Source organism: Massilia sp. CFBP 13721, from assembly GCF_014842025.1.
Classification (GTDB): domain Bacteria; phylum Pseudomonadota; class Gammaproteobacteria; order Burkholderiales; family Burkholderiaceae_D; genus Telluria.
In genome coordinates this window covers 1-57,433 of record NZ_JACYUY010000021.1, presented here as the reverse complement: position 1 = coordinate 57,433, position 57,433 = coordinate 1, and the positions used below count along the sequence as shown (strand labels likewise).

At 64.0% G+C, this 57,433-nt stretch carries 51 protein-coding genes (1 of these 51 cut by a window edge); 19 read left to right on the top strand and 32 right to left on the bottom strand.

What is annotated here, in order from left to right:
- The 7 genes from IFT60_RS18840 to IFT60_RS18810 all read left to right on the top strand — a co-directional run.
- On the top strand, positions 1–783 hold the 3' portion of the coding sequence (locus tag IFT60_RS18840) for an alpha/beta hydrolase (RefSeq protein WP_192088033.1). Its footprint begins 33 nt before the window's first position; only the last 783 of its 816 coding nucleotides appear in the window; its start codon lies off the left edge, out of view; the stop codon is at positions 781–783.
- Positions 784–1,105: 322 nt separating this feature from the next.
- Positions 1,106–1,981: a glucosamine kinase nucleotide-binding domain-containing protein gene (locus tag IFT60_RS18835; protein ID WP_192054398.1), complete on the top strand. Its 876-nt coding sequence runs from the start codon at positions 1,106–1,108 to the stop codon at positions 1,979–1,981.
- A complete protein-coding gene (nagA, locus tag IFT60_RS18830) occupies positions 1,978–3,063 on the top strand; it encodes an N-acetylglucosamine-6-phosphate deacetylase (protein WP_192054396.1) in 1,086 nt (361 codons plus the stop codon). Before IFT60_RS18835 ends, nagA begins: the two co-directional genes overlap by 4 nt.
- A 20-nt stretch (positions 3,064–3,083) precedes the next feature.
- On the top strand, positions 3,084–4,094 hold the full coding sequence (locus IFT60_RS18825) for an SIS domain-containing protein (protein ID WP_192054512.1): 1,011 nt from the start codon (positions 3,084–3,086) through the stop codon (positions 4,092–4,094).
- A 4-nt stretch (positions 4,095–4,098) separates the two neighbouring features.
- Complete coding sequence (gene nagZ / locus IFT60_RS18820; protein WP_192054394.1) at positions 4,099–5,703, top strand: beta-N-acetylhexosaminidase; 1,605 nt, start codon at positions 4,099–4,101, stop codon at positions 5,701–5,703.
- Positions 5,704–5,926: 223 nt separating this feature from the next.
- Complete coding sequence (locus IFT60_RS18815; RefSeq protein ID WP_192054392.1) at positions 5,927–7,267, top strand: tetratricopeptide repeat protein; 1,341 nt, start codon at positions 5,927–5,929, stop codon at positions 7,265–7,267.
- A 134-nt stretch (positions 7,268–7,401) separates the two neighbouring features.
- The gene (locus IFT60_RS18810) at positions 7,402–8,472 is read left to right on the top strand and encodes a flavodoxin family protein (RefSeq protein WP_192054390.1); all 1,071 of its coding nucleotides are present in this window, start codon (positions 7,402–7,404) and stop codon (positions 8,470–8,472) included.
- A gap of 316 nt (positions 8,473–8,788) precedes the next feature.
- Here IFT60_RS18810 and IFT60_RS18805 read toward each other — a convergent pair whose 3' ends face one another.
- The 10 genes from IFT60_RS18805 to rpsP form a co-directional block, all read right to left on the bottom strand.
- On the bottom strand, positions 8,789–9,586 hold the full coding sequence (locus IFT60_RS18805) for a glucose 1-dehydrogenase (RefSeq protein WP_192054388.1): 798 nt from the start codon (positions 9,584–9,586) through the stop codon (positions 8,789–8,791).
- 94 nt (positions 9,587–9,680) lie between these two features.
- Positions 9,681–12,431, bottom strand: coding sequence for a M16 family metallopeptidase (locus IFT60_RS18800; protein ID WP_192054386.1), 2,751 nt, complete (start codon positions 12,429–12,431; stop codon positions 9,681–9,683).
- Between the two features lie 232 nt (positions 12,432–12,663).
- Positions 12,664–13,113 carry a CBS domain-containing protein gene (locus tag IFT60_RS18795; protein WP_192054383.1) on the bottom strand — a complete coding sequence of 150 codons (450 nt, stop codon included), beginning with the start codon at positions 13,111–13,113 and terminating at the stop codon, positions 12,664–12,666.
- A 215-nt stretch (positions 13,114–13,328) separates the two neighbouring features.
- Entirely contained in the window at positions 13,329–13,676 is a 348-nt protein-coding gene (locus tag IFT60_RS18790; protein WP_192054381.1) for a DUF3579 domain-containing protein, read from the bottom strand.
- A gap of 116 nt (positions 13,677–13,792) precedes the next feature.
- Positions 13,793–14,752 carry a CobD/CbiB family protein gene (locus IFT60_RS18785; protein WP_192054379.1) on the bottom strand — a complete coding sequence of 320 codons (960 nt, stop codon included), beginning with the start codon at positions 14,750–14,752 and terminating at the stop codon, positions 13,793–13,795.
- Between the two features lie 90 nt (positions 14,753–14,842).
- Positions 14,843–15,514, bottom strand: coding sequence for a CoA pyrophosphatase (locus tag IFT60_RS18780; RefSeq protein WP_192054376.1), 672 nt, complete (start codon positions 15,512–15,514; stop codon positions 14,843–14,845).
- Positions 15,515–15,603: 89 nt separating this feature from the next.
- A complete protein-coding gene (gene rplS / locus IFT60_RS18775) occupies positions 15,604–15,993 on the bottom strand; it encodes a 50S ribosomal protein L19 (RefSeq protein WP_192054374.1) in 390 nt (129 codons plus the stop codon).
- A 126-nt stretch (positions 15,994–16,119) separates the two neighbouring features.
- Positions 16,120–16,878 (bottom strand): tRNA (guanosine(37)-N1)-methyltransferase TrmD, encoded by a 759-nt coding sequence (gene trmD / locus IFT60_RS18770; protein WP_192054510.1) that lies wholly within the window; start codon positions 16,876–16,878, stop codon positions 16,120–16,122.
- Between the two features lie 26 nt (positions 16,879–16,904).
- Positions 16,905–17,480, bottom strand: coding sequence for a ribosome maturation factor RimM (gene rimM, locus IFT60_RS18765; protein WP_192054372.1), 576 nt, complete (start codon positions 17,478–17,480; stop codon positions 16,905–16,907).
- 15 nt (positions 17,481–17,495) lie between these two features.
- Positions 17,496–17,750: a 30S ribosomal protein S16 gene (rpsP, locus tag IFT60_RS18760; RefSeq protein ID WP_192054370.1), complete on the bottom strand. Its 255-nt coding sequence runs from the start codon at positions 17,748–17,750 to the stop codon at positions 17,496–17,498.
- A gap of 276 nt (positions 17,751–18,026) precedes the next feature.
- On the opposite strand from rpsP, the gene IFT60_RS18755 reads away from it, so the two are divergent.
- On the top strand, positions 18,027–18,437 hold the full coding sequence (locus tag IFT60_RS18755) for a TM2 domain-containing protein (protein ID WP_192054368.1): 411 nt from the start codon (positions 18,027–18,029) through the stop codon (positions 18,435–18,437).
- Between the two features lie 16 nt (positions 18,438–18,453).
- Here IFT60_RS18755 and IFT60_RS18750 read toward each other — a convergent pair whose 3' ends face one another.
- The 8 genes from IFT60_RS18750 to IFT60_RS18715 form a co-directional block, all read right to left on the bottom strand.
- Complete coding sequence (locus IFT60_RS18750) at positions 18,454–19,119, bottom strand: hypothetical protein (RefSeq protein WP_192054367.1); 666 nt, start codon at positions 19,117–19,119, stop codon at positions 18,454–18,456.
- A 239-nt stretch (positions 19,120–19,358) separates the two neighbouring features.
- Positions 19,359–21,149 (bottom strand): acyl-CoA dehydrogenase, encoded by a 1,791-nt coding sequence (locus tag IFT60_RS18745; RefSeq protein WP_192054365.1) that lies wholly within the window; start codon positions 21,147–21,149, stop codon positions 19,359–19,361.
- A gap of 184 nt (positions 21,150–21,333) precedes the next feature.
- Positions 21,334–22,266, bottom strand: a complete 933-nt coding sequence (locus tag IFT60_RS18740; protein WP_192054363.1) for an electron transfer flavoprotein subunit alpha/FixB family protein — start codon at positions 22,264–22,266, stop codon at positions 21,334–21,336.
- Between the two features lie 12 nt (positions 22,267–22,278).
- The gene (locus IFT60_RS18735) at positions 22,279–23,028 is read right to left on the bottom strand and encodes an electron transfer flavoprotein subunit beta/FixA family protein (protein ID WP_192054361.1); all 750 of its coding nucleotides are present in this window, start codon (positions 23,026–23,028) and stop codon (positions 22,279–22,281) included.
- Positions 23,029–23,222: 194 nt separating this feature from the next.
- Positions 23,223–23,480, bottom strand: coding sequence for a sulfurtransferase TusA family protein (locus IFT60_RS18730; protein ID WP_192054359.1), 258 nt, complete (start codon positions 23,478–23,480; stop codon positions 23,223–23,225).
- Between the two features lie 320 nt (positions 23,481–23,800).
- Entirely contained in the window at positions 23,801–26,410 is a 2,610-nt protein-coding gene (gene alaS, locus IFT60_RS18725; RefSeq protein WP_192054357.1) for an alanine--tRNA ligase, read from the bottom strand.
- Positions 26,411–26,619: 209 nt separating this feature from the next.
- On the bottom strand, positions 26,620–27,390 hold the full coding sequence (gene ugpQ, locus IFT60_RS18720) for a glycerophosphodiester phosphodiesterase (RefSeq protein WP_192054355.1): 771 nt from the start codon (positions 27,388–27,390) through the stop codon (positions 26,620–26,622).
- 1 nt (position 27,391) lies between these two features.
- The gene (locus IFT60_RS18715) at positions 27,392–27,730 is read right to left on the bottom strand and encodes a DUF1294 domain-containing protein (protein WP_192054353.1); all 339 of its coding nucleotides are present in this window, start codon (positions 27,728–27,730) and stop codon (positions 27,392–27,394) included.
- Positions 27,731–27,874: 144 nt separating this feature from the next.
- On the opposite strand from IFT60_RS18715, the gene IFT60_RS18710 reads away from it, so the two are divergent.
- Together IFT60_RS18710 and IFT60_RS18705 are read left to right on the top strand one after the other, a co-directional pair.
- Positions 27,875–28,405: a hypothetical protein gene (locus IFT60_RS18710; protein ID WP_229510979.1), complete on the top strand. Its 531-nt coding sequence runs from the start codon at positions 27,875–27,877 to the stop codon at positions 28,403–28,405.
- 33 nt (positions 28,406–28,438) lie between these two features.
- The gene (locus tag IFT60_RS18705; RefSeq protein ID WP_192054351.1) at positions 28,439–28,885 is read left to right on the top strand and encodes a DUF3597 domain-containing protein; all 447 of its coding nucleotides are present in this window, start codon (positions 28,439–28,441) and stop codon (positions 28,883–28,885) included.
- Between the two features lie 143 nt (positions 28,886–29,028).
- Here the strand turns inward: IFT60_RS18705 and IFT60_RS18700 are convergent, their stop codons facing one another.
- Both IFT60_RS18700 and trpS read right to left on the bottom strand, forming a co-directional pair.
- Positions 29,029–30,078, bottom strand: a complete 1,050-nt coding sequence (locus IFT60_RS18700; protein WP_192054349.1) for a zinc ribbon domain-containing protein — start codon at positions 30,076–30,078, stop codon at positions 29,029–29,031.
- Positions 30,079–30,528: 450 nt separating this feature from the next.
- Positions 30,529–31,551, bottom strand: coding sequence for a tryptophan--tRNA ligase (trpS, locus tag IFT60_RS18695; RefSeq protein WP_192054347.1), 1,023 nt, complete (start codon positions 31,549–31,551; stop codon positions 30,529–30,531).
- 374 nt (positions 31,552–31,925) lie between these two features.
- On the opposite strand from trpS, the gene IFT60_RS18690 reads away from it, so the two are divergent.
- From IFT60_RS18690 to IFT60_RS18675, 4 genes are all read left to right on the top strand, one after another.
- Positions 31,926–34,247 carry an SDR family oxidoreductase gene (locus tag IFT60_RS18690; RefSeq protein ID WP_192054345.1) on the top strand — a complete coding sequence of 774 codons (2,322 nt, stop codon included), beginning with the start codon at positions 31,926–31,928 and terminating at the stop codon, positions 34,245–34,247.
- Positions 34,248–34,357: 110 nt separating this feature from the next.
- The gene (locus IFT60_RS18685; protein WP_192054343.1) at positions 34,358–35,266 is read left to right on the top strand and encodes an MORN repeat-containing protein; all 909 of its coding nucleotides are present in this window, start codon (positions 34,358–34,360) and stop codon (positions 35,264–35,266) included.
- A 267-nt stretch (positions 35,267–35,533) separates the two neighbouring features.
- Entirely contained in the window at positions 35,534–37,303 is a 1,770-nt protein-coding gene (locus IFT60_RS18680) for a cation:proton antiporter domain-containing protein (protein ID WP_192054341.1), read from the top strand.
- Between the two features lie 58 nt (positions 37,304–37,361).
- On the top strand, positions 37,362–38,612 hold the full coding sequence (locus IFT60_RS18675; protein WP_192054339.1) for a CaiB/BaiF CoA transferase family protein: 1,251 nt from the start codon (positions 37,362–37,364) through the stop codon (positions 38,610–38,612).
- 119 nt (positions 38,613–38,731) lie between these two features.
- On the opposite strand, the gene IFT60_RS18670 is transcribed toward IFT60_RS18675, so the two are convergent.
- The 10 genes from IFT60_RS18670 to IFT60_RS18625 all read right to left on the bottom strand — a co-directional run bounded on the left by IFT60_RS18670 (position 38,732) and on the right by IFT60_RS18625 (position 49,457).
- Positions 38,732–39,058 carry a hypothetical protein gene (locus IFT60_RS18670; RefSeq protein WP_192054337.1) on the bottom strand — a complete coding sequence of 109 codons (327 nt, stop codon included), beginning with the start codon at positions 39,056–39,058 and terminating at the stop codon, positions 38,732–38,734.
- 80 nt (positions 39,059–39,138) lie between these two features.
- Positions 39,139–39,645 carry a hypothetical protein gene (locus IFT60_RS18665; RefSeq protein WP_192054335.1) on the bottom strand — a complete coding sequence of 169 codons (507 nt, stop codon included), beginning with the start codon at positions 39,643–39,645 and terminating at the stop codon, positions 39,139–39,141.
- Positions 39,646–40,271: 626 nt separating this feature from the next.
- Complete coding sequence (locus IFT60_RS18660; protein WP_192054333.1) at positions 40,272–41,039, bottom strand: hypothetical protein; 768 nt, start codon at positions 41,037–41,039, stop codon at positions 40,272–40,274.
- A 74-nt stretch (positions 41,040–41,113) separates the two neighbouring features.
- Entirely contained in the window at positions 41,114–42,547 is a 1,434-nt protein-coding gene (locus IFT60_RS18655; protein ID WP_192054331.1) for a DUF2515 family protein, read from the bottom strand.
- Positions 42,548–42,567: 20 nt separating this feature from the next.
- Positions 42,568–45,360, bottom strand: coding sequence for a type VI secretion system Vgr family protein (tssI, locus tag IFT60_RS18650; RefSeq protein WP_192054329.1), 2,793 nt, complete (start codon positions 45,358–45,360; stop codon positions 42,568–42,570).
- 152 nt (positions 45,361–45,512) lie between these two features.
- Complete coding sequence (locus IFT60_RS18645; RefSeq protein WP_192054327.1) at positions 45,513–46,730, bottom strand: MFS transporter; 1,218 nt, start codon at positions 46,728–46,730, stop codon at positions 45,513–45,515.
- A gap of 233 nt (positions 46,731–46,963) precedes the next feature.
- Positions 46,964–47,833 carry a hypothetical protein gene (locus IFT60_RS18640; RefSeq protein ID WP_192054505.1) on the bottom strand — a complete coding sequence of 290 codons (870 nt, stop codon included), beginning with the start codon at positions 47,831–47,833 and terminating at the stop codon, positions 46,964–46,966.
- 14 nt (positions 47,834–47,847) lie between these two features.
- Positions 47,848–48,636 carry a hypothetical protein gene (locus tag IFT60_RS18635; RefSeq protein ID WP_192054325.1) on the bottom strand — a complete coding sequence of 263 codons (789 nt, stop codon included), beginning with the start codon at positions 48,634–48,636 and terminating at the stop codon, positions 47,848–47,850.
- The gene (locus tag IFT60_RS18630; RefSeq protein WP_192054323.1) at positions 48,626–49,141 is read right to left on the bottom strand and encodes a hypothetical protein; all 516 of its coding nucleotides are present in this window, start codon (positions 49,139–49,141) and stop codon (positions 48,626–48,628) included. The genes IFT60_RS18635 and IFT60_RS18630 overlap by 11 nt, the downstream gene beginning before the upstream one ends.
- Before the next feature lie 25 nt (positions 49,142–49,166).
- The gene (locus IFT60_RS18625) at positions 49,167–49,457 is read right to left on the bottom strand and encodes a DnaJ domain-containing protein (RefSeq protein ID WP_192054321.1); all 291 of its coding nucleotides are present in this window, start codon (positions 49,455–49,457) and stop codon (positions 49,167–49,169) included.
- Positions 49,458–49,700: 243 nt separating this feature from the next.
- Here IFT60_RS18625 and IFT60_RS18620 point away from each other — a divergent pair, with 243 nt between their 5' ends.
- The 4 genes from IFT60_RS18620 (at position 49,701) to IFT60_RS18605 (ending at position 54,860) form a co-directional block, all read left to right on the top strand.
- Entirely contained in the window at positions 49,701–51,455 is a 1,755-nt protein-coding gene (locus IFT60_RS18620) for a glutamine--tRNA ligase/YqeY domain fusion protein (protein ID WP_192054319.1), read from the top strand.
- A 153-nt stretch (positions 51,456–51,608) separates the two neighbouring features.
- The gene (locus tag IFT60_RS18615; protein WP_192054317.1) at positions 51,609–53,438 is read left to right on the top strand and encodes a CHASE domain-containing protein; all 1,830 of its coding nucleotides are present in this window, start codon (positions 51,609–51,611) and stop codon (positions 53,436–53,438) included.
- A gap of 262 nt (positions 53,439–53,700) precedes the next feature.
- On the top strand, positions 53,701–54,597 hold the full coding sequence (locus tag IFT60_RS18610; RefSeq protein WP_192054315.1) for a glycine-rich domain-containing protein: 897 nt from the start codon (positions 53,701–53,703) through the stop codon (positions 54,595–54,597).
- Entirely contained in the window at positions 54,594–54,860 is a 267-nt protein-coding gene (locus IFT60_RS18605) for a hypothetical protein (RefSeq protein WP_192054313.1), read from the top strand. Before IFT60_RS18610 ends, IFT60_RS18605 begins: the two co-directional genes overlap by 4 nt.
- A 45-nt stretch (positions 54,861–54,905) precedes the next feature.
- Here IFT60_RS18605 and IFT60_RS18600 read toward each other — a convergent pair whose 3' ends face one another.
- A complete protein-coding gene (locus tag IFT60_RS18600; RefSeq protein WP_229510978.1) occupies positions 54,906–55,166 on the bottom strand; it encodes a hypothetical protein in 261 nt (86 codons plus the stop codon).
- A 42-nt stretch (positions 55,167–55,208) separates the two neighbouring features.
- Entirely contained in the window at positions 55,209–56,102 is an 894-nt protein-coding gene (locus IFT60_RS18595; protein WP_192054311.1) for a sugar nucleotide-binding protein, read from the bottom strand.
- A gap of 41 nt (positions 56,103–56,143) precedes the next feature.
- Here IFT60_RS18595 and IFT60_RS18590 point away from each other — a divergent pair, with 41 nt between their 5' ends.
- The gene (locus IFT60_RS18590) at positions 56,144–57,172 is read left to right on the top strand and encodes a CDP-6-deoxy-delta-3,4-glucoseen reductase (protein WP_192054309.1); all 1,029 of its coding nucleotides are present in this window, start codon (positions 56,144–56,146) and stop codon (positions 57,170–57,172) included.
- The last annotated feature ends 261 nt before the right edge of the window (positions 57,173–57,433 follow it).

The following is a 57,433-nucleotide window of genomic DNA, read 5'->3' as shown; positions in this document are numbered from 1 at the left end:
GGGTGTCTGGTGGCGGGATGCGCCCAGGTGCGCGTGACCGAGCGCCATTTCATCCGGCCCGATGCGGCTGGCAGCGTCATCGAACAGCGCCTGGCCAGCGCCGCCACCGACCTGGCGGTCGCGGGGCAGGACGGCGCGATGCTCAACGGCGTGCTGTTCGAACAGCCGGGTGCCCGCAGCACCATCCTCTACTTTGGCGGCAACATGTTCCACCTCGACCAGCACGGCGACGCATTGCTGCCCGTGTTGGGCGCCTGCGGCACCAATGTCGCGGTGTTCGACTACCGCGGCTACGGACGCAGCAGCGGCACGCCCACGGTCGCCAACATGCAGGCCGATGCGCTGGCCATCTTCGACGCGGTGAACGCGCGCTACCCGGGCCGCGTGATCGTGCACGGCCAGTCGCTCGGCGGCTTCATGGCCGCCCACGTCGCCGCGGCGCGGCCGGTGCTGGCGACGGTGCTGGAAACCACTGCCACCAGCGCCGAAGACCTGGTGTCGTCGAACATCCCGTGGTATGCCTGGCCCTTCGTGCGCATCGAGATGGACGCGTCGCTGCGCCAGGTCGACAACCGCAGCGCGGCCGCACGCTTCCAGTCACCGGCGCTGGTGATCACCGCCGGCCAGGACACCATGACGCCGCCCAAGCTGGGCAAGAAGGTGTTCGACGCCATCCCGCGCCAGGACAAGCAGTGGCTGCTGCTGGAAAAAGCCGGGCACAACAGCGCCCTGCGCAGCGAAGGCGCAGGCGCCGCCTACTGCCGCTTCGTACGCGGCGCCTGACCCGGTGCCCGCCATGCCGGCAGGGCTAGCCTCCGCCGGCATCGCCTGCTGGCATGGGTTTGCCTTGGCGGCCACCGTCTGTTGGTTAGTTACAAAATTGTTGGATGCAGGGCCGGCGCCAATATTTGCGACATCGTGTTTCGCAGCTCAGCAATACCACTTTGCATACCAGCGCCAGCCTTGCCGTTTCATAGGACGGCAGGACCGCCGACGCCCAGTCCCAATGGCCAGCGCACATGAAATACAATACCAATTAAATACCTGTTGACAAGCTCAACCCGCCTCCCTATAGTGCCCTGACCTCCCCGGCACTCATTTCCCCATGATCGAATATCTCATCGGCGTCGATGGCGGCGGCACCGGCACCCGCGTGCGCCTGACCGACCCCAACGGCGTCGAACTGGCGCAAGCATCCGGCGGTCCCTCCGGCCTTTCCCACGGTATCGCCAATGCCTGGACCACCATCCTCGGCGCCATCGGCGAAGCCTGCGCGGTGGCCGACGTCGGCTCCCCGCCCCTGTCCTCGATGGCGATCGGCCTCGGCCTGGCCGGCGTGCACAACAAGGACTGGGCGGCGCAATTCGTCGCCGCCGATCCCGGCTTTGCAGCGCTGGTGCTCGATACCGACGGCTTCAGCACCCTGATGGGCGCGCACGGCGGCAAGCCGGGCGCGATCGTGGCGATCGGCACCGGCAGCGTCGGCGAAGCGATGCTGGCGGACGGCAGCAAGGTCGAAGTCGGCGGCTGGGGCTTCCCGGCCGGCGACGAGGCCAGCGGCGCCTGGATGGGCTTGCGCGCGCTGAACCATATCGAGCAGGTGCTCGACGGCCGCGTGGCCGGCGGCGCGCTGGCGCGCGACGTGATCGCCGCCTGCGGCGGCAGCCGCGACGCGGTGCAGATCTGGCTGGGACGCGCCAACCAGACGGCCTATGCCGGCCTGGCGCGCTTCGTCGTCATGCACGCCGACGCCGACCCGGTCGCGCGCGCGATCCTGGAACACGCCGGCCAGGAAGTGGCGCAGATCGCCGAAGCCCTCGACCGCAGCCGCCGCCTGCCGCTGGCCCTGTGCGGCGGCCTGGGCGAGGTGCTGCTGGCTTACCTGCCGCCGGAAACGCGGGCGCGCTGCCTGCCGGCCCAGGGCGACTCCGCGCGCGGCGCCCTCTTCATGATCGAACGCCACCTGGAGCAGCACGGATGAACGGCAATATCCTCACCCCCGGCGGCTGGGTCCACGGCACGCTGCGCTTCGGCGCCACGGTCGACACCATCGAGGGCGACAAGGTCGATCCCGCCACCAACGCCGACGACTACATCCTGCCCGGCTTCATCGACCTGCACGTGCACGGCGGCGCCGGGCGCGACATGATGGAAGGCGGCGATGCGCCGCACGCGATCGCCGCCCTGCACGCGCGCCACGGCACCACCAGCCTGCTGGCCACCACCATGACCGCGCCGCCCGAGGACATCGAGCGCGCGCTGGGCGCCATCGGCGCCGCCTGCAGGGAGCGCGGCAAGCACGAAGCGCGCATCCTCGGCGTGCACCTGGAGGGGCCGTACATCAACGCCGCCAAACTGGGCGCGCAGCCGCCCTTTGCCAAGGAAGCCACGCTGGCCGAAGTCGAGGCCTACGAGCGCTTGGCGCCGCTGCGCGTGATCACGGTCGCGCCCGAGATCCACGGCCACCTGGAACTGGTGCGCACGCTCGCCGAAGAAGGCATCCGCGTGCAGATCGGCCATACCAGTGGCTCGTACGAGGATGGCGTGGCCGCGCTCGAACACGGCGCCGCCGGCTTTACCCACCTGTTCAATGCGATGCCCGGCCTGCACCACCGCGAACCGGGCATGGTCGGCGCCGCGCTGGCGCATGCGCAGTACGCCGAGATCATTCCCGACCTGCTGCACGTGCATCCGGGCGCGATCAAGGTGGCGCTGCGTTCGATCCCGCATCTGTTCTGCGTGACCGATTCGACGGCGGCCGCCGGCATGCCGGACGGCGAATACATGCTCGGGCGCCAGGTCGTCCATAAATGCATGGGCGGCGTGCGCCTGCTTGATGGCACCCTGGCCGGCTCCACGCTGACGATGGATGGCGCGCTGCGCAACCTGGTCAAGATCGGGCTGTCGATCGAAGAGGCCTCGCACCGCGTATCGACCAATGCCGCCGACTACCTCGGCGAAACCCGGCGCGGGCGCCTGGCGCCCGGCTGCCATGCCGACTTCGTCGTGCTCGACCGCGACCTGAACATCAAAGCCGTCTATATTGAAGGAGAAGCGCTGTGACCGAATCGACGACTTCGCTCATGCTGCAGGAAGCCATGTCCGCGGGCGATTGCGTCGCCCTGCAACTGTCGCAGGACGGCGAGCGCTATGCGGAACTGGGACGCACACTGCGCGCGGCCAGTTTCACCAGTGCCGTCACCGTCGCGCGCGGCAGCTCGGACCACGCGTCCGGCTATGTCGCCTACCTGATCATGTCGCGCATGGGGCGGCTGGTGACCTCGCTGCCGATGTCGCTGATCACGCTGTACAAATCGCCGCTGGTCACGCAGGGCACGCTGGCGATCGCGATTTCGCAGTCAGGCCAGAGCCCGGATGTGGTCGAACCGATCCAGTACTTCCGCGACGGCGGCGCCACCACGGTGGCGCTGGTGAACGACGCCGAATCGCCGCTGGCACAGAGCGCTGCCTGGACCATGCCCCTGCATGCGGGTAACGAGCACAGCGTGGCCGCCACCAAGAGTTTTATCACGAGCCTGGTCGCCGGTGCGCGCCTGGTGGCCGAATGGCAGGACGATGCCGAACTGAAGGCCGGCCTGGCCGCCCTGCCCGCCGACCTGCGCGCCGCCTCCCGGGTCGACTGGTCGGCCGCGATCGAGGTGCTGGCACCGGCGCGCAACATCATGGTGGTCGGACGCGGCATCAGCTTCCCGATTGCACTGGAAGCGGCGCTGAAATTCAAGGAAACCTCGGCCCTGCAGGCGGAAGCGTTTTCCGGCGCCGAGATCAAGCACGGCCCGATGGCGCTGATCGAAGACGGTTATCCCTTGCTGATCTTCGCCACGCGCGGACCGGCGCAGGCAGGCCTGGTGGCATTGGCGCTCGAAATGCGCGGGCGCGGTGCGCGCGTGCTGCTGGCCGCGCCCGAAGACGTCGCCGAACGCGACCTGACGCTGCCGGTGGCGGCCACGCCCGACCTCGACCCGATCGTCGCGATCCAGGCCTTTTATGTGATGGCAGCAAAACTGTCGAAAGCGCGCGGACTCGATCCGGACCGGCCGCGCCACCTGAGCAAAGTGACGAAGACGAATTAACGCCATGGACGACCTGAGACAACTCGCCGGACAGCTGATCATGGTGCGCCTGTTCGGCACCGAACTGGACGAAGACACCGCCGCTTTCCTGAAAAATAACCGCGTACGCGGCGCCTGCCTGTTCCGCCAGAACATGACGGATGCGGCGCAGCTGACACGTCTTACCGCCGGCCTGCGCGACGTCATGGGGCCGCAAGCCCTGATCGCGCTCGACCAGGAAGGCGGCGCCGTGGTGCGTTCGACCTGGGTGCCCGCGCCGCCGTCGGCGATGGCGCTGGGCGCGGCCAACGATCCCGAGCTGGCGCGCGAGGTTGGCGCCGCCGTGGCGCGCGCGGTGCGCTCGCTCGGTTTCAACTGGAACTTCGCGCCGGTGCTGGACCTGAACAACAACCCGCACAATCCCGTGATCGCCGAGCGCTCTTTCGGCGCCGATCCCGACACGGCCACGCGCATTGCCCTGGCCTGGATGGCAGGCAGCGAGCTTGAGGGCGTGGCCTGCTGCGTGAAGCACTTCCCCGGCCATGGCGACACCCACGTCGACTCGCACCGGGCGCTGCCGACCGTCGACAAGCCGCTGGCGGAACTGGAACGCTTCGAGTTCGCGCCCTTCCGCATGGCGGCCCAGGGAACCCGGGGTGGACACCCTGCACCGGCGATGATGACCGCCCACATCGTCTACCCCGCGCTCGACGCCGACTATCCGGCGACGATGTCGCGCACCATCCTGAGCGGCATCCTGCGCGAACAGTGGAATTACCAGGGCGTGGTCATTACCGACGGCATGGACATGCACGCGATCGCGCACCGCTACGGCGTCGGCCAGGCCGCCGTGCGTGCGCTGGTTGCGGGCGCCGACATGGTGATGGCGATCGGTTCGCGCGAAAACCAGGAGGAGACGGTTGCCGCGATCGCCGCCGCGATCGAGTCGGGCGAATTGCCGCTGGCCGAAGTGGAGGCACGCCTGGCGCGGCTGGACAAGCTGGCGGCGGCGTATCCAGCCGGCGGCACAGCGCGTCCGGCGGCGGGCATCGCGGCGGCGGGCGTTACCGCTGCGGCCAGTTGCGAGGTCATGACCGATGCCGCGCCTGGTGCCGCGCCTGGTCCGGATGAAGCGCCGATCTACTCCACCGACGACGCCGACCGCGCCCTGATGGCGCGCGCCTGGCAGCGCGGCCTGAGCAGCCGCGGCGCCGTGCGCCGTCCCGCGCCCGGCGCCCGCATCCGGCTGGTGGCGCGCCAGGACGTGGTCAGCGACGGCGTCTCGGAAGCCGGTGTGCCGGCGGCTGCCATCGCCGCCTCGCTGGCGCAACTGTTCGAGGTCGAGCTGGTCACCTTTGCCGACCCCGCCGGCTTCGACTGGCGCGCGCTGCCGCAGGATGGCCGCTTCACGATCCTGGCCTCGACCTCGCGCCGCCGCTACGACCCGGCCCTGCGCGCAAGCTGGCATCCCGACCTGCACCTGGCGCTGTGGAACCCCTACCAGGCGCTCGACTTCGACGCGCCGGCCCTGATGACCTATGGCTTCGCCGCCCCCGCCCTGGCCGCCGTCAATGCCTGGCTGGCGGGCGAGATCGAAGCGAGCGGCCAGTGCCCGGTGCCGGGTTTCTGAAGGAGCGCCGGCGTGGCTTGCCTTATCGTGTTTGAAACACGGTAACGCAATGTAACGCCGGCCCCGGCAGCGCCCTTCCTGCGGCACAATTGCGGCGCAGGGTGCCGCCGTCCGGGCACCAATTATGGGACAATGCCCGTTTGCTCAAGCTTGGCAAAAACGCCATCTTGCCGCGGATCGCATTTCTTGTTTTTCTCCGCTCATCTTTTTAGAAGGATCACTCATGTCCCATTTCCGCCTTGCTCGCCTGTGCCTGCTGCTGGCTGCCGTCGGCCTGAACACCGCGCCTGCCCTGATGACGAGCGCCCACGCCCAGAAGCAGGCAGCGCCCGCAGCAGCCGCGCCGGCCAACACGGTGCGTCCGGAGCTGTTCAAGCTGCTCGACTCGAACGCCATCCAGCAGCTGATCGCCGCCAAGAATGCGGCCGAACTGCAGACCCGCATCGCCCAGGCCGATGCGATTCCAAACAAGACGCCGTACGAGAACTACATCCTGAACCGGATCAAGATGGCGCATGCCTCGATGACCAACAACGAGCAGGCCATCCTGACCTCGGCCGAAGAAGTCGTCAATTCGGGCTTCGAGTCGAAGGAAAACCAGGCCAAGCTGGTGCTGGCCATCGCCAACATCCAGTACAACGCCAAGAACTACGCCGCCGCCAACGAACAGCTCAAGCGTTTTGAATCGCTGGGCGGCAACATGGCCGAGGCCCGTCCGCTACAGATCCGCTCCCAGTACCTGAACAAGGACTATGCCGGCGCCAAGACCCAGCTGCAGCAGCTGATCGCCGACACCGAAAAGGCCGGCAAGACCCCGTCGCAGGAAGACCTGAAACTGTTCATGAGCGCCGCGCACGAGACCAAGGATACGGCCGCCTACGAGAGCGCCGTCCAGAAGCTGGTGAGCTACTACCCGAGCGACGAATACTGGGGCGAACTGATTCGCGTGGGCGTGATCCGCAAGCCGGGCTTCAACCAGGACAACTACCTGCCGGTGCTGCGCCTCTACTTCGGCACCATGAAGACGCTGCGCGAGGAAGATTACGTCGACCTGGCCGAAACCGCCCTGCGCGACGGCTTCCCGACCGAAGCGAAGAACGTGCTGGATGCCGGCTACTCGGCAGGCGTGCTGGGCAAGGGCGGCAATGCCAAGGCCCACAACGCCCTGCGCGCCCGCGCCGAGAAAGGCGCCGCCGACGATGCGAAAAACATCGCCGCCGGCGAAGCCTCGGCCGCCAAGGCGAAGACCGGCGCCGGCCTGGTCAACCTCGGCTGGGCCTACTCGACGATGGGCCAGCACGACAAGGGCATCGGCTTCATCCAGCAAGGGATCGCCAAGGGCGGCCTGAAGCAGCCGGACGAAGCCAAGCTGCGCCTCGGCGCGGCCCAGGCCAAGGCCGGCCAGAAGGACGAAGCGATCAAGACCTTCGAAAGCGTCAAGGCCGGCGGCGGCCTGTCGGATGTGGCGCGCGTCTGGGTCATGACCCTGCGCCAGCCAACCGGCGCCACTGCAACGGCGACCACGGCGTCGACGACGACCGTGGCACCGGCGCCAGTGAAGTAAGCTTCTACCGGTACTGAAAAGCGGGCGAACGCCATTGGCGCCGCCCGCTTTTTTTATTTCCGCGACCGTACGCCAGCGCACATCGCCACCGATGGGCATTGCCGATAATCGGCCTTCATCATGAAGGGATGCATATGACAACGGTTCGCACGGGGCAGGCGCCACCACGGCTGGAGCGCGACGAGTTCCGCCGCAAATTCATGGACGGCTTTTTCGACCCGGCCTACCAGGAAGTGTCGAACGAACTGGCCGCCGTCGAGGAAGTCGCCTGGCAGGCCTACCAGGACAAGCGCAAGGCGCCGCGCACGCTCAAGGCGGGCGTCGGCTTCGCCGATCCCGACTACGACCTGTCGATCGAATGGAAGGCCGCGCGCGACCGTCTCCTCGCCGCCGAAATCCACCAGAAGAAGCCCGATACGCCCAGCCGCATCCTGCTCATCAACGCCTCCGCCCGCAACGACGGCAGCTGCCCCGGCGAGATGTCGAAGTCCTGGCGCCTGACCAAGATCGCGCGCGACACGCTGGCCACATGCGGCGTCGAGGCCGACCTGCTCGACCTGTCGCGCCTGACCTCCGACTACGACCGCCACATCCACCCCTGCAAAGCCTGCGCCTCGACCGCGATGCCGCTGTGCCACTGGCCGTGCAGCTGCTATCCGAACCACGCCGAGCGCCAGACCGGCGACTGGATGAACGAGATCTACGAACGCTGGGTGGCCGCGCACGGCGTCATCATCCTGACCCCGGTCTACTGGTACCAGACGCCCTCCACCCTGAAACTGATGATCGACCGCCTGGTCTGCGCCGACGGCGGCAACCCCGATCCCAGCTCGACCCAGGGCAAGGACGCGATGATGGCCAAGGAGATGGAACTGGCCGGCTGGGATTATCCGAAGCACCTGGCGGGCCGCGCCTTTGGCGTGGTCGTGCACGGCGACGTCGCCGGCATCGAAGGCACGCGCCGCTCGCTGTCGGACTGGCTGAACTGGATGGGACTGGTGGACTCGGGCAGCTTCGGTGCGCTCGACCGCTTCATCGGCTACTACGAATCCTACGCCGACAGCCACGAGACGCTCGACCGCGATACCGACGTCCAGGAAGAAGTGCGCAACGTGGCGCGGGCCGTGGCGCAGACCGTGCAGGACATCCGCGCCGGCCGCGTGGTGCCGCCGGCGGCGAAGTTGAAGGCGCCGCGGCCGAAGTGAAGCCGCGCTGTCTCTGGCATACCCGTAGAGTTTGTGAAAAAATCGTCAGGGCAAGGGATACGGCCGCCCGGCGCATCGTCGAAGACAGTACGAGGGTACGGCGAGACGATGCAACGCCGCCATGGCGTTTTTTTCACAAACTCGTAGGGTGGGCGGCTCCACCCGCAACGTTGCGTCGTAATACCGTATGCGCCGCCCACGCGGTGATCGTTGGCGGCTCCGCTCTCGTGCCGGATGATCTTGCTGCTAACGATCACCGCGTGGGCGGGGGACCCGCCCACCCTACGGTGTTCAACGGACCAGGACGCGGCGAGTATCAGATCGCGGTAAACCCACCATCGACCGACAACTCATGCCCGGTCACGAACGACGCCTGCTCCGAGCACAGCCACAACACCGCATGCGCGATCTCGGCCGGCTCGGCGAAACGCCCCATCGGATGCGCCGCGCGCAGCTTCTTTTCCAGCGCCGGCTCGCGCCCGACCGCACGCGCCAGCATCGGCGTGCGCACCGCGCCCGCGCACACCGCGTTGACGCGGATACCGTCCCTGGCGTGCTCGAGCGCCGCGCTCTTGGTCAGTCCGGCCAGCGCGTGCTTGCTGGCGGCGTAGACGCCCTGCCCCGGCGCGCCGACCGCGCCAAAGGCCGACGACAGGTTGACGATCGCGCCGCTGCCCTGCTGGCCCATCTGGCGCAGCTGGTATTTCATCGACAGCCAGGCGCCCTTGACGTTGACGTCCATGACGCGGTCGTAGACCGCCTCGTCGAGTTCGGCCAGCGTGCTGCCCTCCTCGAACAGCCCGGCGCTGTTGACGGCGCAGTCGAGGCGGCCGTAGCGCTGGACGGTCTTGTCGACCATCGCCGCCACCTCACTCCCCTGCGTGACGTCGGTCGCCACGAACAGCGCCTTGCCGCCGCCCTCGACGATCATCGCCGCGGTCGAATGGCCGCCATCGACGGCGACGTCGGCCACCACCACCGCGGCGCCGGCCCGGCCAAAGGCGAGCGCCACCGCGCGGCCGATGCCGCTGGCGGCGCCCGTCACCAGCACGACCTTGCCGGCGAACGACACGCCGGCCGGAATCTGCTGCTCCTGCACTTTCTTGCCCTTCATGAACTGCTCCTACCTCATCACCGACGCTTGTTGCTGGATAATTCCAAAGAGCAACATTCTAACGTCCCGGTGTGGATTCACCAAGAGGTGCAGTTCATGGCGCGGACTTTACCTTGCTCTGGTCGCCCGCCATCACCACCGACAGCTGCGCCGGGTCGATCGCCTTGCGGAAAGCGGCGTTCAGCTGCGCCAGCGTGACGGCCATCAGCTTCGCTTCGAACTGGCGCGACCAGTCGTAGGTGCGGTCGCGGTACAGGTAGGCGGTCCAGCCGGCGGCGACGGCACCGTCCTCGGCGCGCGTCTGCTGGCGCTGCTGCATCAGGCCCGATTTGGCGCCGGCCAGCTCAAGCGCGGTAAAGCCATCCTTCACCGCGCGCGCCAGTTCGGCGCGAATGGCGGCGTCGAGCCGCCCCAGGTTCTGTGGCGCGGCGATGGCGCTGATGCCGAAGGTGCCGGCGCGGTCGAGGTCGCCGGCGTCCAGCTGCGAGCCGCCGCCATACGACAGGCCATCCTTCTGGCGGATGCGGTCCATCAGGCGCGAGCGCAGGCCGCCCTCGCCGAAGATGTAATTGGCCAGCATCAGGGCCGGATAGTCCGGGTCGTCGATGTTCAGGTCGAGGTTCAGGCGCGCGGTATAAAAGCCGTTTTCCTTGTCCGGCGTGTCGAGCGTGGTCTTCAAGGGGGCGATGTCGGCGTGGCGGCGCAGCACCGGCGCCACGTTGGCCGGTGCACGCCAGGCGCCGAACAATTCGTCCACCAGCGGCGCGATGGCGGCCGCATCGAAGTCGCCGACGATCGCCATCTCGGCCGGCACGCTGCCGTAGAACTCGCGGTGGAAGGCGCGCAGGTCCTCGAGGCGCGCCGCGTTCAGTTCGGCCAGGTCTTCGTCGAAACTGTTCGCGTGGCGCACGTCGCCCTTCGGGTACAGGTCGAAATGGCGCGCCAGCGCACGCGCGGCCAGCGCCTGCGGCTCGGCGCGGCTCGCTTCCAGGCTGACCAGCGCCTGGCGCCGCAATTGCTCGAATTCGGCTGCCGGGAAGGCCGGCTCCTTGAGCACGTGCGCAACCAGGCGCAGGGCTTCCGGCAAGTGCTCGCGCGTGGTCTGGAAATGGGTCAGGCCGCCGGCGATTTTGAGGCGGTCGAATTCGTCGGCCAGCTGTTCGCGCGTGTAGCGGCTGGTGCCGCGCATCAGCATGGCGCCGGTCAGTCCGGGCACGGCGCCCTTGCCGAACAAATTCTGCTCGTCGCCAATGTGCTGGCGCAGGTTCACCGTCACCGCTTCGCCGCGGTTCTTCTTCGGCAGCAGCGCCAGCTTCACGCCGCCTTTGGTGACGAGCTGGGTGCGCTTCATGATGTTGTCCTGGGTCGGCTCGAAGTCTTCGGCGACCAGGGTCGAGGCTTGCGGCTTGAATTCTTTGAGGATGCTCTCGACGCTCGGCGCCGGCGGGATCACGGCGCGCTGCGGCGCGTCGTCGGGCAGGAAAGTACCGGTGACGCGGTTGTCGCGCCGGAAGTAGCGTTTCGCCACGCCCGCCACCTCGTCCGGCGTGATGGTCTTGATGCGCTCGCGGCCGGTGAAGAACAGGCGCCAGTCGCCCAAGGCGATCGTCTCCGACAGCGCCACGCCGACGCGCTGCGGATCGTTCAGGCTGCGCTCCATCTCGTTTTCGTACATGCGGCGGATGCGCGCCATCTCGTCGTTCGTCGGCGGCTTGTCGCCGAAGGTCTCGACCGCCTCGGTCAGCGCCGCGCGTACCGGCTCGAGCGGCTCGCCCTTCTTGACCACCGCGCCGATGTACTGCAGGCCGGGCGCATAGCCGGTTTCGCCGAAGGTGAACACCTGGCTCGCCTTGCCGGTTTCGACCAACTGCTTGTGCAGGCGCCCGGTCGGCACGTCGCCCAGGATCGCCGAGGCAAAGGCCATCACGTCGCTGTCGTCGTGCAGGCTGGACGGCACCTTGTAGCCGAGCATGACGATCTGGACGTCGCCCTGGCGCCGCACCGCGAAGCTGCGCTCGCCATCCTGGGTCGGCTCGACCGTCCAGAATGCGGGCAGCGTGCGCGCCGGTTTCGGGATGGCGCCGAACTGGCGCGCGATCTTCGCCAGCGTGGCATTCGGTTCGAATTTGCCGGCCACCAGCAGCACCGCATTGTCGGGCTGGTACCAGGTGCGATAAAACGCCTGCAGGTTGGCGATCCTGACGTTCTCGATGTCGCTGCGGTTGCCGATCGTCGAGCGGCCATAGCTGTGCCAGTCGTAGGCGATGCTCTGCATGCGTTTTACCAGCACGCCCGAGGGCGAATTCTCGCCGCTTTCGAACTCGTTGCGCACCACCGTCATCTCGGAGTCGAGGTCCTTTTGGGCGATGAAGGAACCGGTCATGCGGTCCGCTTCCATCTGCAGCGCCCAGTCCAGGTTTGCCGGCGAGGCCTGGAATACTTCGTAGTAATTGGTGCGGTCGAGCGAGGTGGTGCCGTTGAAATCCATGCCGCGGTCGGCGAACTGGCGCGTGATGTCGGGGTTCCTTTTCGCGCCCTTGAACAGCAGGTGTTCGAGCAGGTGCGCCATGCCGGTCTCGCCATAATTCTCGTGGCGCGAGCCGACCAGGTAAGTGACGTTGACGGTGACGGTGGGACGCGAGTTGTCCGGGAACAGCAGTACCTTCAAGCCGTTCGCCAGCCGGTATTCGGTGATGCCTTCGACCGAGGCGCCGAGGGTGACGCCTTTTGGTAAGGTTGCCTTGGGCGCGCCCAGGACGGTGCCGGCGGCGAGGAAAGTGCACGCGGCAAAGGCGCCCGCGATCAGGTGCGCGGGCAGGCCGCGCTGGTAGCTCGTCGAATTCATGTCATCCCGTCAGTAGCATGCACCGCCTGTGCGGCGCCAAGCGGCGATGGTAACAGATGGTTGCACGGGATGATGCCGCTGCGCACTAATCTGGTGCGGAGCGGCGGGACAGCCTGTCCGGCTCTGATTTTAGAGCGCCTGAGAACATCCACAGGGCAAGGCGCGCCGTCGAAGACAGTACGCTAGTACGGCGAGACGGCGCAACGCCGCCATGTGGGTGTTATCAGGCGCTCTAGTGACGCGCCCTCTTCTCGTGTGCTTGCTGGCTGCCGCTGATGCGCGACAGGTCGCCCATCTCCTCGGCCAGGAATTCGAGCAAATCGTCGGCGCTGACGATGCCGGCCAGGCCGCCGTTGCGGTTCACCACCGGTACCCGGCGGATGCCGCGCAGGCGCATGTGCTCGATGGTCTGGTAGACGTCGTCTTCCTCGCCGCAGGTCAGCAGGTCGTCGGTCATGATGTCGCCGACCTGCAGGCTGGCCGGATCGAGGCCGAGCGCGACCACCGAGACGACGATGTCGCGGTCGGTGACGATGCCGACCGGGATGGCCTGGCCGTCGTCGCCGTCGACCACGACCAGGTCGCCCACGTGGTGCTTGCGCATCAGCAGCGCCGCGCCCTGCACGGTTTCGTCGCGGCCGCAGCTGATGGTCTGGATGGTGCAGATGTCGCTGATGTTCATGGTGGTCCCTGCCTGGTCATTGCTTGGGAAAGGCATGAACGCAATCGACACGTACGGGGTTGTAGGGTGGGCGCCCTGTGCCCACGCGGAATGTTGAGCAGCTCACGCGCGGGCTCGGGGCCTACCCTACGTGCACGCACAATGCGTCCCACCTGGACTTAACCTAATGCTGGAAGGTAGAAAGCGTTTGATCTAGCTCAAACGCTTCAAGGAACTCAGGTCTTTTGGTCGCCCGGCAATTCGACGAAGCAGGCATCGACCACTTGCAGGTCGTTGTCTTTAGCGAAATTAACCACGAAGTGATAGGCCAGCGGTTCGGCTTTCTTCAGCTTATTGTCGACAACGACAGCCTTGACGCCGTTCACCACGGTCGGGTGGACATAAGGGGAGAACTGCAGATGGGCGTTACGCCCGCCGCTGCCTTCGGGACGGAAGCAGGACATGACGCCGCACAGGCGCTCCGCCCAGTCGCTGGGGCGGAACTGCCTGCCATTGCTTGTGAGGCCCAGGATGAAGAATTCGCCGGCGGCGCCTTCTGTCCCGGTATGCGGTAACTCGGCCATAGTGCTGCTTTGAATGCTGCGTGGAGGAGACGACAGGTATTATATCTTATAGAAGACTTGGGCACGAGGCTTGTCTCGACAACTTTCGGGACGGGGCGTCCGAACGCGCTTTCGCGTCAACCCAACCAGGCCATGCTCGACAACAGTAAAAGAAGAATCATCCATAGTATCAGGGCGCGCCAGACAAGTCCCACCGTGCTTTGCAGTGCGCGCAGGCTCGGCTCTTCGCCGGGCAGGACGTCGGTGTCGGCATCGCTCAGGTCGACCATGGCGGCGTCGACCGGCAGCAGTTGCGGCGCGTTCTCGTTCGGGGTGCCCAGGCGCACGCCCATGGCGCCGCCGCCGGCGGCCAGGATGATGCCGCGCGACTCGTCCGCCCAGCGGTTGGCGAAATTGCGCCAGGCGTAGATGGCATCCTCGAAATTGCCGACCACGGCAAAGGCGATCGCGGTCAGGCGCACCGGGATCCAGTCGATCCAGTAAAAGGCTTTCGCGGCGAACTCGCCAAAGGCTTCGTTGCGCATGTGCTCGGGTTCGTTCCAGGCGCGCGCCAGGTATTCGGAGACGCGGTACAGCACCGCGCAGGCGGGTCCGCCCGGCATCAGGAACCAGAAAAACACGCCGAACACGCTGCGGTGGGTCGTGATCAGGGATTTCTCGACGGCGATGCGGGCAATCTCGGTCCCATCCATGCCGACCGTGTCGATGCGCGCCCACTCGGCCAGCAGCACGCGCGCCGTGGCTTCGTCGCCACTGTTCAGGGCCAGCTGGATCGCCGTGAAATAATGGCTGTAGTGGCGGAAACCCAGCGTCAGGTAGACGATGACGACGTTCCAGGCAAAGGCCAGGAACACCAGGCCATAGTATTGCAGCACCCAATAGATGAGCGCGACCGGCACGACCAGCACCGCCATCATCAGGAACCAGCCCATGCGGCCGTTCTTCGGCTCGCCGGCATTGAACCAGCCTTCGATCCGCATCGCCAGGCCCTTGATGCCGCCATAGACCTGGTTATCCGCGCGCAGCGGCTTGAGCTGCTCGATGATCAGTGCGCACAGGATGGAAAAAAATGTCATGCAAGTCCTTCTTTTGTTATGGCAATACCACGCTGCCCGCTACGATAGCGCAGGTCAAGGCCATAATCAAATCACGGCTTGTAAGATTTTTTATGCACGCAGGAAATGGAACAGGTTTCTTAACATCCCTGCCGTCGCGCCCCAGATAAAGAAACGTTCATACGGCATCGCATAAAAACTGCGCGTGCCCTTCCCTTCCGGCAGTTCGACCGACATGCGCTGGTGGTGCATGCCGTTCATCAGGAAAGCGAGCGGGACTTCGAAGATTTCAGCCACCTCGCCCGGGTCGGCGGTCAGCTCGAACGGCGGTTTGACCAGTGCCACGACCGGCGCGACGCGGTAGGCGCTGCCGGTGATGTAGTCGGGCAGCACGCCGACGATGGAGACGTGGCGCCGGTGCAGGCCGATTTCTTCTTCCGATTCGCGCAGCGCGGTTTCGATCGGCGACGAATCGAGCTCTTCGGCACGGCCGCCGGGAAAGGCGATCTGGCCGGCATGGCTCGACAGGTGGTCGGTGCGCAGGGTCAGCAGCACGCTCAGGCCGTCGGGACGCTCGACCAGCGGTATCAGCACGGCGGCGCGGCGCAATTTGAAACCCGGCGTGATCCAGGACTCGTCCGGCGTCTCCGGGGTCCAGGCCAGGCGCGAGCGGGCGAAGCGCGCGCGCAGGTGCTCCACCGTCAGGGAGGCGGGGTCGATGGCGGGCTCGCCGGCAATGGCGTCGACCGGCAGGCGGGATGGATCCAGGGGCACCTTCACCAAAACTTTCTCCTTGTTACAACGCTGTTACAACTGCGCCGATAAAGAAAAAGGCATCCCGGGGGATGCCTTTTCTCTCTCCACAGACGCGATTACTGAGCGGCTGGGGCTGCTGCTGCAACTTTACGCTGTGGCAGCTTTTCTTTGATACGTGCCGACTTGCCCGAACGCTCGCGCAGGTAGTACAGCTTGGCGCGACGGACGTCACCGCGGCGTTTCACTTCGATCGAAGCGATCAGCGGCGAGTACAGCTGGAACGTACGCTCGACACCTTCACCCGACGAGATCTTGCGAACGATGAAGTTCGAGTTCAGGCCGCGGTTGCGACGCGAAATAACGACGCCTTCGTATGCCTGGGCGCGCTTGCGGTTGCCTTCGACGACGTTGACGCTGACGATCACGGTGTCGCCTGGTGCGAAATCAGGAATGGCACGGCCGAGGCGCGCGATTTCTTCCTGTTCGAGTTGTTGAATCAGATTCATTCTTATGACTCCAAAAACCATCTTGCCGGCGCACTGTGACGCAAAAGCGTCGCCCGGTAGAGGATGGGGTTGAACGCAAAGGCAACATGCCCTTGTGTCTCGCACCAATGCGGTGCATTTTCCAGCTTACTCCGCAGGGCGGAGCGTCGCCAAAAACTTTTCGTCGGCCGTTGTCAGCTGGCCCGCTGCGCGCGCCTTGTCCAACAATTCCGGCCGTTTCTGCCATGTCGCTTCCAGCATGCGCTGGCGGCGCCATTTGGTAATCTCTGCGTGGTTGCCGCCCATCAGGACCGGCGGTACCGGCACGCCCTCGTACACGTCGGGGCGGGTGTAGTGCGGCGAGTCGAGCAGGCCGTTGACGAAACTGTCTTCGACCGCCGAGGCATCGTCGCCCAGTACACCAGGCAACAAGCGCACCACCGCATCCATCAAGGCCATCGCCGGCAATTCGCCGCCGGAGAGCACGAAGTCGCCGAGCGAAATTTCCTCGTCGACTACGCGGTCCAGCAGGCGCTGGTCGACCGCTTCGTAGCGGCCGCACAGGATGACCAGGCCCGGCTCATCCTTCAGCGCCATGACGCGTTCGTGCGTCAAGGGTGTGCCTTGCGGCGACATGAACACCACGCGCGGCGGCGGCAAGCCGCGCTCGACCTGGCGCGCCTTGGCCGCGGCGATCGTCGCCTCGAGCGGCCGGGCCAGCATCACCATCCCGGGGCCGCCGCCATACGGGCGGTCATCCACGGTGCGGTGGCGGTCCGTCGTGAAATCGCGCGGATTCCACAAGCTCAAGCCCCAGCGTTCCTGCTCGAAGGCGCGGCGGGTGACACCCGACTGCGTCAATGCGGCAAACATCTCGGGAAACAAGCTCACGACGTCAAACTGCATCATGACCTCGCTTCAAACAGACCGGGTTAATAATCCAGGCCCCAGTCCAAAGTAATCTTTTTCGACTTCACGTCGACGTGCTTGACGAACTGGTCCACAAACGGAACGAGGCGCTCTGGCGCCTTTTCACTGCTTTCCGGATCGGCGACGGGCTCAGAAACGGGCAAAATTCGCAGGATCGATTGCGGACCGTTGCTCATCATGTCGATGACTTTACCGAGGGCTTCGCCTTCGAGGTTCACGACATCCATGCCGATCAGGTCGGACCAGTAATACTCGTCTTCTTCAAGCGCGGGAAACTCGGCGCGCGATACGTGCACGGCGGCGCCCTTGAGCGCCTCCGCGGCATCGCGGCCAGCCATCCCGACCAGGGTGGCGACCACGTCGCCACCATGCATCTTCACGGTCCGCACGGTGACGGAGCGCAGGCTCGGCTTGTCGAGCCACCAGGTTTTCACGTTCAGCAGCGCATCGGCATCCGTCGAGAACGGCGTAACGCGGATGGCGCCGGCGATGCCATAGGCACCGGCCACATACCCGACCTGGGTCAGGTCGTCAGGGGCTTGCGCCCCGCTTGCAACTGCGGCAACTGAGTCGGCCAAACCTGGTACCTTGCTTTAGGCTGCTGCGACTGGCGTCTGCTGAGCGACCAGGCGAGCGACGGTTGGCGACAGTTGTGCGCCAACGCCTTGCCAGTAGGCCAGACGGTCAGCGGTGATGCGCAGGCCAACTTCGGCGCCCGAAGCCATCGGGTTGTAGAAACCGATGCGCTCGATGAAACGGCCATCGCGACGGTTGCGCGAATCGGTTGCAACGATGTTGAAGAACGGGCGCTTCTTGGCGCCTCCACGAGCTAAACGAATAACGACCATAATAATTCCAAAAAGTTGTGCTGGACGGAGAAAGCCGACGATTATAGCGCGCAATGCCGGGTACCAGCAAGCGTTAATAAGAGGGGCGCGCAGTCCCGGCTGAATCGGGCATTATCCGCTATTTTTGACGCGACGGCTACCTGCCCCTCTCCCAGCCTCCCGGGCTCACCTGCCGATACATTGCATTTACATAAAAGTTAATGCCTTTGTCACGTTTATGGACGATACTCTGCCTTTTCGTGTAACACATCCGTTCATCTTTTCAACTGCAACTGCATGGCACACAAAAAAAAGACGCTGGCCACCGCGCTGGCGCTCGTCCTGGGGACGCTGGGCGCGCACCGCTTTTACCTGCATGGCGGCGTCGACCGCATCGGCCTGCTGCACATCAGCAGCCTGCCGATCGCCGGCATCATTTATAGCAACGCCAATGGCCTGCATTCCTTCTATGCGCTGCTGCCGCTGCTGGTCTCGGCCATCGCCGCCTGCATCGGCGCCCTGGTCATCGGCCTCACGCCCGACGACCAATGGGATGCCCGCTTCAATGCCGCGTCAGGTACGGCGACGCGCTCGACCTGGGTGCTGGCCGTGCTGCTGGTGAGCACCCTGCTGGTCGGCGCGACGCTGCTGATCGCCACCATCGCGCGCCTGTTCGACCTGCTGTACACGGGCGGCGCCTACGGCTGAGCAGGCTGCGCCGCGCTCACAACCCGGCCGGCCACCGGTATTTCGGCAACACGGCCGGCGCGGCGCCGCTGACGATCACGATTTCGCGGTGCGGCACCAGTTCCAGCGCAGCCGGATCGCCGGTATAGCGCGTCAATTTTTCATTCTCGACCAGGTAGAAACGCACCGGTCCCGCCAGGCCAGCCGTGCCATTCGCGCCCAGCGGCTGGCCCCAGAGCGCAAAGAGCTGGGCCAGGGTGAATTTCTTGGCGACATCCGCTTCCATGTGCACCATGCCCATCACGTCGTGGGTATGCAATTCATAGGTGCAGCCGCTGCGGCCGAGGTTGTCGGGCAAGCCGAGCCGCGTGCCTTCCTTGTAGATCGATACCAGCGAGTGTTGATGGTAGGTGATCGTGCCGGTGCAGGCGACGCCGCCGACCGGCACCCGGCCGGCAGGCGCGGTCCAGGCGCCCCATCCGGGCGCATTGCCGCTGGTGGCCGCGACAAGGTCGGTGAAGGTAGTGGCGAGCGTCGGCTCGGGTGCAGGCGGCGGACTCGGCTGGACCGGGTCGGGGTTGGTCTGCACCGGTGGCCGGTCGGAACCACCGCCACCGCCGCAAGCGGCCAGCACGGTCAGGGAAGCGATAGCGAGCGCCGGCAGGCGGATGATCCGGGTAAGCGTGGTAGGTAAATTTTTCATTGTGAGCTCCAGGTATGGATGGGTGAAACGACTTTACGGACTCGGCCGTCGTGTTTCGTTTAACCTGGATCAAGCTCAGCAAAATGGCGACGTTGTGCCATCACGCAATGGTGGGCAGGCTAAGTGGGAAGGAATTGCTTGTTCGGCGATACAAAGGGTGCATCCGCGTGGGCAGAGCCCACCCTACAAAAGCAAAAAAAGCGGCCCGCAGGCCGCTTTCGATCGTCAGACGACGCCGATCAGAACTGATCGACCTCCAGCGCCAGCACACCGGCGCTGCCCTCGACGATGGCCGCACGCAGGCCGCCCGCGCCGGACAGGATGTGGTCGGCGAAGAAGCGCGCGGTGGCGATCTTCGCGCGCAGGAACGCAGCGTCACCCTCGCCCGCAGCCAGTTTCTGCTGCGCGACCAGGGCCGCGCGCGCCATCTGCCAGCCGCCCAGCACGATGCCGGCCAGCTTCAGGTACAGCACGGAACCGGCGAACACGCCCTTGATGTCCGACTTGACGTTGGCGACGACGAAGTCGACGACCTCTTCCATTGCCGCGGAACCCAGTTCCAGCTGGCGGCGGATCGCGGCAAGGTCGGCGCCCTGCACTTCGCCCAGCGCCGCCTCGGTCTCGCGCACTTGTGCGATGATTGACTTCGCCACTGCGCCGCCGTCGCGCACGGTCTTGCGGCCGACCAGGTCGTTGGCCTGGATCGCGGTCGTGCCTTCGTAGATCGTCAGGATCTTGGCGTCGCGGTAGTGCTGCGCGGCGCCCGTCTCTTCGATGAAGCCCATGCCGCCATGCACCTGCACGCCGTCGCGCGCGACGTGTTCGCTCATCTCGGTCGACCAGCCCTTGATCACCGGGACCAGGTATTCGTAGACGGCGAGGTTGGCTTTACGGGTCGCTTCGTCCGCGTGATAGTGGGCGACGTCCGAGATACCGGCGCCGACGTAGGCCAGCGCACGGGCGGCCTCGGTCTGGGCGCGCATCGACATCAGCATGCGGCGCACGTCCGGGTGGTTGATGATGGCGACCGGACCGGTGGAACCCGCCAGGTCGCGCGACTGCACGCGCTCTTTCGCGAAAGCGACGGCTTGCTGGTAGGCGCGTTCGGCCAGGCCGATGCCCTGCATGCCGACGCCAAAGCGGGCCGCGTTCATCATGATGAACATGTATTCGAGGCCGCGGTTTTCTTCGCCGACCAGGGTGCCAATGGCGCCGCCGTTGTCGCCGAACTGCAGCACCGCGGTCGGGCTGGCCTTGATGCCGAGCTTGTGCTCGATCGAGACGCAGTGGGCGTCGTTGCGCGCGCCCGGGGTGCCATCCTCGTTGATCATGAACTTCGGCACGATGAACAGCGAGATACCCTTCACGCCCGGCGGCGCGTCCGGCGTACGCGCCAGCACCAGGTGGATGATGTTCTCGGCCATGTCGTGCTCGCCGTAGGTGATGTAGATCTTGGTGCCGAAAATTTTATAGGTGCCATCGCCCTGCGGCACGGCGCGCGTGCGCACGGCGGCCAGATCGGAACCGGCCTGCGGCTCGGTCAGGTTCATGGTGCCGGTCCACTTGCCGGAGATGAGCGGCTCAAGGTACAGGGCTTTCTGCGCGTCGGAACCAGCCGTCAGCAACGCTTCGATGGCGCCGTCGGTCAGCAGTGCGACCAGCGCGAACGAGATCGATGCGGCATTGAGCATCTCGGTGCACGGCGTGGCGACCAGCTTCGGCAAGCCCTGGCCGCCGAATTCGGTCGGGTGCTGCACGCCCTGCCAGCCCGATTCGCCAAAGGCCTGGAAGGCGACCTTGAAGCCGGCGGCGGTCGTGACCTGGCCGTCGTGCCAGAAGCTCGGCTCCTTGTCGCTCGGCTGGTTCAGCGGCGCGATGACTTCGCCGCAGAATTTCGCGTTCTCTTCGAGTACAGCTTCCACGGTGTCGCTTGTAGCGTCTTCGCAGCCTGGCAGCTGGCTCACCTGCTGCAAGCCGGCCAGTTCGTTCAGGACGAACAGCATGTCTTTGATCGGGGCTTGGTAGCTCACGATATCTCCTCAGATTTTGGATGTGAAACAGGCCACGATAGCCGGGCGTGATGCCCGGACCAGCGTGGCCTGTGTTTTTGTAGGGTGGGCTCTGCCCACGCGGTGATACGCGGCAGCAAGATCGTCGAGCACGAGATCGGAGCCGGTACGTATCACCGCGTGGGCGGAGCCCACCCTACGTAGATCAGCCGAGTTCCTGGACCAGGGCTGGGATAACCTCAAACAAGTCGCCTACGAGGCCGTAATCCGCCACCGAGAAGATCGGCGCTTCCGGATCCTTGTTGATGGCGACGATCGTCTTCGAATCCTTCATGCCGGCCAGGTGCTGGATCGCGCCCGAGATGCCCACCGCAATGTACAGGGTTGGCGCGACGATCTTGCCGGTCTGGCCGACCTGCCAGTCGTTCGGCACGTAGCCGGCGTCGACCGCGGCGCGCGAGGCGCCCATGGCGGCGCCGAGCTTGTCGGCCAGCGGTTCGAGCAGCTTGAAGTTGTCGCCCGAGCCCATGCCGCGGCCGCCGGAGACGATGATCTTGGCGGCGGTCAGTTCCGGACGGTCCGACTTGGCCAGCTCGCGGCCGACGAAGGCCGACTTGCCGAAGTCCGCTGCAGCTGCAATCGATTCGACGGCGGCAGAACCACCGGTGCTTGCTGCTGCATCGAAGCCGGTGCCGCGCACGGTGATGACCTTCACCGCATCCGTCGACTGCACGGTGGCGATCGCGTTACCGGCGTAGATCGGGCGCTCGAAGGTGTCCGGGGAGTCGACCTTGGTGATTTCCGAGATTTGCGCCACGTCCAGCTTGGCGGCCACGCGCGGCAGGATGTTCTTGCCGTAGGCGGTGGCCGGGGCCAGGATGTGCGAATAAGAACCGGCGACGGCCAGGATCTGCTCGGCCACGTTTTCGGCCAGGCCGTCGGCGAAGTACGGCGCGTCGGCGACCAGCACTTTGGAGACGCCGGCGATCTGCGCGGCGGCTTCGGCGGCGGCGCCGCAGTTCGATCCGGCGACCAGCACGTGCACCTCGCCGCCACATTGGGCAGCGGCGGTCACGGTGTGGTGAGTTGCGCCCTTGAGGGAGCCATTGTCGTGTTCAGCGATGACGAGTGCGACCATGATGTTTCCTTATTAGATGACTTTGGCTTCGGTGCGCAGCTTGGCGACCAGCGTGGCGACGTCCGGCACCATGATGCCTGCCGAGCGCTTGGCCGGCTCGACGACCTTCAGGGTTTTCAGGCGCGGAGTCACGTCGACGCCGATGTCGGCCGGCTTGATCGTTTCCAGCGGCTTCTTCTTGGCCTTCATGATGTTCGGCAGCGTGACGTAGCGCGGCTCGTTCAGGCGCAGGTCGGTGGTGACGATGGCCGGCAGGTTCAGGGCCACGGTCTCGAGGCCGCCGTCGACTTCACGGGTCACGGTGACCTTGCCGTCTTCCAGCACGACTTTCGAAGCAAAGGTGGCTTGCGGCCAGCCCAAGAGGGCTGCCAGCATCTGGCCGGTCTGGTTCGAATCGTCGTCGATCGCCTGCTTGCCGAGGATGATCAGCTGCGGCTGTTCCTTGTCGGCCAGCGCCTTCATGATCTTGGCCACGGCCAGCGGTTCGGTGTCGCCCGCGGTTTCCACCAGGATGCCGCGGTCGGCGCCGATGGCCATGCCGGTGCGCAGGGTTTCCTGGCACTGCGGCACACCGATCGAAACCGCCACCACTTCGGTGACCTTGCCGGCTTCCTTCAAACGGGTCGCTTCCTCGAGCGCGATTTCGTCGAACGGGTTCATCGACATCTTGACGTTGGCGATATCCACGCCGCTGCCGTCGGACTTGACGCGGACCTTGACGTTATAGTCGACCACGCGTTTGACGGGTACCAGGACTTTCATAGGTGTGCCTTTGAAAAATTGAAGAGGTAGACTTCGCTAAAGTGGTGCAGATTATAAGAGAAAAACTGCTGCAGAACTAAATTAAAGCACGATCGTGCGATTTTTGGCTAGAGGGATGCTTCCAAAAACGTGCGCTCGGGTACAAAAGGGAACTGGCGGGGCAGCATGCGCCCCGCCGGCGATCTGGAAAGCGCTTACTTGCGGCGCATCAGGAAGACAAACTCGCCATTGCTGTGCGAGTGGTGCAGCAGCGCGTTGCCGGTCTGCTTGGCGAACGCCTGGAAGTCGCGGACGGAACCGGTGTCCGTGGCCGTGATGCGCAGCACCTCGCCGGAAGCCAGCTCGGCCAGCGCCTTCTTGGCTTTGAGGATCGGCAGCGGGCAGTTCAGGCCGCGCGCATCCAGATCCTTCTGGAATTGAATCGTGTCAGTGTCGAGAATGGTGTCGCTCATCGCATGCCTGCTTAGGTGGTGATACTGGATTTGGAGTCTACTCCAATTTCTGGATTATGACGCGCCGCACCAAAATAGTCACGAAATGTTGCGTGGTTGCACCGGGATGGATGACGTGGGGGAAAGATTACCGGGAAATGCAGCGGGTTTGCGCACCGTTTTGATGCGTTGAAGCGGGATGCGAGCGGTTTCCTACGCATATGGGTAGGGTGGACGGGTTTCCCGTCCACGCGTTCAACCAGTGATATAACAGCCGTAGCAGGTGCTCCACCGTGCGCCGAACGCGTGGACGGCGGAGCCGTCCACCCTACAGCGAACGATTACGCGCGCTCGCCCACCCAGCCGGCCACGCCGGCCAGCGCCGCCGGCAAGCCCGACGGATCGGTACCGCCCGCCTGCGCCATGTCCGGACGGCCGCCGCCCTTGCCGCCGACCTGCTGGGCGACGAAGTTGACCAGCTCGCCGGCTTTGACTTTACCGGTCGCGTCCTTGGTCACGCCCGCGATCAGGCTGACTTTGCCCTCGAGCACGCTCGCCAGCACGATCGCGGCCGTGCCCAGCTTGTCCTTGAGCTTGTCCATGGTCTCGCGCAGGCTCGTCACATCGGCGCCTTCCATCGTCGCGGCCAGCACCTTGATGCCGTTGACGTCGACTGCCTGGTTCACCAGTTCGTCGCCCTGCCCCGCCGCCAGCTTCGACTTCAATGCGGCGACTTCCTTTTCCAGCACCTTGACCTGATCCTGCACCTGGGCGATGCGCGACGGCAGTTCGTCCGGGCCGGTCTTCAGCGCCGAGGCAGCGGCCAGCAGGCCCGCGTTCGTTTGCTGCACCCAGGCCAGCGCGCCCTCGCCCGTCACCGCTTCGATGCGGCGGATGCCGGCGGCGACGCCGCCTTCCGACACGATCTTGAACAGGCCGATGTCGCCGGTGCGGGTCACGTGGACGCCGCCGCACAGCTCTTTCGAGGAGCCGATGTCGAGCACGCGCACTTCGTCGCCGTACTTCTCGCCGAACAGCGCCATCGCGCCATGCTTGACGGCGTCGTCGAAGGACATGTTCTGCGCCTGGGTCGCGTGGTTTTCGAGGATCTCGCGATTCACGATCATTTCGACCTGGGCAATCTGCTCCTGGGTCACCGGTGCGTTGTGGCTGAAGTCGAAACGGGTTTTATCGGGATCGACCAGCGAGCCTTTCTGCTGGACGTGGCTGCCAAGGACTTCCTTCAGCGCCTTGTGCATCAGGTGCGTCGCCGAGTGGTTGCGGATGGTGCGCGCACGCTTGGCCTGGTCGACTTGCGCGTCGACGGTGTCGCCGACCTTCAGCGAACCCGAACGCAGCACGCCGTGGTGACCGAAGACTTCGGCCTGGATTTTCAGCGTATCTTCCACTTCGAACTCGCCACCGGTAGCGCGGATGGCGCCATGGTCGCCCACCTGGCCACCCGACTCGGCGTAGAACGGCGTCGTGTCGAGCACGACGATGCCTTCCTGGCCAGCTTTCAATTCCTGCACCGAGACGCCTTCGGCATACAGCGCCAGCACGTGGGTGTTGTGCACCAGCGATTCGTAGCCGACGAACTTGGTCTTCTCGCCCGCGTACTCCACCTTGGCCGCCATCCTGAACTTGCCGGCAGCGCGCGCGGTTTTCTTCTGCTGTTCCATGGCGGCGGTGAAGCCGGCTTCGTCGAGCGTCACGCCGCGTTCGCGGCAGATGTCGGCGGTCAGGTCGAGCGGGAAGCCGTAGGTGTCGTACAGGGTAAAGGCGGTGGCGCCGTCGAGGTTCTTGGCATCCTTGGCCAACTGCGCTTCCAGGATCTTCATGCCGTTTTCCAGCGTCTCGCCGAAACGTTCTTCCTCGGCCTTCAGCACCTGGGCGACGCGCTCTTTCGCGTCCAGCAGTTCCGGATACGCCGTGCCCATCTCGATGTTCAGGTCTTCGACCAGCTTGAAGAAGAACGGACGGGTCTGGCCCAGCTTGTGGCCGTGGCGCAGCGCGCGGCGGATGATGCGGCGCAGGACGTAGCCGTGGCCTTCGCTGCTCGGGATGATGCCGTCGACGATCATGAACGACGCCGCGCGGATGTGGTCGGCGATCACCTTCAGCGAATTGTTGTTCAGGTCAGTGGCGCCGGTTTCGCGCGCGGCTGCCTTGATCAGTGCCTGGAACAGGTCGATCTCGTAGTTGCTGTGCACGTGTTGCAGCACGGCGGCCAGGCGCTCCATGCCCATGCCGGTGTCGATCGACGGCTTCGGCAGCGGGGTCAACACGCCTGATTCGTCGCGGTTGAACTGCATGAACACCAGGTTCCAGATCTCGATGAAACGGTCGCCGTCTTCTTCCGGCGAGCCTGGAGGGCCGCCCCAGATGTCGGCGCCGTGGTCGTAGAACACTTCGGTGCACGGGCCGCATGGGCCGGTGTCGGCCATCTGCCAGAAGTTGTCCGAGGCGTAGCGCGCACCCTTGTTGTCGCCGATGCGGATGATGCGCTCTTTCGGTACGCCGATCTCGTTGGCCCAGATGTCGTAGGCTTCGTCGTCTTCGAAGTAGACGGTGACGGTCAGCTTTTCGGCGGGCAGCATGTAGACTTTGGTCAGCAGCTCCCAGCAATAGTTGATAGCGTCGCGCTTGAAGTAATCGCCGAAGCTGAAGTTACCCAGCATCTCGAAGAAGGTGTGGTGGCGCGCGGTGTAGCCGACGTTTTCCAGGTCGTTGTGCTTGCCGCCGGCGCGCACGCAGCGCTGCACCGAGGTCGCGCGCGAATACGGGCGCGAATCGAGGCCGAGGAACACGTCCTTGAACTGCACCATTCCGCTGTTGGTCAACAACATGGTCGGATCGTTGCCCGGCACGAGGGGGCTGGACCGTACGATCGTATGGCCCTTGGACTCAAAGAACTTGAGGAACTTTTCGCGAATTTCGGAAGATTTCATGTTGGTGGGGGCGGAAGGAGCGCAGTGCGGTAGATAAAGCAAGGATTATAGCGTAGGGAAGTCAATAGGAAGATGGCATCGCAAGTTGAAAAACCCGCGGTTGCATTCGTAGGGTGGACGGGTCTCCCGTCCACGCGTCAATCCCCGCAAGATCAGCTGCGCGATATTTCTTCCGCTGGCTGAACGCGTGGACGGCAAAGCCGTCCACCCTACGCGAAATATGGGCCGATCAGGTCGATACGATCGGTACAGAAGGCATCGACGCCCCACGCCAGCAACTCGCGCGCTCGCGCCGGACCATTGACCGTATAGCAAAACAACCCATACCCTGCCGTGCGCACCTCCTGCGCCAGCTGCGGCGTCAGGTGCCGGTGATTGGTATGGATCGCCACCGCCTCGACCGCCTGCGCGCGCCGTTCCCAGTCGGGCGGCAATTCACTCATCAGGCAGGCGCGCGGCACCTGGGGCGCGACTTCGCGCGCGGCCTCGAGTGCCAGCATGCTGAACGAGGACAGCAGCGGTACCCGGTCCATCTCGCCGGCCGCGATCTCGTCGGCAAACAGCGCGGCGGCGATGCGCGCCACGGTGCCGCCGGTCTCGATGTCGTACTCGGGCGCCGGCTTGATCTCCATGTTCATCCACACGCCATGCGCCTTGCAGAACCCGGCGAATTCGACGAACAACGGCACCGGTTCGCCCTCGTGTTCGCGCGCGAACCAGCCGCCGGCGTCGAGCAGCGCCAGTTCGGCCGCGTCGTAGTCGAACACGTTGCCGGAACCGGCCACGGTGCGTCCCAGATAGGGGTCATGCATCACCACCGGTACGCCGTCGCGCGCCAGCATGATGTCGTATTCGATGGCGCGGTAGCCGCATCTTAATCCCTCGCGCAGTCCGGCCAGCGTGTTTTCCGGCGCCAGCGTGCCGCCGCCGCGGTGGGCCAGCACGCGCGGATAGGGCCAGGCACCGGGCAGGTTTGCCATCTCAGTGCCCCAGCCGCGACGACAGCCAGACGAAGCCGGCGACGTTGGCCACCACGGTGCACCAGAACAGTTGCCGGAACGAGCGTTTCACCGTTTTATGGCGCAGCCATTGCTGGGCCAGTAGCGCGCCCGGCCAGCCGCCGACCAGCCCCAGCAGCAGTAAGCTGCGCTCGGGCGTACGCCAGTTGCCGTTGCGCGCGGCCGACTTGTCGAGCGCGTAGGCGACGAAGCAGGTGGCGCTGCTCATCAGGTAGGCGCCGCCGACCAGCCAGGGCAGGTCCCAGGCGAGCATGGCGGCTGCATAGATGGCGGCAAACAGGAAAATGGGCAGATACGGCATCCGGTCAGCTTAGCGCCGCATGCGTGAAATTGCTAGTCGGCACCGATACGGCGGTTTTATATCAACAGCGTTCGATACCGTACCGAAGCCGCCGAACTCCTGCCCTACCCTCGATCTCTGTTGTCATTCATGCAGGAGAACGTCATGTCTTTCGATTTAGGAAATTTGTTGCAGCAATACTTGGGTAACGCCGCCGGCGCGACGCCGGCGCAGGCGCCGGACGATTTCGAACGCGCCGCACAGAATGCCCCGCGCGAATCCGTGGCCCAGGGCGTGACCCAGGCGCTGCGTTCGGACCAGACGCCGCCCTTCCCCCAAATGCTGGCCCAGATGTTCGGCAACAGCAATCCCGACCAGCGTGCAGGCATGCTGAACCAGCTGATTGCCAGCGCTGGCCCGGCCGTGATCAGCGCCCTCCAAAGTGGCGCGCTGGGTGGCGTGCTGGGCAACCTGCTCGGCGGCGGCGCCAACGCGCGCGTCACGCCGGAACAGGCTTCGCAGGTCTCGCCGGAGCAGGTCAAGGAAATCGCCGAAAAAGCGGAACAACAGAATCCAAGCATTGTCGACCGTATGGGCGACTTTTATGCCGAGCACCCGACGGCGGTCAAGGCGCTTGGCGCCGCGGCGCTCGCTATCGCACTCGGCCACATGGCGCAGGGCATCCAGCGTCGCTGAACCACCTTCCCCCAACAACAAAAGGAGCACCACATGGGCATTCTGAGCAATATCTTCAATAAAATCTTCCCGAACTCGCCTTCGGCCAAGGAAGCGCAGGCCAAAGCGCAGGCGCAAAATGCACCGGCCGCACCGCGTCCAACGGCGCCGGCCGCCCCGACGGCTGCACCTGCGCCGGCTCCTGCTGCCGCACCTGCTGCGCCCGCCCCGGTGGCGATGGACCAGGTCGACGTCGAAGCTATCCTCAACAGCAAGCTGCAGGCATCGGGCCAGCAACTGAACTGGCGCACCTCGATCGTCGACCTGCTGAAACTGCTCGACCTCGACAGCAGCCTGCAGTCGCGCAAGGAACTGGCGGCCGAGCTGCACTACACCGGCGACACGTCGGATTCGGCCAAGATGAACATCTGGCTGCATCGCCAAGTGATGAACAAGCTGGCCGCCAATGGCGGTAAAGTGCCGGCCGACCTGAAAGACTGAGTGGGGGTACCTCGATAAACCTACTGCGCGTCGGAGCGCCGACCTGCGATGCTCGCTGTACAACCGTACAGCTGCGCTTCTCGGCCAGCGCTCCTTCCGCTCGCTACGGTTTCTCGAGGTCCCGTTACTCTACGTCTATTCCTCTAATCCGGCAAACTTGTGTTCGCCGCGGTTCCGCACGCAAAGCAGAACCGCCCGAACGCGTTCTTGCGCGTCGCGCAGCCGCCGCAGCGGTTGAACAGGCCGATGCCGCAATGGGGGCAATAATCGGTGGCGCCATCCTTGAGGTCGACCTGGCGTTCGCAACCCGGGCACACGCCCTTCCCCAACCGCACCAGCACCGTGTCGTAGCTGAGCGTCTGGCGACGCTGCGCGTCCGGCAGCGCTTCGGCCGCTTTCTGCCGCGCCAGGTAGCGCTGCAGCGCGGCGATCGCATAGCGCCCCGCCACCACGGTCACGATGATCCCGACGATGTAGCGCACATAGCCGCCATAGCTGGGCAGGTAGGGCACCAGCTCGAAGAAAAAGGCGAACAGGGCAAAAAAGATGAAACCCCAGGCGAATGGCCAGGACGCTCCCTGGCGCTTGTGCTTGAACAGCCAGCCGGCTGCGACCAGCAGGGGCAGGGTCAATGCCAGGCGGTAGCCGAACACGCGCAGTTCCTGCGCTGCGCTGGCCTGGTCGCGCTTGACCTGCGCGGGCAACTCGAGGTCGGCACGGCGCCGCGCCGCGCGTTCGGCCTGCTGGGCGGCGTCGAGCATCGCTTGGCGCTGCGTTTCGACGGCGGCCAGCGCGCGCCGCTCGTCCGCTTCGAGGGCATCGAGCGCCTTCGTGCGGGCGATGAGTTCCGGGTCCTGGTCGGGACGCGCGGTGACGCTGCGCGTGGCCAGCCAGTTGTCGAAGGTGGCGCGCGCCGAGCGGGTGTTCGACCTGGCCACCGCGTGCTTTTCGGCTGCCTGTTCGTGCTGCGCGCGCGCGGCGGTCTGGCGCTTGTCCGCCCCCTCTTCCTCGGCGCGCACGGCCGCCAGCTGCGCCGGGTCGATGAACTGTTCCAGCGTCGGCGGCGCTTCGACATCGGCCATGTTTTCGACCAGTTGCCCACCCAGGCCGATCAGAAAACTGGCGAACGCGAATGCCACCAGCCACAGGGCGCGGTGCAGCCACTTTTCGGTCAACCGCAATCCTTTGCTCATGATTCATTTCCTCTCGAATAAATGAACGGCGATGTTCAGCCGGGATGGAGCTTGTCATGGCTCAAGGCGGGATGCCAAGCGTATGCTTTGGAGGGAGCGTGGAATGATACCGGCGGTGGCGTCGGGTGATCTGACGAACCGTCGTTAGCAGGACGTAGAGGATGTGAAAAAAAGTCAGGGCAAGGCGCCGAGTCGAAGACAGTACGAGTGTACGGCGAGACGAGGCAACGCAGCCATGGCGATTTTTTCACATCCTCGTAGGGTGGGCGGCTACACCCGGAAGCGGGCACCGATGCGACTTTTGCGCCGCCCACGCGTTCAACCAGCGGCCGCATAGTCGCACCGCGGTTTGCGAACGTGCGTTGAGCGCGTGGGCGGAAAATCCGCCCACCTTACCGGTCTGCGCAGCCGGTTCGACGAAGACACGTCATGCGCAGTACGACGAAAAAATCAGAAGTACGACAGCCCCAGCGCACGACGCACTTCGTCCACCGTACCAGCCGCCACTTCGCGCGCTTTCATCGTGCCTTCCTTGAGCATCTGCAGCACCTGCCCCTTGTCCTGCGCGAACTCTTCGCGGCGGGCGCGGATCGGCGCCAGCATGTCTTGCAGCACGCTGTCGAGGCGCTTCTTGACGATGCTGTCGCCCAGGCCGCCGCGCGTGTAGTGCGCCTTCATTTCTTCCAGCGCGACCTTGTCGGTGTCGAAGGCGTCCAGGTAGAGGAAGGCGACGTTGCCTTCGACGTGGCCCGGGTCCGAGACCTTCAGGTGCAGCGGATCGGTGTAGACCTGCTTGACGGCGGCGCGGATCTGGTCGGGGCTGTCGCCCAGGTTGATGGTGTTACCCAGCGACTTGCTCATTTTCGCCTTGCCGTCGATGCCGGGCAGGCGGCCGATTTCCGGTACCAGCGCCTTGCACTCGACCAGGATGTCCTTGCTGACCAGGCGGTTGAAGCGGCGCACGATCTCGTTGCACTGCTCAATCATCGGGATCTGGTCTTCGCCCACCGGCACCAGGGTCGCCTTGAAGGCGCTGATGTCGGAAGCCTGGCTGACCGGGTAGGTCAGGAAGCCGGCCGGGATGTCGCGCTCGAAGTTGCGCAGTGCAATTTCCGTCTTGACGGTCGGGTTGCGCTCCAAACGGGCGACAGTCACGAGATTAAGATAATAGAATGTCAACTCGGCCAGTTCCGGGACCTGGGACTGGATGAAGATCGTCGAGCGCGTCGGATCGATCCCGACCGCGAGGTAATCGAGCGCCACCTCGACCACGTTCCGGTGTACCTTGCCGGTGTCATCCATGTTGTCGGTCAGCGCCTGGGCGTCGGCGAGCATGATGAACTGGCTGTATTCGTGTTGATACGCAACGCGGTTGCGCAGGCTGCCCACGAAGTGGCCGAGGTGCAAAGGGCCGGTCGGGCGGTCGCCGGTCAGGATGACGGGGGCTGGAGCGGTGGTAACAGGGGAATTCATCGGTTTTCCTTGTATGTGCCCCGATATCCGCCGCGCCAAAAAAAACGCCGCCTGAATCGAGGCGGCGTTCATGTGAGTCACATCTTCTCGTCTGGGCCGCGCGTCGTCAGCGGCGCCACCAGGTGCAAAGCGAGAAATGTGGATTGATAAATTTCATGGATGGCATGTTTGCAGGTTGACGGCGCGCTGTCAACCGGAAGTCGAGCCGAACGCGACAGGGGGAAGCGTTACCGGCGAACATGAAAGTATGCCGAGGCGCTTGTCCTTGTTAGCGAGCAACGGCAGATCCAAAACGGTCGATTAGTCCGAACTTTATGTTTTCGGTGACCGTCTAAAAGTATTTTGTTGTAAAAATTCTAACAAGTGGTGAAATCATGAATAACACGAGCCTGAACAGCCAACCCCGCCCACTCGAACTTTGGGGCGGCCTTGAATGCACTGTCAACCGTGTGCAAGACCAATACTTCAGCCAGTTAGAGCGCAATGGCCATGCCCTGCGCAACTGCGATATCGGACGCTTTGCCGCGACCGGCATCCGCGCCATCCGCTACCCCGTCCTGTGGGAGCGTACCGCACCCGACGGCATCGACAAGGCCGACTGGTCCTGGCCCGACGAACGCTTGCCCGCCCTGCGCGAGGCCGGCATCACCCCGATCGCCGGCCTGATCCACCACGGCAGCGGCCCGCGCGACACCAGCCTGCTCGACCCCGCCTTCCCCGAACGCCTGGCCGAGTATGCCGGCGCCGTCGCCGCCCGCTACCCATGGCTGGAGTACTACACCCCGGTCAACGAACCCTGCACCACCGCCCGCTTTGCCGGCCTGTATGGCGTCTGGTACCCGCATGCGCGCGACGATAAAAGTTTCATCCAGGCCTTGCTGATCCAGTGCAAGGCCGTGGTGCTGTGCATGCGCGAGATCCGCAAGGTCAATCCGAATGCCAAGCTGGTGCAGACCGACGACCTCGGCAAGACCTACAGCACGCCGGAACTGGCCAAAGTGGCCGAGTTCTACAACGAACGCCGCTGGCTGGCCTGGGACCTGCTGTGCGGCACCGTAGGCCCGGAACACAAGCTGTGGAAATATCTCACCGGCACCGGCGTCGACTTGGCCGACCTGCTCTGGTTCCGCGACAATACCTGCCCGCCGGATGTGATCGGCGTCAATTACTACGTCACCAGCGAGCGCTGGCTCGACCACCGTCCGGAGCGCTACCCGCAGCACCACCGCGGCGTCGCCGACGGTATTCCCTGCGCCGACATCGAAGCCTCGCGCGCGCTGGCGACGCCAACGGCCGGCATCGGCCCCCTGCTCACCGAAACCTGGGACCGCTACCGCCTGCCGATCGCCATCACCGAAGCCCACATCGACGCCAACCGCGAAGACCAGTTGCGCTGGCTGCTCGAGATCTGGCAAGCGGCGCAAGCGGCGCGCACGAATGGCGTCGACCTGCGCGCCGTCACGGTCTGGTCACTGCTCGGCTCCTTCGACTGGAACAGCCTGGTCACGCAAAACCGCGGCTACTACGAACCGGGCCCGTTCGACGTGCGCTCGCCCATGCCGCGCCCGACCGCGCTGGCCGCCATGATGCGCGAACTGTCGAGCGGCAAGCCGCTGTCGCACCCGGTCCTGCATGGTCCGGGCTGGTGGCGCCGTCCGGGCCGCTTCCTGTGCACGCCGGTCGCCACGCCGGCGGCGTTGACATCGATCGCCGCCGACGGCCAGCGCCTGATCGGACGCAACCCTGCCCCGATCCTGATCACCGGCGCCACCGGCACCCTGGGCCGTGCTTTCGCGCGCATCTGCCAGAAGCGCCACATCGCCTATAAACTGCTGTCGCGCCACGACATGGACATCGCCGACCCGGCCTCGGTCGAGCGCGCGCTGGCCCACCATCAACCCTGGGCCGTGATCAACACCAGCGGCTACGTGCGCGTGGACGATGCCGAAGCCGACGTCGAGCGCTGCATGCGCGACAACGCCGCCGGCGCCGCCACCCTGGCCGCGGCCTGCGCCCGCCATGGCGTGCACCTGACCACCTTCTCGAGCGACCTGGTCTTCGACGGCCGCAAGGAAGCGCCCTACGTCGAGAGCGATCCGCTCACGCCGCTCAACGTGTATGGCCGCAGCAAGGCCGAATCCGAGCAGGCCGTGCTGGCTGCCCACCCGGGCGCCCTGGTCGTGCGCACCAGCGCCTTCTTCGGCCCTTGGGACAAGCACAACTTCGTGACGCTCGCGCTGAACGCACTCGAACGCGGCGAGGCCTTCGTCGCCGCCGACGACATGACCGTCTCGCCGACCTATGTGCCGGACCTGGTGCATACCTGCCTGGATCTGGCCATCGACCGCGAAGCCGGTGTCTGGCACCTGAACAACGTCGGTTCCGTCACCTGGTACGAACTGGCACGGATGGCGGCGGACAAGGCCGGCATCCCGGCCGGCACCCTGGTGGCGCAGTCCTCCAGCGCCCTGGCGCTGCCGGCCGCGCGCCCCCGCTACAGCGTGCTGCACAGCGAACGCGCGATGCTGCTGCCGAAGCTGGAGAATGCGCTCGAGCGCTACCTCGAACTGCGCGGCGTCGACGATCCGGAGTACGAGGAACTGGTGAAAACTGCCGAATCGCGTCAGCCCGTGGCAAGCGGACATCGCCAGCAGGAAGAAACGCCGGCCGAGGCCTTTCAGATGCAGAGTTCCTGACCCTGCTCAAATTGCAAGGATGCAACTCCCCCATGCTGAACAATGATTGTTGACGATCAGTTAGCAATTCGTTGAAAATCAATGTCAGCAAAATAATAGGGAGTTCATCCGTGCAAGCTGCCGCCTTTCTCGTTGCCCTCGGCCTGGCCCTGGGCTGCTCCCTCGGCGTTCATGCCCAGGAATTGAAGCCGGGAGTGGGCGAGGTCAAGCTCGCACTGCCCGGCGGCGGCATCTACGTCGGCACGGTCACCGGGGGCGTCCCCGACGGCAAGGGCTATTTCAAGGATGCCGACGGCATGCAGTACGAGGGCGAGGTGCGCATGGGGAAACGTACCGGCGTGGCCCAGGCCCTGTTCCCGGATGGCAACCGCTACCAGGGCGAGTGGAAGGATGGCGAACCGGACGGCAACGGCACCATGCACTACCTGCTCGGCGGCGCGTACGAAGGACGCTGGCGCGAGGGCATGCGCGACGGCAGCGGCATCATGACCTTTGCCGGCAGCGGACGCCGCGCCCAGGTCGGCTTCCTGGACGGCAAGCGGATCGACGTCGCGCCGCCTCCCCGCGTACAAGAGCCGCCAAAGGAGACGTACGCGCTACGCGACGCCAACGCGCCGGTCGGGTCGCGCATGGCGCGCAAGATCAGCACCTCGGCGCTTCCGCTGAACGCCGGATGGGAAAAATTGACGTCGGCGCAGCAGCGTATCGTCCGTGACCGCTACCCGGCGCTGGATGAGGCAGACGAACCGCCCTACCCGGTGAAGGGACCGCAGTCTTTCTACGCCAGGATGGCCGAACTGGCCGGCAAGTACCAGATCAACGAGGATGTGCGCGTCTACGTACTGGTTGGCGCCGACGGCAAGGTGGCGTCGGTCACCTCGATCGGCCTCGAGGATCCGGAGGCCAGGCGCCTGGCCGGGGTACTCGCCGGGCTGGTGAACTACAAGCCGGCGCGCTGCGGCGGCCAGCCTTGCCAGATGATGGTTCCGTTCCATCTGAGCCTGAGCGTAGAATACTAAGCACCTGTTCCAGTAGCCCGGCGTCGCTGCGAGCGCGCCTGGCAAGCGGGTGCTGCGTTGCGCGTCGGCGCATTGGAAAATTCGTGGCCGGCCATGCGCCCGGTGGCGAAGTGGACGTTCGTGTCCGGATCGAGCAGCACCCGCCCGGCCGGCACGGCCGGCACGTGAACCGCTTCGCCAGCGACGAATCCTTCTGGATGGTCCGCCTGTGGATGTAAGCGGCCCGTTATAAAATCGATCACTCCGTCAACGCCAAGGCCGCCATCCGTGCAAGAGCAACACGCTTTCCCGTTTTTCCGGGAGATCATCCTATTCCTGATCCTCGCCGGCATCCTCATCCCGCTTCTTCAGCGCCTGCGCATCAACCAGGTGCTGGGCTTCCTGGCGGTGGGCGCGCTGGCCGGCCCTTTTGGACTCGGGCTGCACGCGGCTGAGTTTCCCTGGCTCGCCTGGCTGACCTTCCCCAGCGGGCCCGGAGTCTCGATGCTGGCCGAGATCGGCGTGCTGTTCCTGATGTTCATGATCGGACTCGAGCTCTCGGCTGCACGCCTGTGGGCGATGCGCGCCTGGGTGTTCGGCGCCGGTACGCTGCAGGTGCTGGCCAGCGCCCTGCTGATCGGCGGCACCGTCATGCTGCTGGGGCAGCCGTTCGCCACCGCCGCCATCCTCGGCCTGGTGCTGTCGCTGTCGTCGACCGCGGTCGTGATGCAGCTGATGAGCGAGCAAAACAGCACCGGCAGCCGCCTCGGCCAGGCGGCCTTCGCGGTCCTGATGCTGCAGGACCTGGCCGTGGTGCCGATCCTGGTCGTCCTCGGCGTGCTGGCGCGCGGCAGCGGCGACGGCGCCGCCACGCTGGCGTTGGTCACGCTGGCCAAGGCGGGCGGCGCCATCGCGCTCATCTACCTGGTCGGGCGGCGCGTGATCCACCCGCTGTTCAAGGCCTTCGCGCGCCACCGCCAGCCGGACGTGTTCATGGCGCTGATCCTGCTCAGTACCTTCGGCATCGCCGGCCTGTCCGCCGCGGCCGGCCTGTCGATGGCGCTGGGCGCATTGGTCGCCGGCCTACTGCTGGCCGAGACCGAGTTCCGCCACGAAGTCGAGCTGATGGTCGAGCCGTTCAAGGGCCTGCTCATGGGCCTGTTCTTCATGACGGTCGGGATGAGCATGGATACGCGCCAGATCCTCGAGGCGCCGCTGTGGCTGGCGGCGGTCGTCTGCGGCCTGGTATTGACCAAGGCGCTGGTAGTGACACTGCTGTTTCGCGCCGGCCGCCTGCCCTGGGGCCGCGCAGCCGAGGGCGGGCTGCTGCTGGCCCAGGGCGGCGAATTCGCCTTCATCGTGCTCGGCTATGCGGTGAGCGCGAAACTGCTCGATCCCGGCCTGGGCGCGCGCGTGATGCTGGCGGTCGGCCTGTCGATGTTCATCACGCCGCTGCTGGCGCGTCTGGGACGCGCGATCGGCGACGGCGACGAACGCGCGCTCAGTGAGCGTAAGGCGGAGCACGACGCCGCTGCGCTGGCGGGCGCGCGCGGCCAGATCATCATCGCCGGCTTCGGGCGCGTCGGCCAGCAACTGGCCAAGCTGCTCTCCGCACAGAACATCCCCTTCATCGCCTTCGAGAACAATGCCACGCTGGTGTCGAAATTGCACGCGCAGGGCGTCCCGGTCTACTTCGGCAACGCAGCGCGCCCGGAACTGCTGCGCCTCGTGAATGCGGAAGAAGCGCCGGCGATCGTGCTGACCATGGACAATCCGGCCGCATCGCTGCAGGCCGTGCGCGGCATCCGCCGCGACTTCGCCGAGGTGCCGCTGTTCGTGCGCTCGCGCGACGAACGCCACGCGCGTTCGCTCAAGCGTGCCGGCGCGACGGTGGTGGTGCCGGAGACGCTGGAAGCGAGCCTGCAGCTGTCCGCCTTTGTGCTCGAATCGATGGGACTCGACGAGCGCACCGTGGACAGCATCGTCGACCGCGAGCGCGACCTGTTCGCCGAGCAGTTGAACGATGCCGGCTTGCGCGAGCCGGGGTCGCGCAGCTAGCCGAACGCCGAACGCAGCCGGCTATAATCGTCCCCTCGTCAACCTTGCCAGGAACACCATGACCGACACCGCCAACGTCAACGGCGCGCCCAAGGCGCTGGGCCATATCCGTGTGCTCGACCTGTCGCGCGTGCTGGCCGGCCCCTGGTGCGCGCAAAACCTGGCCGACCTCGGCGCCGACGTGATCAAGATCGAACGTCCCGGCTGCGGCGACGACACCCGCGCCTGGGGCCCGCCGTATGCGAAGGACGCCGAAGGCCGCGATACCGGCGAAGCAGCCTATTACTTGTCGGCCAACCGCGGCAAGCGCTCGGTGACGGTCGATATCGCCAGCCCCGAAGGGCAGGCGCTGATCCGCGAACTCGCCCGCCACGCGGACGTGGTGCTGGAAAACTACAAGGTCGGGCAGCTCAAACGCTACGGGCTCGATTACGCGTCGCTGAAAGCCGTCAAGCCGGACCTGGTCTACTGCTCGATCACCGGCTTCGGCCAGGACGGCCCGTACGCGCACCGCGCCGGCTACGACTTCCTGATCCAGGGTATGGGCGGCCTGATGTCGGTCACCGGCGAACGCGACGAACTGCCCGGCGGCGGCCCGCAAAAGGCCGGTGTGGCGCTGACCGACCTGATGACCGGCATGTATGCGACGATTGCCGTACTGGCGGCACTCACCCACCGCGACCGCAGCGGCGAAGGCCAGTACATCGACATGGCGCTGCTCGATACGCAAGTGGCGATGCTGGCCAACGTCGGCAGCAATTACCTCAACAGCGGCAAGGCGCCCAAACGCTGGGGCAATGCGCACGCCAACATCGTCCCCTACCAGACCTTCGCCTGCACCGACGGCCACATCATCGTCGCCGCCGGCAACGACGGCCAGTACCAGAAGTTCGTCGACGCCGGCGGCCGCCCGGAACTGGCAAGCGACCCGCGCTTCGCCACCAACCCGCAGCGTGTGGCCAACCGCGACGTGCTGGTGCCGCTGCTGGCCGAGATGGTCGCCACGCGCAATCGCGACGCATGGATCGCCGCGCTGGAAGCGGTCGGCGTGCCGTGCGGGCCGATCAACGACGTCGGCGAAGTCTTCGCCAACGAACAGGTGCAGGCGCGCGCCATGGCGGTCGACCTGCCGCATCCGTCGGCAGGCAAGGTGACGTTGGTGCGCAGCCCGATGAAAATGTCGGCCACGCCCGCGACCAGCGACAAGGCGCCGCCGCTGCTGGGCCAGCACACCGACGAAGTGCTGCGCGAGGTGCTGGGCAGGAGCGACGGCGAGATTGCGGCGCTCAGGTCGCGCGGGGTGGTGTAAGCGGCTGGCCGCTTGCGTGCTTGGTACGCCGGCATGCGTGCATGCCGGCGCGTCGTGCTCCGTGTCCGCCGGCCTGGCGCGTCCTGCGTCAAGGCCGGCATGACGGTTGGATGAACCGCTTAGTGCAGCTTGTGCTTGAAGTCGGACAGCTCGGCGTGCACGCGGGTGACAACCGCTTCCAGGTGCGCCGGCATCTGCGGCGACGAGCGGCTGATGCGCTTGGCCTCGTCGCCCATGTCCTCCAGGCTGTCGACACATTGCACGATCCGCGCCTCATCGTTCGACTGCATCACAGCGCTGGCCTGCTTCAATTCCCGTGAAATGCGCTCGATGCAATCGCGCATTTCCGGCGGCGTATCCTGCGACGCCCTGCAGGCCTGCTCGGCTTCGCCGATGGTTTGTTGCAGGTGGCTGTAGCGTTGCTGAATTTCGTTGGCTTGCAGCATGATGACCTCCTCAACATGAAGTGAGTGGGTTAGTTTAGCGCTGGATCAAAAAGGGGTGCGCGTTGTAGACAACTTGAGGCTCAGTCGCAGGCCTGACCTATTTCGCCGATCATCCAGCGTCGGTTGACAAACAAAAAATCAACGCCATGAACGCAGGCCTCATCCTTGAAATACTGCAGTGTGACCGTTTCGCCCTCATTACGAAGCGTGGCCTCCCACGCTTGCCCTTTCGCCATCACCTCATCAACAACTGCCCTACTCCGCTGTACTGTACTAATGATGGGATCAGCACCCGTCCCCTCAGCCCGCTGGCGTATCCTCGAGGGAAACATTTTCGTTATATAGACGACGTCTGCACCGTTATCTCGTGAACACAAGAGCACGTTAACTGCGTGCCACAACTGCTCAGCGCTTCTCACCTTGCTCATCAATAGCGTTTTTCGAAGCTTGTCGACCTCAACCGGGTGACAACTGTTTTCATAGCTTTCGCCGTGCATCATCAATCTTGGATAGCGCTCAGAAGGTTTCGCTGCGCATGGAACTGCGATTGATGCGGCAAATAATCCTGTAAGAGCCTGCTTCATCATCGACTGCCTCATAGGATTTGGCTCAGCAATGAAATTACTTGCTTTATGGGGAAGCGTAGTTTGCCAAGGTCAGATAGATAACCGATCTATTCGCTTCGTTACATCCAAAGCCATCAACTTGCCCCCCAGATTTCTTCAGTATGCCTCGCAGAGGATAGCACCTGGGCAAACTCGACAACTTCACGGACGTATTGCGGTATTGATTGAAAAGCGATCTGAATCTAGGTGTCAGCCATGGCCGGGCTGCCTCGGGCACAAGCCAGATTGTTCCTGCGTTCAGCTGAATGGGGACTGCCGAATGTATGGCTGGTGTGACTTCCGCAATCAATGTAACCTAATCAGTCGGCCCTGGAACCCCGCCTACGTGCTCTGGTGTCCCGAATACTTCCCACCTGATACTACTGATTGAATAATCAAGCAATACCAAATCCTTGAACTCGGCTACATTCCCCGACGACTTATTTCTGCCATCTGACTCACATCCAATTAACAATATTATCAGCAAGACGGCCAACTTCAAACAATGAAAATTATTTTTCATTAATTTATCTCAACTCAGACTTACCTTCCATTACATGAAAGTCGGCCAGCAAAGATCAACAATAGGCGAAATACTGGAAGCCACATTATTGACGTGGGATTATGCTATCTCCACGTGCTAACGCATTCTTCTCCAAGATGCTCACCCTAGACTTCATCTCGGCTACATACTCTAGATGTTTTTCAGTACTCTTCCACCCTTTTGCATCTCCCTGAGTCAATTCTTGACTTAAATTCTCTCGCTCTCTTTTTATTTTTAGATCAAGATCATCGAAATCCAGATCGATTGAGTAATCCAGTCCTCGGCCGAAATCATTATAGCTGACCGTTAATTTTGCTAACACGCCATCTCCGACCCATTCATAATTTTGCACTGAAGGCATCAGTTGCGCCCATTCTTGATCTGATAACTGATAATCTGGATCGAGTGCGCATGCACCTATCTGGGCCACTTCGCCCTTTTCATCCAGAATCGATGATCGACCTGTTACCGCTGGGCACAACCTATTAATATAACGTTGCCACTTTCCCTTTTTAAACTGCAATATGACTTTCCTTACAAACTCCTGTGCAGCCACATGCGTCTTGATTGCCCTGGTACTGACTTGCAAAGCAGCGGTATGAACAGATAGATTATTGTTGATTCTTTTATCTGCGTACATCGTTAAAGAAAAAGTAGGCGCAAGGGCAATTTCGTAGCCAGGTCGGGTGTAGCGCACAGGAACGTCAAGGGATAATCGATTCGCATCGTACATCATCAGCCCATCAATATTTTGAACAGAGAAACCTGCTGCACCGCTCGCTTTTGCCGTTGCCGCGATGTTTTTACCAATATCAATTTGCACTTCACGCATTGTCTTTCCTCCTGAAATTTGAACTAGGATCACAACACATATTCCTGCGAAAATTATAGAAACTACGTATCGCTTCATGCTGAGACCCAATGCAATATTTTCGATAACTCCCCATCCATATAGCTGCGGCGCGTGGACATCAAAAAATTAAATTGCTTTGCAATTTTACTTACAAATTCCATCCTATCATTCATATCAGGCAAACTTTGTCTTTCACCGATTAGCCGTTCCTTCATAGACGTTGGCGCGTCGAAAACGGTTTCAAGTTCGGGATCGCTGTTTTGTGGTGATGCACTATAAACAACCTTAAAATTCGGAGAAAGCCATCCATTCGTAAGCCGACTAAACCGATGATTGACGTCCATTGTCTTTTTTAGCAGAGAGTCATTATAGATTAGCGGCTGCAAGACATTAATCTGTTCCTGATTTGCGATGGATATGAGCTCTTTACGCTGGTGTTCGGCCTTTTTCTCTTTGGAGCGCTCAGAATATTCAGTCAAAATATGCTCGTAACTTTTTATAACTTCCGGAGTTACGGTAAAACGACGTAATTTAATTAAAGAAGCTATCGACGCGGCGTCATTTGCGATACGCGTTAACTCGCCGCGCTCTGCTTCCATGATGTAAAAGGCTTGCTTAAATTTTGCCCAATAAATACTTGATGGTGCTCGATAACCGTTATCGAATTCTTTTACGTGCGTTCTGCAATATGCACTTGCCTGGTATTCGAGCACACTGTACTGACCATACCCCGCTTGCGGTGACCAACTCGGTGGATGATCGAAGTACGCACGTGCTGTTTTGTATACAGGGTCGCTCCGCAGTCGTTCGCTGAGACGAGACATCCAACTTGGTCCGAATGGGAGCTCTTCAATGGCGCTTTTCGATGCCTTTTGATATGTTTCCCAATTCCGTTCCGGTGGTCCTGCCTCCAGCCGCTTTCTGCTCAGGCTTCCGCCTTTATTAATTCCAAATTCGAGAAAGAAAGAGTACCAAGGATAAATATCCATGAATAACCATAGATTTCCCTTTGCAAGTGCGCAATATGTTCTTAGCGCATGTTGATAGGGCGAATCGTCGGTCATCATCACGCTACCGACATCTGACATACTCGAGTTGCGAAATACACTCGCCAGATCCTTCCACTCGCGCTGAAGTACGTCTTCGCGAGTGAAGCGGTACGCTTCGACAATGTCTTTGACAACAAAGGCGGCCAGCGCCGGCCAGTAGAACTGCAGCTCACCATTCGATTTTTTGGTGCTTTCAAAATATAGATATGCGTAATGGCCAGCAATCCTTTTCGCTCTACGCTCAGGATCTTGGATCAAGTGATACCGCCCATCCTGATTATTCTTGTCGCTCACTGCGATCAGTGCTGCTTGCTGCGCATATGACCATAAATGCGGGTACTCGACCTTCGCATCGTGCTGCGACCCCTCCGTTGTGTTGGTTGTACACGTCCCGAGAACTTCGATTGACACACCCTTCTCTTCCATCTTGGCCATCATTCACCTTTATAGCAAGCTCACTATTTAATCCTGAATTCGGCATAGCGCAGGGCGTATTCGATGGGCTGCGCCTCTGGTGTAGATAAGCGATCCAACTCGCCGTCCGTCGGGGTGTTATTTACCAGACGCTGAGCTTCGTCTGACTTATTGATCACACGGAAAGGAATGTCTTCGATTGCGGTGCCATGCGCATCCATGTAGACGATTTGCTCGTCGTATTGTGCGGACTGCAATGGGCCTATGCTCTCGCTCGGTATCGTCGCCAAACGAGTAGGAAGCGGTTTTAGTTCAGCAGCAGCGTTGGCACGCTGATCAAAGACATGCTTCCCGCCCTTGACCGAAAACTTCCCCGGACAAGCAAACGTAATATTTCCGCCTTCCAGCGTTACCGCCGATTGCCCCGCCTGCAGCACGATCTTTTCCTTGGCCTTGATCTCGATGCAGTCATTCACCGAGATCACGGTGACCTCCTTGTTCGCCACGATCTCGAGTTGGTCCGTATGCGCCTGCAGGGATACCGGCCCATTTCCGGCAATTGCCTGGATGCCGCCACCATACGTAAACAGGCTGGCCGCATTGGCTGCAACCGACGACACCGTATGCGCCGCCGTCATGTGCAGGTCCGACTGCGCGGTCCAATTCAGCTGCTGGCCGGCGTATATGACGGTCGAGGCCGGCGTCGCCCAGTTGATGCTGGCTGCGGAGTCCATCAGCACGATGGCAGAGCCGAATTTTTCGACCGGCTGCTCGGCGTCGAACTCGCGTGATCCGCTTTTCGCCTTGAGCGCGGTCTGACCATTGACCGTGCCGGCATGCTTGCCCTTTTCCTTGGGGTCGATCTGCGCGATGAAGTCGGCTTGCGCCTTGGCTGCGTCCTTGCTGAACAGCGCCTGCTGCTGCGCCGCCGCGTCGCCCAGCGTGTTGCAGAGCGACTCGGCGCCCTTCAGCAGCGACACGGCTTCGTGCGCATCCATCTGCGTCGAGGTCACGCCGCAGCCCTGCTGCGAACGCGCGCTGGTCGACAGCAAGACGCCTTCGCCGCCGCGCACGACACCCCAGGCGTCGGTGCGCAGTTCGAAGCCGCTGCCCCGATAGGCGCCACGCTGGGCGGAGCCGGGCGACTGCTGGATCAGGTAGCCGAGGTTCAGTTGCGTGCTGGCCGTGCTGGTGGCGAGCCGCGTGCGCACCTGGCCGGCGGTGTCGTCGAGTTGCCACTGGTTGTAGCCGCCGCCGTCGAAGTTGTGGCTGTGGATGCCGGACAGGGTGCCTACGTGATTCACGCTCGAATCAACGCCGGCGGAGAATGGCGGCAGGTCGGCGCCGGTGAAGAGCTGGGCTACGATGACGGGGCGGTCGATGTCGCCTTCGATGAAGTCGACCAGCACTTCGGTGCCGAGACGTGGCGTGAACAGCGTGCCCCAGTTGGGGCCGGCCAAGGCTTCGGCCACGCGCACCCAGGTGCCGGAGCGTTCGTCGCCGGGCGCGCAGCCCTTGTCGTCGGTGTCGTGCGCCAGGCCGCAGGCGTTCGGACGGCTCCCGCGCTGCCAGGCGAACTGGATGCGCACCTGGTGGTCGCGCGTAGTGGTGGCGACCGAATCAGCAAGACCGACAACCAGCGCGCATTGCGCGCCGGGTGCGGTGATCGTGTGTGGTGCGGCGGTCAGCGCCGGGACGATGGCGACCGTGTCGCGCGCGCAGCCGAAGCTGTTGCGGTAGGTGCCGCGTTCGATGCCGCCGCGTGCGGTCTGGGCGATGCCGGTATCGAAGTTGTTGCGCGCTTCGTGGCGCACCCACAGAACCTTAAATGCGTTCTCGCCAGCGGGATAGCGGCTATGCTGGGTCAGCTGAAAGGTATATCCCGCAGCGAGTCTGCGTGCGGCGCCGCTGCCTTCGAAGACCTTGTTGTAGAACTCCAGCGCCTGCAGCATCAATTCGCTGTGCGTGTCGGCGGCGTCGCGCGAACTGGCGATGCGTTCGCCGCTGCCGTCGAACAGCCACAGGGTCGGCACATCGCCCGCATCCAGGTTCGAGCGCTGCTCGCACCCTGGGGCCACCAGTTGCGCCGGGTCCCAGCTGCTGATGGCGACGGCATTCGCGGCAAGCTTGCGGCGGGCGCTGAAGCCGTTGATGGCGTCGTCGCGTTCGGTGGCGCGCACGCCGTGGAAGCGGATGACGTCGCCGCCGGGTGTGGTGGGCGCAATGGCGCGGCTGTCGAAAATGATGAGACGATGCCTACCTGCCGGTTCGTGTTCGAAGCGCCAGCTGAGGCCTTCGGAAGCCAGCAGGCGGATAAGGAATTCGAGGTCGCTTTCGCGGTATTGGGTGCAGATGGCGCGTGCCGGCAGGTCTTGCGTGATGTCGAAGTCGAAAGCGATTTGCGGGTAATCGGCCAGCAGTTCGGTGACGATCTCGCGCGCGTTCTTGTCCTGGAAGATGTAGCTGTCGCGGCGCAGGGCCAGCAGCGCCAGTGCCGGTTCCAGGCGCAGGCGGTAGCGCGCAACGCCGCCGTCGGCGCCGAGCCAGGCGGCGTCGGTACACAAGCCGTGCCAGGTGCGTCTGCTGCCGTCGGGTTGCAGCAGGCCGAGCGTCAACGCTTCGCCGATAAAGGCGTCGATGTCGAGGTCGGCCGAGGTGCTGAGCGCATCGACGTCGAAGCGGAACAGTTCGTTGACCGCCTCGCGGCCGGTAAACGCTTCGGCGGCCAGCGCTTCGGGCAGGTCGCTGTCCTGGCTGCTGGTGAGGGTGATGAGCCGTGCGTGCTGGGAAAGGCCTGTGCCGAACAGGCCGAGGGAAGAAACGCCGGGCGCGTTCATGCTGTCGCCGCCCTGAGTAGCAATGCCATCCGCATGACTCCTTGATCTAACGAATCAACGGCAAGCTGGATGCTTACCAATCGTCAATGCTACCGGAGGGAAAGATGGCGATGCGGTGTGCAGGTATGACCTGCATCAAAGGTCAGCTGACTTCAGCCAGGCGGCGCGGGAGTGACCGGTTCCAGCGGCGCCAGGCTGCGCAGGCGCAATGCGATCAGCATGGCGCCTGCCAGGACCAAGCCCAGCAGGCCGACCACGCCGGGCCAGCCGCCGTGCTCCCACATGTAGCCGCCGAACCAGCCGACCACGCTTGATCCGAGGTAATAGAAGAACAGGTACAGCGCCGAGGCCAGGGCTTGCGGTGCGCGCGCGCGGCGGCCGACCCAACTGCTGGCGACCGAGTGGGTAGCGAAGAAGCCGAAGGTGTACAGGCCGACGCCGGCCACGACCGCCGGCAGGTTTCCAAACAGCGTCAGCAACAGCCCGGCGAACATCACCGACATCACCAGCCACAGCACGTTGCGCCGGCCCAGGCGGTCGGCCAGGCGGCCGGCCCAGACCGAACTGAAGATGCCGAGCAGGTACAGCACCGACAAGGCGCCGACCGCGCTCGGACGCAGGCCGAATTCGGGGCCGAGCAGGCGGTAGCCGATGTAGTTGTACAGGCTCACGAATGAACCCATCAGCAGGAAGGACAAGGCGAACAACCACGGCAAACCCGCGTCGCGCGCGTGGCGGCGCAAGCCCTCGACCAGGCCGGTAAAACCGCCCTGCCCCGGCCGGAAGCGTTTCGAGCCCGGCAGGCTGCGCCAGAATTCCCAGGCCGCATACAGCCCGGCCGCACCGAGCACGGCCAGCGCCGCGCGCCACGACCAGAAGTCGCTGATCACCGACGCCAGCACGCGCCCGAACATGCCGCCGAAGGCGCTGCCGCTGATGTACATGCCCATCGCCAGTCCGAGCGAGCTGCCTTCGATTTCTTCGCTCAGGTAGGCCATCGCCACGGCCGGCATCCCGCCCAGCATGAAGCCGAGCAGCGCGCGCAGCAGCAGGAGCTGGGTGTAGTCGCTGGTGAAGGCGGCGAGCAGCGTGAGCAGGCCGCCGCTGAACATGGAGGCGGCCATCAGCGGCTTGCGGCCGAAGCGTTCGGACAGCACGCTCGAGACCAGCAGCGAGATCGCCAGCGCGGCGGTGGAGATCGACAGGGCCAGGCTGCTTTGCGCGGGTGTGAGGGCGAAGTCGCGTGCCAGCAGCGGCATCAACGGCTGGACGCTGTAGAGCAGCGCGAAGGTGGAGAAGCCACCGAAGGCCATGGCGCGGTTGATGCGTTTGAAGTCGGCGCTGCCGGCGGCGATGGCGGGAGAAGACATGGAGATGGTGTGGAACTGGACTGCCAATGATAGCGAAAAACGGGAGGGGGCGTTGGCGGGAGCGGTTTTTCCGGCGGCGTGTTGACGATGATGCGGGCGTGCGTTGAACGCGTGGGCGGGGGACCCGCCCACCTTACGTCGCCCAATTAAAGGTAAAAGGGATGCACACGTCCGCGTGGGCACAGGGTCCTGCGCGGCCCGGCCCACCCTACGACAAACGTGTTCAACGCCCTTTACGGATACTCGGTATCCAGTTCCGACCCCGCATAGTTCTCCAGCTCGGCGATGAGCTGGGTCATCGGCGCCTTGGTGCGGATGCTTTGCAGGACCGTGCAGTGCTCGCGGTAGGTTTGCACGCGCTCGGCGATGATGGCGCGGTGCGGCGCCGGCACCTTGTCGAGGAAGGCGGCCCAGCCTGTCTCGTAGTCGGGATTGTTCTTGCGGACCGCTTTCACGAAGCGCTCGAAGTCCTTCTGGCCGGCGCGGGCGTGGATGGTGCCGCCGTCCACCGCGAAGATCACCGCCAGCGCGATCACGCCTTCGGCATTCAGGTCGGGATCGTTGACCGGGCCTTCGTAGTGGTTCTTGCGCAGCCATTTGGCGGCGTCGACGATCGCCTGAACGCTTTCGCGCTGGCGCACCTGGCCCAGGTAGCGCTCGTAGCCGCTCCAGGATTCGCCCGGGTCGGCGGTGCAGATGTCGACGAACAGTTCCTTCAGGCGCCGCCCCGCATACACCGGGTCGCTGTCGTATTCGCCGACCAGGCTGTCCTCGGGCAGGGCCGCCAGTTCGCGGATCATGCGGAAGCCCGCCTGGAACACGTACTCGGCGCCGTCCGTAATGAGGATGTCGAGCGCGGTCTCGTCACTGTCGTCGTCGCACAGGTGCTCGAGGCCGAGCGACATGCCGCCGACGGTAAGCAGCAGCGCGCGCTGGATGCCTTCGGCGGTGCGGTCGTTGGTGAACTTCTCGGCCACCATGGCGGTGATCGACGCGAGTTCGTCGGCCAGGCCGATCGCTTCGTCGGCGTCGGCCTGGGTCGGCAGCAGCTTGATCGCGCGCACCAGGCGCGGCAGCTTTTCAATGACGATTGCGGGCAGCATCGATGGGGTTCCGCTCACGAGAAGATGTCCGAACCGATGCTCTTGCGCGTGCTGCGCCGTGGCGTGCTGCGCACCGACGGCACCTGCTTGCGCAGGCGGTACAGCAGGTCGCGCGTGCTGCGCTGCTGGAAGTCCGGGTCTTCGTCCGGATCGTCCGGGAACTCGGCCTCGGCCATCTCGTTGCTGTGCCTGAATTCCGGGAACAGCTCGATCAGCGAACGCTCCCAGCCGTCTTCGCTGGCCTTGGCCAGGTCGATCGCCAGCGGAATGATGTCGCTGTCGGACGAGGTCTGGCCGGTCACGTAGCGGCCTTTCAGGTTGATTTCGCCGGCCACTTCCATGATCTCCTTCGGCGCCAGCGACCACAGGATGGCGAACACGGTGGCGCCATGGTCGGTGGCCGAAGCCTCCTGCAACAGCTCGTGGCGGCGGTCTTCGTCGTCGGTGGCGTAGACCACGCCATGCACGTGGTTGAACAGGCCTTCGGCGATGCGCTCGGGGTCGTCCTCGATCATGTTGTCGGGCCAGGTCGCGGCCATGTAGGCCAGGCTGTCGGCCCAGGCCTTCGGCGGCACCAGCATGGTCGCCAGCGAGGTCTTGGCGCCGTCGAAGCCGGCCAGGTGCAGGGCCGTCACTTGCGGCGGCAGGGTCGAGAGCACTTCGGCCACGGCGTAGTCGCCGTGCTCGTCGGCCGCCTGCGAGAACGCCTCCTCGGCGTGTCCCAGCGAGCCGGCCAGCACCAGTTCGCTGACCTGGCGGGTCAGCGCCGGCAGGTTGGCATTGTCATTACGATCATCGCTCATTCGCGTCTCCCTCGCCATCGAAGATACCGGTGAAGTCATCCGACACCATGCCCTCTTCCTCGTCCTCGTCGTCGCCTTCGTCGTTCTTGCCGAGCTGCTCGAGCGACTGGTCGTCGTCTTCCCAGCGCTGCTGGTGCTTGTAGAGGAAGGCGGTGATGATCGCCTGGCGCGCCAGCTCGGGGTGGTTTTCCGTCATCGACGCATACATGGCCGCGCCGTCCCCGCCCGTGCACTCGGCCATGGCGAACACGTTGGCCGGGTCGTCACCCTCGTAGTCGGCCGCTTCGCGCAGCAGGCCCTTCGGGTCCGTGAACTTGATCTTGTCGACCAGGGCGAAGGCCATCAGGTTGACGTCGTCGATGCCCGATCCGCCTGCATACTCGGACACCAGGGCGTCGACCATCATCTGGTAGTTTTTCTTGTTCGGCGGGTCGCCCAGCGTGCCGTCGATCTGGCCTTCCAGCTCGCGCGACTGGTAGGCGAATTCGGGATGTACTCGTTTCATGTGTTGTCCTGTAATGGGGAAGAGCTCAAACCTGCAGCGTCACGCCGTTGAGCGCGAACAGCGAGTGCCACAGCTCGAAGGCTTCGGCTTCGGCGTCGAGCACGATGCGGTGGTTCACGCTCTGGTTGTATTCGTCGCGCTTGGCGGCGTCCGACAGGATCTCGTAGGCCTTGGTGACGGCCTTGAAGCGCGCTTCCGCGCCCGGCGCCTGGTTGCGGTCGGGGTGGTAGCGCATCGCTAGCGAGCGGTAGACCTTCTTGATCTCTTCGTCGCTGGCATTCGGCGCGACGCCGAGGATCGCGTATAAATTTTCCACTTTGGAACTCTCCGGCTGGGTGCCGCCTGGACGGCAAAACGAGATTATCCTATAGAAAACGCCAACGTGACAGCGAGGGCGGGAACCGGGCAAGCTTCCTGCGCACCCTTGTAGACGGGCATGGTGTCCCGAGTATGATCCCTGCATGGCAAGCGAACCGTGCGCTCCACCACATAGCCAGCCCCGGGCCCCGGCGTCGTACGGTAAAATGCCGCTTAACTTTACCTATCCAAAACACCATTCATGAGCAACGACAAGAACAAGGCGGCGGTGGCACCCGTGCCTTCGTCTAATTTCCTGCGCGCCATCATCGACAACGACCTGGCGGCGGGCACCCACACGCGCGAAGGCATGCCTTCGGTCATCACCCGCTTCCCGCCGGAGCCGAACGGCTACCTGCACATCGGCCACGCCAAATCGATCTGCCTGAACTTCGGCCTGGCGCGCGATTACGCCGGCCGCTGCCACCTGCGTTTCGACGACACCAATCCCGAAAAGGAAGACCAGGAATACGTCGACACCATCATGGACAGCGTCAAGTGGCTCGGCTTTTCGTGGGAGCAAGGCGGCGAGGAATACCTGCATTACGCCAGCGACTATTTCGACACGCTGTACGCGATCGCCGAATACCTGATCCAGCAAGGCTATGCCTACGTCGACAGCCAGAGCGCCGAAGACATGGCGAAAAACCGCGGCAATTTCGGCACGCCCGGCACCAACTCGCCCTTCCGCAACCGTCCGGTCGAAGAATCGCTGCAGCTGTTCCGCGACATGAAAGCCGGCAAGTACAAGGACGGCGAACACATCCTGCGCGCCAAGATGAGCGAAGACGCGATGTCCTCGCCCAACATGACCAACCGCGATCCGGCCCTGTACCGCATCCGCCATGCGCACCACCACCGCACCGGCGACGACTGGTGCATCTACCCGATGTACGATTTCACGCACCCGCTGTCGGATGCGCTCGAATCGATCACCCATTCGATCTGCACGCTCGAGTTCCAGGACCACCGCCCGTTCTACGACTGGCTGGTGGCTACCGCGACCGAAGGCGGCTTCTTCACGCCGCCGGTGCCGCGCCAGTACGAAATGTCGCGCCTGAACCTGACGTATGTGGTCATGTCCAAGCGCAAGCTGCGCCAGCTGGTCGACGAAGGCATCGTCTCCGGCTGGGACGACCCGCGCATGCCGACCATCGTCGGCCTGCGCCGGCGCGGTTATACGCCGGAATCGATCCAGCTGTTCAGCGAACGCATCGGCGTTTCCAAATCGGATGGCTGGATCGACATGAGCACGCTCGAAGGCGCGCTGCGCGATGACCTCGACCCGAAGGCGCCGCGCGCGATCGCCGTGCTGCGCCCATTAAAACTGATCGTCGACAATTTCCCTGAAGGCGAAGCGCATCCGTGCACCTCGCCGGTCCACCCGCACCATCCGGAGATGGGTGTGCGCAGCTTCCCGTTCACGCGCGAACTGTGGATCGAGCAGGAAGACTTCATGGAAGTCCCGACCAAGGGTTACTTCCGCTTCACCCCGCCGGTGGGCGAGCAGCCGGGCAGCCGCGTGCGCCTCAAGTACGGCTACGTAGTGGAATGCACCGGCTTCGACAAGGACGACAACGGTAAAGTGACCGCCGTCCACGTGAAATATTTCGAGGATTCGAAATCGGGCACGCCGGGCGCCGACAACTACAAGGTCAAGGGCAACATCACCTGGGTCAGCGCCGCCTCGGCGCTGGAAGCCGAAGTGCGCCTGTACGACCGCCTGTTCCTCGATGCGCATCCGGACGCCGGCGGCAAGGATTTCAAGGCCCTGCTCAATCCGAACGCGCTGGAAACCATCACCGCCTACCTCGAGCCGGGCATGGCGGCGGCGCTGCCCGAGCAACGCTTCCAGTTCGAGCGCCACGGGTATTTCGTGGCCGACCAGGTCGACTCGAAGCCGGGCAAACCGGTGTTCAACCGGGTGACCACGCTCAAGGATAGCTGGGCCAAGTAAGCCATCCGATCCCGCTCCGATGTTCGCAGCGGGATTTTTTTTATCGGCCACGCTTTCCCCATGCGCGCAACTCGCAGAAATGACAGGTTTCAGCCGGTCCGGTCTGCGCGATTCTGATGCAAATCAAATAGAGGATCTGGAACTGGATTTGACATGGGGATCAAGGCCAAGTGGGTCACGAAGATCAACGCGATCAAGCCCGGTTCCTGGTTGAGTGCGCTGCTGTCGCTCAGTGTCGGTGTCGGCCTGCACGTCAGCACGACGCAGGCGATCGAGAACGACGCCCAGACGCGTTTCGACTATATGGCGCGCAACGTCCAGACCATGCTCGACGCGCGTATCAAGACCTATGCCGACCTACTGCGCGGGACGGCCAGCCTGTTCCTGACAGGCGACAAGGTTACACGCGATGAGTTCCGCCGCTATGTTGCCGGCCTCGATCTGCCTAATCAGTTCCCCGGCATCCAGACGATCAACTTCGCCCACTATTTCACTGATGCCGAACGCGACCGCTTCGAAGCAGAGATGTTGCAAGACATCGACGGACGCGGGCGCACTGCGAGGATCGTGCCGCAGGGCCGGCGTGCCGAATACACGGTGCTGAGTTTTGTGGAACCGGGCATCACCTGGGTCGATCGGGTCGGCTTCGACATGCAGGCAAAGCCACGCGGTGGCGCGGTCCTCGCGCAGGCGCGCGACACAGGCGAACTGGTGACGACAGGCGCCCCGGTGAAGACCGGATCGGTCGTGATGGGACTGGCGATGCGCCTGCCGGTGTACAGCATCCCTGCTCCCTTCCCGGATCGGACCCAACGCCGCGCCGCTTACCTCGGTACTGTCGGGATGGGATTCAGCGTCGACAGCCTGGCCCACGGCGTACTCGACAACATGCCGAAAAACGCCACGCGGCTGGTGATTTCCGGAATGGCACCTTCTGACGAACCCGGCAACGAGAACGGCTACCGCCGGACCGTCTTTTTCGATAATCGCCCCGGCTTGTCCCGCGACGAGGATGCCGAGTTCCGTGCATTGTTGCCGGTGGGCGTAGGCGGGCGCGGCTGGGACATCGAATTCACGGTGAAAAAGCGTAGCCTGTATTCCCAGATCGACAGCGTCCTCCCCTGGGTGGCAATGCTGGCCGGGACGATTGGCACCGCGCTGTTGTCCGCCCTGTTCCAGACGCTCAGCTCGTCACGCCGGCGCGCCATTGGCCTGGCAGAGGAGATGACAGGCGAGTTGCGCGCCAGCGAAGCGAAACTGCGGAAAACCAACGACAACCTGCGGCGCCTGGCAGCGCACGCGGAAAGCATCAAGGAAAGCGAACGCAAACGCATTGCGCGCGAGATCCACGACGACCTCGGCCAGAATCTGCTGGCGCTGCGCATCGAGGTCGATTTGCTGGCATCGCGTACCAGCGTTCGCCATCCGAAGCTGCACGCGCGCGCGCGCTGGATGCTCGAGCAAATCGACGCCACCATCAAGAGCGTGCGCCAGATTATCAATGACCTGCGCCCGAACGTGCTCGACCTGGGCCTGACGGCGGCGGTCGACTGGCAGATCACCGAATTCCAGCGGCGCACGGGTGTGGTCTGCGAGCTGGTGTCGGACAACCACGACCTGCACGTCAGCGACCGGTGCGCGACGACGCTGTTTCGCATCCTGCAGGAATCGCTCACCAATGTGTCGCGCCATGCCCGCGCCACATTGGTCCGGGTCGAGCTCGCCGTCGATTCCGAATCGATCGCGATGACCGTCAGCGACAACGGCATCGGCCTGACCAAGGCCGGTGGGCAAAAGCCCGGGTCCTTCGGTCTCGTCGGGATCGAGGAACGCGTCAAGATCCTGGGCGGTAAATGCATCATCACCAGTGGCCCGCATCTCGGCACGACCATCCACGTTTCGATCCCCGCAGCCAATAACCTCCTCTCGGTCACCTCCGTACCGGCCCCTGCGGCCCTCGCCCCAGCCTTCAACCAGACGTAAGCACGGCCGCTCCGATCTTGTAGGCCTACTACCCGTGAGCTTGTAGGCGAATTTGCGACAAAATTTAGTTGACCTTACTCAACTTGCGCAAAATCAACGATTTCCGGACGCTTGAGGCAGACAATTCATATCACTGCAACGCCTCAATACCAACGAAAAGACCAGCCGGAGGAGGACTCGTCATTCGCCAGCACCATGCCATTGATCGTCGGACCCCAACTTTCAAATAAACGATGTAGCAGCCAAAACTAAAGGACATATCATGATCTCGAATAACGACTTCGCCCTCATCGCCGCTCTGGATTTGAACCCGATCAAAACGAAGCTGATGCACAAGGAATCCGGCGAAGGTTGGTCCCTGGAACGGGCCAACGCGATCGAAACCGAATATCGCCGCTTCCTGTACTTGATGAAGGTGTATCCGCACGGGGAAAAAGCACCGCTCGTGGATGTCGACACTTTCTGGCACTACCACATCCTCGACACAATGAAATACGCCCGCGATTGCGAGCGGATCTTTGGCCACTTCCTGCACCATGATCCGTCCTTTGGCTTGACAAGCGAGAATGGTGTGGAAATGCAACAGCAAGCGGGCGAGCGCATGCGCGAGGTGTATGAGTCCACTTTCGGCCTGTCGTATGTCCGCCCGCTGAGGAACGACGACGCACCGGAAGCTGCCGATGTGCAAACGGCATGTACCCCCGCCATGCCCCAGGCAGCCAACTCGGCCTGGTGTGTCGTCCCGGGCGACAGGGCAGCCAAGGTCACGACTTCCTGGTGCGTTGTCCCGGGCATCAAGGCCGCCGATGCCAAGAGCGCCTGGTGCGTCGTCCCGGGCATCAAGGCAGCCGATGCCAAGACCGCCTGGTGCGTCGTTCCGGGAATCAAGGCAGCCGACGTCAAGACGGCGTGGTGCGTCGTCCCGGGCATCAAGGCAGCCGATGCCAAAACTGCCTGGTGTGTCGTCCCTGGCATCAAGGCAGCCGATGCCAAAACTGCCTGGTGTGTCGTCCCTGGCATCAAGGCAGCCGATGCCAAGTCCGCCTGGTGCGTCGTCCCGGGCATCAAGGCAGCCGATGCCGAAACCGCCTGGTGCGTCGTCCCGGGCATCAAGGCAGCCGATGTCCAGACCGCCGCGGACGTCGTCCAGGTGGCTTGATCCTCTCCTGTTACGGCCGCCAGGCGCAGCATGCGCCTGGCGCCGGCAAGTCGCTCTGCCGGGCCGGTAATGCCACGACCGTCCCGCATCTGCAGCAGCAGGCGGGCGGGCGCATGCGCGAGTTGTATGAGTCGACGTTCGAGGTACCGTACCCGCAGGCAGCCGAGCACCCTGCCGCCTGGTGCATCGGCCCGGACATCGTCAAGGCAGGCGAGGCGCAAACCGCCTGGTGCACCGGCCCGACCATCGGCAAGTCGGCCTGACAGGAAGCACGTCCCGCCCGGGCCTTCCGCGGCGGGATTGAGCGGTCAGTCTTTCTTCTGGCGCGCCCGCAATTGCTGCCTTCCCTGCGTCTGCGTCTTGTTGCGCTTGCTTTCATACAGCGCCGTCGCCTCCTTCTTCGCCTGCTCGACCGTACGCATCGCCTCATGGTCGTCGTGCGCCACGAAATAATCGTTCGCCTGTGCATCCACGACCAGCTTGATGGCGGCTTCGTCGTCGAGGTCGTAGATTTCGGTCAGCAGGGTCGTCACTTCGTCGAGGAAGGCTTCGTAGGTCAGGGTCGTCATGGGAGTGGCTCTTCGTAAAATGCTTTTGGGAGGGGCGCTATTCTACAGCGCCCATTGCGCCAGCGCCTGCTGCACGTCCGGATAGCGCAGGCGCACGCCCAGCTCGCGCAACAAGCGCGTGTTGTCGAGGCGGCGCGATTCCGACATATACGACAGCAGCACCGGCGACACCACTTCGCGCAGGTCGGCGCGCGCCAGGCGCGGCGGGCGCGGCAACCCGGCGGCATCGGCGACGGCATCGAAATAATCGGCCATCTTCAGCCGGGTGTCGTCGGCCGCATGATAAACCCGCCCGGGCCGCGCGCGAAACAGCGCCAGCGCGACGATGCGCGCCAGGTCGTCGGCCTGGATGTGGTTCGTATACACGTCGTCCTCCGCGCGCAGCGCCGGCGTGCCTTCGCGCAGGCGTTTCAGGGGCAAGCGCTCGATTGCGTAGATGCCGGGCACGCGCAGGATGGCGACGCTGCCGCCGCTGCGCCGGGCCCAGCCGCGCAGCACGCGTTCGGCGTCGACGCGGCGCGCGGCGCGTGCATTTTTCGGCGCCACCGTGCGCGTTTCGTCGATCAGCGCCCCGCCGCAATCGCCATACACCCCGCTCGTACTCACATACACGAGGTGTGCCCCCGCGGGTAGAATGGCGGTCACATTGCGGGTGCGCACGTCGAGCATGCCTTCGGGCCGCGGCGGCGCCAGGTGCACCACGTACGGCGCCAGGCCGCGCAGGCGCGCCAGGCTGGCCGGCTGGTCGAGGTCGGCCAGGACCGGCACCGCCCCGGCGGCGCGGATGGCCGCGGCGTGTTCCGAATCGTGCTCCGACCCGCGCGTGACAGCAAAGACGCGAAAGCGCGCAGCCAGCAGCGGCAGCAGGCGCATGCCGACGTCGCCGCAGCCGATCAGGAGCAGGCGCGGACGTCCAATGCGATGCGTGCAGTTCATATTGCGCAGTTCATATTGTTTGAATTCATTTTGAGGATTGTATGACGTTCCAGATCACTGTCCAGCCCAGCGGCACCCAATTTGCCTGCGAGGCCGACGAAACCGTGCTGGCGGCCGCGATTCGCGCCGGCGTCGGCCTGCCCTACGGCTGCAAGAACGGCGCCTGCGGTTCCTGCAAGGGCAAGGTCGTCGACGGCGCGGTGACGCACAAGCCGCACCAGGCGCGCGCCCTCTCCGAGCAGGAAAAATTGAAAGGCATGTCGCTGTTCTGCTGCGCGCTGCCCGAGGGCGACGTCGTCATCGAAGCGCGCGAGATCGGCGGCAGCAGCGATTACCCGATCCGCAAGATGCCGACCCGGGTGGCCTCGATCACGCGCGCCGCGCCGGACGTGGCGGTCGTCACGCTGCAGCTGCCGGCCAACGAAGCGCTGGCCTACCGCGCCGGTCAGTACATCGAATTCCTCCTAAAAGACGGCAAGCGCCGCGCCTACAGCCTGGCGTGCGCGCCGAGCCTCGAGCGTCCGCTGGAACTGCACATTCGCCACCTGGCCGGCGGCCTGTTCACCGATCACGTCTTCGGCGCCATGAAGGAACGCGACATCCTGCGCTTCGAGGGACCGCTGGGCACCTTCTTCCTGCGCGAAGAATCCGACAAGCCGATCGTGCTGCTGGCCTCGGGCACCGGTTTCGCGCCGGTGAAAGCCCTGGTCGAACACCTGATGCACCTGAAGTCGACCCGCAAGGTCGTCCTGTACTGGGGCGGACGCCGTCCGCAAGACCTGTACATGGACGAACTGTGCCAGGCCTGGACTACCACCATGCCCGACTTCACCTATGTGCCGGTGGTATCCGACGCCTTGCCGGAAGACGGCTGGACTGGCCGCAGCGGCTACGTGCACGCGGCGGTGATGCAGGATATGCCCGACCTCTCCGGCTGGCAGGTGTATGCCTGTGGCGCGCCGGTGATGGTCGATGCGGCACGCAGCGAGTACGTGGCGCAGTGCGGCTTGCCGGCGGAGGAGTTTTATGCGGATGCGTTTACGACCGAGGCGGACCTGGCCGCGGAATGATGTTGTTGTGGGGTGGACGGATTTTCCGTCCACGCGTCGATTGCGAACGGCTCCGATTGCGTGCGGGATGATCTTGCCGCCAACAATCCGGCCGCGGAATAATGGGTAGGGTGGGCGCCCTGTGCCCACGCGTAAAGCATGCGTTACGTTGGCTATCCATGGTAACTTTGCTCACAGGTCCGCGTGGGCACGGGTGAAGTGACCCCACAAAGTTGGACAGTTGCGCTTATGCTGCTGCCAATTGCTGAGTCCTGAATTGTA

Excerpts from the sequence above, each read along its gene's own strand:
- IFT60_RS18640 (WP_192054505.1), bottom strand. The coding sequence starts at position 47,833 with ATGCTGCCCGCAATCGTCATTGAAAAGCTGCCGCGCCTGGTGCGCGCG.
- IFT60_RS18615 (WP_192054317.1), top strand. The coding sequence starts at position 51,609 with ATGGGGATCAAGGCCAAGTGGGTCACGAAGATCAACGCGATCAAGCCC.
- IFT60_RS18750 (WP_192054367.1), bottom strand. The coding sequence starts at position 19,119 with ATGAAAAATTTACCTACCACGCTTACCCGGATCATCCGCCTGCCGGCG.
- IFT60_RS18835 (WP_192054398.1), top strand. The coding sequence starts at position 1,106 with ATGATCGAATATCTCATCGGCGTCGATGGCGGCGGCACCGGCACCCGC.
- IFT60_RS18595 (WP_192054311.1), bottom strand. The coding sequence starts at position 56,102 with ATGAACTGCACGCATCGCATTGGACGTCCGCGCCTGCTCCTGATCGGC.
- rpsP (WP_192054370.1), bottom strand. The coding sequence starts at position 17,750 with ATGGTCGTTATTCGTTTAGCTCGTGGAGGCGCCAAGAAGCGCCCGTTC.
- IFT60_RS18790 (WP_192054381.1), bottom strand. The coding sequence starts at position 13,676 with ATGGCCGAGTTACCGCATACCGGGACAGAAGGCGCCGCCGGCGAATTC.
- IFT60_RS18810 (WP_192054390.1), top strand. The coding sequence starts at position 7,402 with ATGACAACGGTTCGCACGGGGCAGGCGCCACCACGGCTGGAGCGCGAC.
- IFT60_RS18665 (WP_192054335.1), bottom strand. The coding sequence starts at position 39,645 with ATGATGAAGCAGGCTCTTACAGGATTATTTGCCGCATCAATCGCAGTT.
- IFT60_RS18705 (WP_192054351.1), top strand. The coding sequence starts at position 28,439 with ATGGGCATTCTGAGCAATATCTTCAATAAAATCTTCCCGAACTCGCCT.
- IFT60_RS18815 (WP_192054392.1), top strand. The coding sequence starts at position 5,927 with ATGTCCCATTTCCGCCTTGCTCGCCTGTGCCTGCTGCTGGCTGCCGTC.
- IFT60_RS18800 (WP_192054386.1), bottom strand. The coding sequence starts at position 12,431 with ATGAATTCGACGAGCTACCAGCGCGGCCTGCCCGCGCACCTGATCGCG.
- IFT60_RS18715 (WP_192054353.1), bottom strand. The coding sequence starts at position 27,730 with ATGCCGTATCTGCCCATTTTCCTGTTTGCCGCCATCTATGCAGCCGCC.
- rplS (WP_192054374.1), bottom strand. The coding sequence starts at position 15,993 with ATGAATCTGATTCAACAACTCGAACAGGAAGAAATCGCGCGCCTCGGC.
- nagA (WP_192054396.1), top strand. The coding sequence starts at position 1,978 with ATGAACGGCAATATCCTCACCCCCGGCGGCTGGGTCCACGGCACGCTG.
- nagZ (WP_192054394.1), top strand. The coding sequence starts at position 4,099 with ATGGACGACCTGAGACAACTCGCCGGACAGCTGATCATGGTGCGCCTG.
- IFT60_RS18690 (WP_192054345.1), top strand. The coding sequence starts at position 31,926 with ATGAATAACACGAGCCTGAACAGCCAACCCCGCCCACTCGAACTTTGG.
- IFT60_RS18795 (WP_192054383.1), bottom strand. The coding sequence starts at position 13,113 with ATGAACATCAGCGACATCTGCACCATCCAGACCATCAGCTGCGGCCGC.
- IFT60_RS18635 (WP_192054325.1), bottom strand. The coding sequence starts at position 48,636 with ATGAGCGATGATCGTAATGACAATGCCAACCTGCCGGCGCTGACCCGC.
- IFT60_RS18660 (WP_192054333.1), bottom strand. The coding sequence starts at position 41,039 with ATGCGTGAAGTGCAAATTGATATTGGTAAAAACATCGCGGCAACGGCA.
- IFT60_RS18645 (WP_192054327.1), bottom strand. The coding sequence starts at position 46,730 with ATGTCTTCTCCCGCCATCGCCGCCGGCAGCGCCGACTTCAAACGCATC.
- trmD (WP_192054510.1), bottom strand. The coding sequence starts at position 16,878 with ATGCAGTTTGACGTCGTGAGCTTGTTTCCCGAGATGTTTGCCGCATTG.
- IFT60_RS18710 (WP_229510979.1), top strand. The coding sequence starts at position 27,875 with ATGTCTTTCGATTTAGGAAATTTGTTGCAGCAATACTTGGGTAACGCC.
- IFT60_RS18675 (WP_192054339.1), top strand. The coding sequence starts at position 37,362 with ATGACCGACACCGCCAACGTCAACGGCGCGCCCAAGGCGCTGGGCCAT.
- IFT60_RS18610 (WP_192054315.1), top strand. The coding sequence starts at position 53,701 with ATGATCTCGAATAACGACTTCGCCCTCATCGCCGCTCTGGATTTGAAC.
- alaS (WP_192054357.1), bottom strand. The coding sequence starts at position 26,410 with ATGAAATCTTCCGAAATTCGCGAAAAGTTCCTCAAGTTCTTTGAGTCC.
- ugpQ (WP_192054355.1), bottom strand. The coding sequence starts at position 27,390 with ATGGCAAACCTGCCCGGTGCCTGGCCCTATCCGCGCGTGCTGGCCCAC.
- IFT60_RS18785 (WP_192054379.1), bottom strand. The coding sequence starts at position 14,752 with ATGACATTTTTTTCCATCCTGTGCGCACTGATCATCGAGCAGCTCAAG.
- trpS (WP_192054347.1), bottom strand. The coding sequence starts at position 31,551 with ATGAATTCCCCTGTTACCACCGCTCCAGCCCCCGTCATCCTGACCGGC.
- IFT60_RS18730 (WP_192054359.1), bottom strand. The coding sequence starts at position 23,480 with ATGAGCGACACCATTCTCGACACTGACACGATTCAATTCCAGAAGGAT.
- IFT60_RS18630 (WP_192054323.1), bottom strand. The coding sequence starts at position 49,141 with ATGAAACGAGTACATCCCGAATTCGCCTACCAGTCGCGCGAGCTGGAA.
- IFT60_RS18805 (WP_192054388.1), bottom strand. The coding sequence starts at position 9,586 with ATGAAGGGCAAGAAAGTGCAGGAGCAGCAGATTCCGGCCGGCGTGTCG.
- IFT60_RS18740 (WP_192054363.1), bottom strand. The coding sequence starts at position 22,266 with ATGGTCGCACTCGTCATCGCTGAACACGACAATGGCTCCCTCAAGGGC.
- IFT60_RS18700 (WP_192054349.1), bottom strand. The coding sequence starts at position 30,078 with ATGAGCAAAGGATTGCGGTTGACCGAAAAGTGGCTGCACCGCGCCCTG.
- IFT60_RS18655 (WP_192054331.1), bottom strand. The coding sequence starts at position 42,547 with ATGATGGCCAAGATGGAAGAGAAGGGTGTGTCAATCGAAGTTCTCGGG.
- tssI (WP_192054329.1), bottom strand. The coding sequence starts at position 45,360 with ATGAACGCGCCCGGCGTTTCTTCCCTCGGCCTGTTCGGCACAGGCCTT.
- IFT60_RS18670 (WP_192054337.1), bottom strand. The coding sequence starts at position 39,058 with ATGCTGCAAGCCAACGAAATTCAGCAACGCTACAGCCACCTGCAACAA.
- IFT60_RS18590 (WP_192054309.1), top strand. The coding sequence starts at position 56,144 with ATGACGTTCCAGATCACTGTCCAGCCCAGCGGCACCCAATTTGCCTGC.
- IFT60_RS18620 (WP_192054319.1), top strand. The coding sequence starts at position 49,701 with ATGAGCAACGACAAGAACAAGGCGGCGGTGGCACCCGTGCCTTCGTCT.
- IFT60_RS18755 (WP_192054368.1), top strand. The coding sequence starts at position 18,027 with ATGGCACACAAAAAAAAGACGCTGGCCACCGCGCTGGCGCTCGTCCTG.
- IFT60_RS18825 (WP_192054512.1), top strand. The coding sequence starts at position 3,084 with ATGCTGCAGGAAGCCATGTCCGCGGGCGATTGCGTCGCCCTGCAACTG.
- IFT60_RS18735 (WP_192054361.1), bottom strand. The coding sequence starts at position 23,028 with ATGAAAGTCCTGGTACCCGTCAAACGCGTGGTCGACTATAACGTCAAG.
- IFT60_RS18600 (WP_229510978.1), bottom strand. The coding sequence starts at position 55,166 with ATGACGACCCTGACCTACGAAGCCTTCCTCGACGAAGTGACGACCCTG.